Source organism: Paeniglutamicibacter sp. GQ140, from assembly GCF_059759235.1.
In genome coordinates, this window is sequence record NZ_JCAXDW010000015.1 from 1 (window position 1) to 57522 (window position 57522).

Here is a 57522-nt window from a genome sequence, read left to right on the forward strand (position 1 = left end):
AGAGCCATGTCCGAATCCACCGCCACCTTGCAGGTTGCCGCCCCCCGCGCGACCCGCAGCGAACACGACCTGATCGGGGACAGGGATATTCCCGCGGAGGCATATTGGGGCGTGCACACGCTGCGCGCCGTGGAAAACTTCCAGATCACCGGCCAGCCGCTGTCCACCAACACGCACCTGGTCACGGCCCTGGCCATGGTCAAGCAGGCCGCCGCCCAGGCCAACCTGGAACTGGGACTGCTCGATGCAACCCGCGCGGCAGCCATCATCGAGGCCTGCCGCGAAATCATCGCCGGGAAGCTCCACGAGCAGTTCGTGGTCGACGTGATCCAGGGCGGCGCCGGGACCTCCTCGAACATGAACGCCAACGAGGTCATCGCCAACCGGGCACTGGAACTGATGGGCCACGCCAAGGGCGAGTACCGGTACCTGCACCCCAACGACCACGTGAACCTCAGCCAGTCGACCAACGACGTGTACCCCACCGCGGTGCGCGTGGCCACGATCTTCGGCGCCACCTCGCTGGTCGCCGCCATGGAGCACCTGGGCGCCGCCTTCGCCGCCAAGGCAGTGGAGTTCCGCACCGTGGTCAAGATGGGCCGGACCCAGCTGCAGGACGCCGTCCCGATGACCCTGGGACAGGAATTCAACGCCTACGCCGTCACCCTCGGCGAGGACCGTGCCCGCCTGGCCGAGTCCACGCTGCTGATCCACGAGATCAACCTGGGCGCCACCGCCATCGGCACCGAGCCGAACGCGCCGGTGGGCTACTCGGCCCTGGCCTGCTCGCACCTGGCTTCGATCTCCGGGTTGAAGCTGGAGACCGCGTTCGACCTGATCGAGGCCACCGCCGACGTCGGCGCCTTCGTCCACCTCTCCGGGGTGCTCAAGCGCGTGGCGGTCAAGCTCTCCAAGGTCTGCAACGACCTGCGACTGCTCTCCTCCGACCCGCGCGCCGGGCTGGGCGAGATCGACCTGCCCGCCGTGCAGTCCGGCTCCTCGATCATGCCCGGCAAGGTCAACCCGGTGATCCCCGAGGTCGTGAACCAGGTGGCCTACGAGGTCATCGGCAACGACGTGACCATCACGATGGCCGCCGAGTCCGGGTAGTTGCAGCTCAACGCCTTCGAGCCGATCATCGTGCACAGCCTGACCAAGTCGATGCGCCACCTGGAGGCCGCCTGCACCACGCTGGCCGACAAGTGCATCGTGGGCATCACCGCGCACGAGGACAAGCTGCGGGCGCAGGTGGAGAACTCCATCGGCCTGGTCACCGCGCTGACCGTTCAGCTGGGCTATGCCGCCTCGACCAAGATCGCTGTCGAGGCCCTGTCCACCGGCCGCGGCGTGGCCGAGCTGGTCCTGGAGCACGGGCTGCTCACCGCGGCCCAGCTCAACGAGCTGCTGCGCCCCGAGCGCCTGGCCAACCTCAGCGAATAGCACCATCCGTTCCACCCCCGTCCGTTCCACCCTTGAGCACGCCCTAGACACTCCCCGAGAGGCACCTGCGCATGATTAGTGAAATCCCAGAAACCCGCACCACGCACCGCCCTGACACCCCCGGCTCGGCCCTGACCGCCGAGGACAAGGGGATGCACAAGGGCCTGAAATCCCGCCAGATCCAGATGATCGCCATTGGCGGGGCCATCGGCACGGGGCTGTTCATGGGCGCCGGCGGCCGTCTGGCGGGTGCCGGCCCGGCTCTGATGTTCAGCTACGCCGTGTGCGGGTTCTTCGCGTTCCTGATCCTGCGTGCCCTGGGCGAACTGGTCGTCCACCGCCCCTCCTCGGGCTCCTTCGTCTCCTACGCCCGCGAGTTCTTCGGCGAGAAGGCAGCGTTCGTGACCGGCTGGCTGTACTGGCTCAACTGGGCCATGACGGCCATCGTGGACATCACCGCGATCGCGCTGTACATGAACTTCTTCGCCAAGTACGTGCCCTGGATCGGTTCGGTCCCGCAGTGGGTGTGGGCGCTTGCGGCGCTGCTGATCGTGCTGGGCCTGAACCTGGTCTCGGTGAAGGTCTTCGGCGAACTCGAGTTCTGGTTCGCGCTGATCAAGGTCGTCGCGCTGGTCGGGTTCCTGGCGGTGGGCGTGTACTTCGTCATTTTCGGCACCCCGGTTGCCGGGCACGAGGTTGGCTTCTCCCTGATTGCCGACAACGGCGGGTTCTTCCCCAACGGACTGTTGCCGGTGGTTGTGGTGATGCAGGGAGTCGTGTTCGCCTACGCCTCGATCGAGCTGATCGGGACCGCCGCGGGCGAAACGCAGAACCCCGAAAAGGTCATGCCCAAGGCCATCAACACCGTGATCATCCGCATCGCCGTCTTCTACGTCGGCTCCCTGGTGCTGCTCTCGCTGCTGCTGCCCTACTCCGCCTACAAGGCCGGCGAATCCCCGTTCGTGACGTTCTTCGGTTCCATCGGCGTTTCGGGCATGGACTCGATCATGAACCTGGTGGTGCTCACCGCCGCGATGTCTTCGTTGAATGCCGGGCTCTACTCCACCGGGCGCATCCTGCGCTCGATGGCGCTTGCCGGATCCGCGCCGCGCTTCACCGCCAAGCTGAACAAGCAGGGTGTGCCCTATGGCGGCATCGCGCTGACCGCAGCGGTGGCGGGCCTGGGCGTGGTGCTCAATGCAGTGGTTCCGGCCGAGGCGTTTGAGATCGTGTTGAACATGGCGGCGCTGGGGATCATCGCCTCCTGGGGCATGATCGTGCTCTGCCAGCTGGCCCTTTACTGCCTGGCCAAGCGCGGGGGAGCGGTGCGTCCGGCCTTCCGGATGATCGGGGCGCCCTACACCGGCTACCTGACCCTCGCCTTCCTGCTGGCGGTTATCGTGTTGATGGCCTTTGACTCCCCGGTGGGCACCTGGACCGTTGCCTCGATCATCGTCATCATCCCGGCGCTGATGATCGGCTGGTACGCCTCGCGCGGCCGCATCCGGGACATCGCCGCCGCGCGGGCGAACGCCGACGCGCTCTCCGACCCGACGGGGAACCACGAGTTCTCAGTCACCGGGGCTTCCGACTCAGAGTAGGAAGCCGGAGGCGGCACCGGCGCGGACACGATCCGCGCCGGTGCCGCCGTCTTTAACTGCCCTGGCGCCGGCGCCTAGGCCAGCGGAGCCGTGCGCGGGTGGCTTCCTAGACCCCGAGTTCCTCGCGCAGCCTGGCCACATGGCCGTCGGCGGAGACGTTGTATTCGGCCAAAGTAACCTTGCCGTCCGGGCCAACCACCACGGTGCTGCGCAGGGTGCCGGAGAACTTCTTGCCGCTGACCTCTTTCTGCCCATACGAACCATAGGCGGCGGCCACCGCAAAATCAGGATCCGAGAGCAACGGGAAATTCAGCGACTCGGCCTCGGCGAACGAGGCCAGCGCATCGCCCTCGTCCGGGGAAATGCCCAGGACCTCGTATCCGGCGGCCCGCAGCGAGTTGAGGTTGTCCCTGAAATCGCAGGCCTCCGTTGTGCAGCCCTTCGTTGCCGCCTTGGGGTAGAAGTACACGACAACGTTCTTCCCCGCATAGTCGCCCAGCGAGACCTCCCTGCCTCGGGCATCGGCCAGGGTGAACCCCGGGGCGCGGTCGCCGGAGGACAAGGGTGTTGAAAGCAAGGACATGAAATTCTCCATTCGATCAAGCAAATTGTTGATGTCGTTTCCAGCCTAGGGTTTTCGCATGGACACCGAAAGGGAATCGGGAAAAACCGTGCGCTGCAAGGCATGATGTTTGCAGTCGCCAAATCACCCCCACATCCTGCGATGTACGGCCCCGGAAAAAATCAGTCTTAGGGAGGGTCAAACCGTGGGGCATCGAGGGTAGAGTGACCAATGCTTGGCTGAAAAATGCCGCGTTGCCGCCCTCGCGGGGCCACCAAACCATGGTGGATTCGTGCGGCTAAAAAATCATGAGGACACTGCCTGATGCTCTTAAAGCTCATACTTAGACATTCGAAACCCTACAAGTGGTGGATTGCCGCCGTGCTGTTCTTCCAGCTCGCCACCACCATCGCCACACTCTTCCTGCCCAGCCTCAACGCCCGCATCATCGACACCGGCGTGGTCAAGGGCGACACCGACTTCATCTGGCGCACCGGCGGCGTGATGCTTGCCGTCGCATTCGTCCAGGTGCTCACGGCCATCGCCGCCGTGTACTTCGGCGCGAGGACCGCCATGGCCATCGGCCGGGACCTGCGCCATTCCGTCTTTGACGCCGTCACCGCGTTCTCCGCGCAGGATGTGAACAAGTTTGGTGCAGCAACGCTGATCACCCGCGGCACCAATGACGTGCAGCAGGTGCAAATGCTGGTGCTGATGGGCCTGAATTTCATGGTCTCGGCCCCCATCATGTGCATCGGCGGCATCATCATGGCGCTGCGCGAAGACGTCGGCCTGTCTTGGCTGGTCTGGGTCTCCGTGCCCGTCCTGCTCGTGGTCGTCGGCGTCCTGGTCATCTTCCTGATGCCGCTCTTCCGCCAGATGCAGGACCGCATCGACGGAATCAACGGGGTGCTGCGCGAGCAGATCACCGGCATCCGCGTGGTGCGTGCCTTCGTGCGCGAACCCCACGAGACCGAGCGCTTCGAGGAGGCCAACGCCAAGCTCACCCGCGTGGGCGTGAAGGTCGGCAACCTCTTCGTGTTGATGTTCCCGCTGATCGGCATGATCCTGCACATCGCCACCGCCTCCGTGCTGTGGTTCGGCGGGCACCGCGTGGAGACCGGCGAAATGCAGGTCGGTGCGCTGACCGCATTCCTGCAGTATCTCCTGCAGATCCTCATCGCGGTGATGATGGGAACCTTCATGGCCATGATGATTCCCCGCGCCATCGTCTGCGCCGAGCGCATCGACGAGGTCACCACCATGGCCCCGAGCCTCACCGACCAGCACGAGCACGTCGCCGAGATGGACGCCCCGGGAACCATCGAGTTCCGCAACGTCACCTTCGGCTACCCGGGTGCCGAGGCCCCAGTGCTCAACAACATCTCCTTCACCGCCCGCCGCGGCGAGACCACCGCCATCGTCGGGTCCACCGGCTCGGGCAAGACCACGCTGCTGAACCTGATCCCGCGGCTCTACGACGCGAAGGAAGGCCAGGTGCTCGTGGGCGGGGTGCCGGTCACCAAGCTGACCCGCGCGCAGATTTCCACCTCGGTGGCCACCGTCCCGCAGCGCCCCTACCTCTTCTCCGGAACCGTCGCCTCCAACCTGCGCTTCGGCGCCGAGCACGCCAGCGACGAGGACCTGTGGGACGCCCTGCGCACCGCGCAGGCCGAGGACTTCGTCGCGGCACGCGAGGACGGCCTCAACGGGAAGATCTCCCAGGGCGGCACCAACGTCTCCGGAGGACAGCGCCAGCGCCTGTGCATCGCCCGGGCCTTGGCCGCGAAACCCGAGGTCTACCTCTTTGACGATTCCTTCTCAGCACTCGACGTGGCAACCGATGCGCATCTGCGGACCGCGTTGAAGGAACCCACCAAGGATGCGGCGGTCATCATCGTCGCCCAGCGCATCTCCACGATCACCGGGGCCGACCAGATCCTGGTCCTTGACCACGGCGAGATCGTGGCCCGCGGAACGCACGAGGAGCTCCTGGAATCCTCGGAAACCTACCAGGAAATCGTGACCAGCCAGCTGGCAGTGGAGGAGGTGGCCTAAATGGCAAAACGTACCAAGAAGGAAACGACAGCGGTCGTGGAACCAGAAGACGAGATCGACGAGTTCGACACGGCCGGGGCCTCCGACATGTTCGGGGACTCGGTGCCGGTCCGCAAGGCCAAGCACTTCTGGCCCTCGGCCAAGCGCCTGGTGGGGCTGCTGGCCCCGCAAAAACTCGGCATGACAGTGGTCCTGCTGCTGGCCGCGGCCGGCGTGGTGCTTTCGGTGATCGCGCCGAAGATCCTGGGCCAGGCCATGGACGTGATCTTCGCCGGCGCCATTGGCGGGAACATGCCCGCAAATGTCCCGGTGGAGCAGGTCATTGAGGGGCTGCGCGCCTCCGGGCAGAACGACCTGGCCGAGATGATGTCCAAGATGAACCTCATCCCCGGCGTGGGCATCGACTTCCCCTTGCTCAGCCGCTATATCCTCATCGTGCTCTCCATGTACTTCGTGGCCTCCCTGTTCATGTGGGCCTCGGGCTGGTTGCTGAACCGCCTGGTCATGAAGGTCGTCTATGGCCTGCGCCGCGACGTGGAGCACAAGCTCAACCGGCTGCCGCTGAACTACTTCGACACCCGCCAGCGCGGGGACCTGCTTTCGCGGGTCACCAACGACGTGGACAACATCCAGAACGCGCTGCAGCAGGCGATCAGCCAGCTGGTGCAGTCGCTGCTGACGGTCATCGGCATCATCATCATGATGTTCATCATCTCCTGGCAGATGGCGCTGATTGCGCTCATCGCGCTGCCGCTCTCGGCCGTCGCGGCCGGCGTCATCGGCTCCCGCGCCCAGGGGTTGTTCACCGCGCAGTGGAAGAACACCGGCGCGCTGAACGGGCAGATCGAGGAATCCTTCTCCGGCCACGACCTGATGAAGGTCTTTGGCCGCGAGCAGGACATGCTGGACCGCTTCCACGAGAAGAACGAAGAGCTCTACAAGGCATCCTTCGGCGCCCAGTTCGTCTCCGGCATGATCTTCCCGGTCATGAACTTCATCTCCTACCTGGCCTACGTCGGCATTGCCGTGGTCGGCGGGCTGCGCGTGGCCTCGGGGCAGATGTCCTTGGGCGACGCGACGGCGTTCATCCAGTACTCGCGCGAGTTCACGCAGCCGCTGGGGCAGATGGCCGGCATGGCCAACATGCTCCAGTCCGGCGTTGCCTCCGCGGAGCGCACCTTCGAGCTGCTGGACGCCGACGAGCAGGACGAGGACACCGTGACCGCGTCGCTTCCGGCCCGCACCGACGGCCACGTCGAGTTCGAGCACGTCACCTTCTCCTACTCGGAAGACAAGCCGCTCATCGAGGACCTGTCCTTCGAGGCGCACCCGGGGCACACCGTGGCCATCGTCGGACCCACCGGCGCCGGCAAGACCACGCTGGTGAACCTGGTCATGCGCTTCTACGAGCTGGACTCCGGGCGCATCACCCTGGACGGGGTGGACGTGACCCAGATCAGCCGGGCGGACCTGCGCTCCAAGGTCGGCATGGTGCTCCAGGACGCCTGGCTCTTCGGCGGCTCCATCCTGGAGAACATCCGCTACGGCCGCCTGGAGGCCACGGACGAGGAAGTCATCGAGGCGGCCAAGGCCACCTTCGTTGACAGGTTCGTCCGCGCCCTGCCCGAGGGCTACGACACTGTCATCGACGAGGAAGGCACCAACGTGTCGGCCGGCGAGAAGCAGCTGATCACGATCGCCCGCGCGTTCGTGGCCAACCCGTCGCTGCTGATCCTCGACGAGGCGACCTCCTCGGTGGACACCCGCACGGAGCTGCTGGTGCAGAAGGCCATGGCGGCGCTGCGCAGCGACCGGACCAGCTTCGTGATCGCGCACCGACTCTCCACGATCCGCGACGCCGACACCATCCTGGTGATGGAAGAGGGCAAGATCGTGGAACAGGGCAACCACGAGGTGCTGCTCGCGGCCCGCGGCGCGTACTACCGGCTTTACCAGTCGCAGTTCGCCGGCCCGGCGGAAGATGTCGACGCCGAACCCGCCCCCGGCGGGGCCCCGGCGTTGGAGGGCATCGCGCCCGGCCAGGAGTCGGAGACCGAGGACGCCAGGAGCTAGCCGCGAATCATTGACGGCCTGCCGTAGTTGGCGAAGGCGCGTGGCCGATGGGATCAACTGTTCCCATCGGTCACGCGCCTTTGTCGTCCCTGGACAGCCGGCGAGAGTTCAAGCGCGCGGGTCACCACGGGAGGCCTGAAACCTATCGTGGACCGCACGAAATTGTGCGGGCGGCTACACCAGCGCCGGGGCCCTCATGATGCCGGCGAAGAAGTCGGACAGCTCCGCGTGCGCATCCAGCGGCAGCACGTGGGCGACGTACTGGTCGGGGCGCACCACCACGATGGCGCCCTGTTCCCGGTTGATGCCGCGCGCCTCGAAGATGTCGTTCGCGGTGTCGGCGGTGAAGACCTTCTCGTAGTCGATGAGGCCCAGCGGCGCCTTGCGCGGCAAGAGGAACGCGGGGACCTGGCCGGGCTCCACGTCCCGGTGGTGCTGCTGGAGCACGGCGCGCACGTCGAAGACCGCGTCGTCGTCGGCCCCCGCCGGGGTGAATGCGCGCACGGGGGAGGAAGGATCCTGCCCCAGGTAGGCGCAGAACGCGGCCAGGCGCGAATCCCTGGCATCGGGGCGCGCGGCGTCGGCGAACGCGTAGATCCGCCAGCGGCCATCCGCCAGGGCCTGGTGGCCGAGCTCAAGCGGCTTGGCATCCGCAAGCCGGATCACCGGGGAGGAATGGAAACGCTCGCCCACCGGGAAACCGGAGGCCAGGTGTTCGTGGGTGTCCGGCCCGGTGATCATGCTCGGGGAATAGTCGGTGGCGAATCCGGCGGTGAAACGGCCGCCCTGGGTGAAGATGCCCTGGCGCTCGGCGGCGTCCATGCCGCCTGCCTCCGGGTTGGCGGGGTCCTTGGGCTTGGCCGCCATGGCGGTGGACCACTTCAGGTCGAAGTCGATCAGCTCCTGGGCGATGACCTGGCGCTCGGCGGAGTAGGTGTCCAGCAGGGATTCGGGGCTGCGGCCCTGCAGCACCGCCGCCAGCTTCCAGCCCAGGTTGAAGCCGTCCTGCATGGAGACGTTCATGCCCTGGCCGGCCTTGGCGCTGTGCGTGTGGCAGGCGTCGCCGGCGATGAACACGCGCGGGGTGCGCGTGCCGCGGTCCTCGGGAAGCACGTCGTCGAACCGCTCGGCGATGCGCTGGCCCACCTCGTAGACGCTCCACCAGGCGATCTCCTTCACCTCAAGGGTGTAGGGGTGCAGGATCTTCTGCGCGGCCTCGATGACCGAGTCGGCGGTGAACCGGCTCCGGGCCTCGCGGTCGCCCGGTTCGATGTCGCCCAAATCGACGTAGAGGCGCACCATGTAGCCGCCCTCGCGCGGGATCAGGAGGATGGATCCGCCGGAGGCCGACTGGATCGCCGCCTTGAGGCGAATGTCCGGGAAATCGGTGACCGCCAGCATGTCCATGACACCCCAGGCGTGGTTGCGGGCGTCTCCCTGCATCTTGATGCCCAGCGAACGGCGCACGTTCGAGCGGGCGCCCTCGCAGCCCACCGCGTACTTTGCCTGCACGGTGATCTCGTTGCCGGGCTCCTCGCCGGTGCGGCGCAGCGTCGCGGTGACCGGGTACTCGCCGGATTCGGCGATCACCACGTCGATGAGTTCCAGTCCGTAGTCGGGGACCAGCCGGGAAGGGGAGTTGGCCATGTGCTCGAAGAGCATGTCCTGCATGCGGGCCTGGTTCACGATCACGTGCGGGTACTCGGAGAGTCCCTCGGCGACGTCAAGGATCCGGCCGGTGCGCGCGATGCCCGCGGTTTCCGCAGGTCCCCAAAAGGTGGTCTCGTTGACCCAGTAGGCCTCGCGCATCAGGCGCTCGGCGAGCCCGAAGCCGTTGAACATCTCCACGGTGCGGCAGGCGACGCCGTCGGCGTGCCCCAACTCGAGTGCCGCTTCGCGGCGCTCGACGACGAGCGTGGAGATATCGGGGAATTCGGCCAGCTGCGCGGCAAGGACCGACCCGGCCGGGCCGGTGCCGGCGATGAGCACGTCAACCTGTTCGGGGAATGTTCCCGGGGTGCGGCGTCCGGGGGCCGCCGGGCGGATATCGGGGTCGCCCGGGCGGTAGCCATCCTGGTAGAACTGCATGGTGCTCCTTGGTCTGCTGCGCGCGGGGGCGCTGTGATCTGGCCTACCAACCGTAGGCTCGCAGGGCCCGTCACTGCTACAAGATTCTGCACACCAGAATCTTGTTAATGGCCGGATTCGTGCCGGATTCCGCGCGGCGGCGGCGTGGCCCATGAAGCCAGATGGCCTTTGATGCCGCCTGGCCGGGCGACGGCCTGCCGGCATGCAAGCGCGGTCCGGCGGCAGTTCGGCGGTGCAGCGCCCAGCTTCCGGTCTCCGGGCGGTGGGATAGGCTTGCGCGAGTGACAGTTTCAACCGGTTCCGTCCCGTCCCGAACACCGCGCAGGCCCCAAGCCGCGGAGGCTCCGCGGGAAAATGCCAACGGTTCGTCGATGGGTTTCCGCGCCGACATTCAGGGGCTGCGCGCCATCGCGGTGCTGATGGTGATCATCCACCACCTGCGCCCCGGCGCGCTGAGCGGCGGATTCATCGGCGTCGACATGTTCTTCGTGATTTCCGGGTACCTGATCACCGCGCACCTGTTCCGGGAAATGCGCACCACCGGCACCATCAGGCTCGCAACCTTCTGGTCCCGGCGCATCCGGCGGCTGCTGCCCCTTGCCTTCACCGTGCTGCTGGCCAGCACGGGACTGGTCCTCGCCTTCATCCCCGCCACCGAGCACGGCACCATGTTCAAGCACATTGCCGCCGCCGGGTTCTACGTGGAGAACTGGGCGCTGGTCGCCGACGCCACGGACTACTCGGCCGCCGGGCAGATGGCCACCGTGGTGCAGCACTACTGGTCGCTCTCGGTGGAGGAACAGTTCTACCTCGCCTGGCCGCTGCTGATCCTGGGCGCCGCATTCGCGGCCGGCAAGTTGTTTCCCCGGTGGGGCAGGCGCCTCGGCGTTGGACGGCACGACATCGCCGGCGTCCGCGGGCTCTTCCTGGCCACCATCTGCGCAATCACCGTGCTCTCCTTCGCCTACGGGCTCTGGGTCACCGCGGCCAGCCCGCAGGCGGCCTACTTCGACACCGCCGGACGCGCCTGGCAATTTGCCGCCGGCGGCCTGGTGGCCCTGTGGTGCGTGAACCGCGGCATCGGCGGGATCGGCGGTGCGCTGTTGGGGTGGGGCGGCGTCGCCACCCTGCTGGCCGGCGCGCTGCTGATCCCCACCGAGACCCGCTTCCCCGGCACCATGGCACTGGTCCCGGTGCTCGGCACAGCCGCGGTGCTCGCCGCCGCCGGCACCGGGCGGCCGGGGCTGCGCTGGTTCTCCCATGCCACCTGGCTCTCCATCCGCCCGGTGCGCCGGGTCGGGGACGTGAGCTACGGCGCCTACCTGTGGCATTGGCCGCTGATCATCGTCGCCCCGTTCGTGCTGCACGCCGAACCGAAGTGGTACCACGAGGCAGGCATCCTGGCCCTGACCCTGGTTCTGGCCTGGATCTCCAAGTTGCTGATCGAGGACCCCTTCCGCTTCGGGGCGGTGCTCAAGCCGGTGCGCAATTCCCTGGTCTTTGCGCTGGCCGGAATGCTGGTGCTTGCTGGGGTTTCGTGGGCAGGCACCGCCGCCTCGGCGCAGAGCGCGAACCTGCCGCGGCTGGCGGCCTCCGACCCCTGCTACGGCGCCGGCACCCTCGCCAACCCCGCCGACTGCCTGCCCGTTGCCTCCGACTTCGCCCCGTACCCCTCGGCGGTCGCCGTCTCCCAGCAGGTGCGCGCCCCGTTGTTCCCGGGCTGCGAGACCGACACGCTGCAGGTGGGAGAATCCAGCTGCAGGCTGGGCAACACCTCCAACCCGCAGCTGCGCGTTGCGGTGGTGGGGGACTCGCACGCCTCCGCCTGGTTGCCTGCCCTGGTGGAAATCGCCAACGAACGCGACTGGGAGCTGGTCACCCACATCCGCTCCGGCTGCTCGCCTTCCCTCGCCGCGCTCAAGGGCTCCGAAAAGCTCAGCGGCACCGCCGAACGCCTGTGCACCGAATCGGTGCGCGCCCTGGGCCCGAGGCTTGCGGCGGATCCGGACCTGGACGCGGTCATCGTTGCGGCCCAGGGCAACAAGCGGTCCTGGGTTTCCTCCCCGGGCTACGAATTCACCGACCCGGCCACCGAGGGCTTCACCAGCCTGTGGCAATCCTGGATCGATGCCGGCAAGTCCGTCGCGGTGATCCACGAGGTGCCGCGCCTGGGCAACACGAACGTGCCAACCTGCGTGGCCTCGAACCCCGGGGACCCGCTGGCCTGCTCGGTGAGCCGCCAAAAGGGAATGTCGATTCGGCAGAACCTGCAAAAGGCGTTGGACAGCGACACCGCCCCGAAGGGCATCGTGCGGGCGGACTTGACCGATTCCATCTGCTCCCAGGAAACCTGCTTCGCCGTCGTCGGCTCGTTGATCACCTATTACGACCAGTCGCACCTCTCCCACGACTATTCCCGTTCGATGGCTCCCATGCTCGCGAGGGAACTGGACCGGGACGAGGCCTTCGCCCTCGGCAGGTAGCAGCACCTTCCGGACACCGGCCGCGGCCTTCCGTCAAGCCACGGATAGGTGAGAAAGCCAACGCGCGTGAGGGCCGGAATCGCCGGAATCGCCGCATAAGCTATTGCCCATGCCTGCCTCCGTGAAAGCCCCCCGCCTGCCCGCCTTCAAGGAACCGGCCACCACCGGGTCCGGGGACCTGACCGGGCTGGAAACGGACGGCCGGGCCGAGGGCCTGCTCTTCGAATCAGACGACGCCGCAGGGGTGGACCTGGAGGACGCGGTCTTCACCGAATGCATCTTCCGCGCGGTCTCCCTGCAGGGCGCACCCATGGCCCGGGTGACGTTCGGGGACTGCCGCATCGAGGAGGTCAACGCCCCGGTGCTCGAGGCCCCCGACTCCGGTTGGTGGAACACCGCCGTGGTGGGCGGGCGCATCGGATCGGCCGAGCTCTACGGCTCCACCTTCCGCTCGGTCAAGTTCGAACGCGCCAAGCTCGGCTACCTGAACCTGCGCCGGGCGAAGATCAAGGACGTGGAATTCCGCGACGTGCACATCGAGGAGCTCGACGCCGGGGGAGCGAACCTGGAACGTGTCACCTTCATCGACTGCACCATCGACACCCTGGCGCTGAACGGCGCCAAGCTCAAGGACGTCGACTTGCGCGGGGCGCGCCTGCGCACGCTTTCGGGCATCACCTCGCTCAAGGGCGCCACGGTGAGCTTCGAGCAGCTCCTGGACCTGGCCCCGATCCTTGCCAACGAACTGGGCCTGCGCGTCCAATGAGCCCGGCGGGCCGCGGGGACGAGGCACCGGAACCGCGCAACGATCGGTAGGGTGGAAACCATGCACCAACACCCCGTTCCCTACCCGTACGCCCCGCCGCCCCGCAGGCGGCAACCGGTCTTCGACGCCGGGCCCATGCGGCGCGGGGACGTGGTGGTGCTGGGGACCTACCTGGTGCTTTTCATCCTGGGCGCCGGCGGCCTGCTGACGCTGGTCCCCGGGTTCGTCGAGGCATTCAAGAACCATGACTCGGCGCAATTCGGCGTGAACCTCATCATCTACGTGGTGGTGTTCACCGGGGCGATCATCATGGGCTTCGAGGCACTGCGGGCCTCCTTCGCCACGTTCAGGTACCACCCGTGGGCCAAGGCCCTGATGGTCCCGGGCGGTTGGCTGGGGTCGCTGATCGTCAGCGCCGCCGTCCTGGTTTCCATGGGGAACCCGGTCAAGAGCGAAAACCAGCTGGCCATCGAGGGCATGACCCGATCGGTGCCGTTCCTGACGATGTTCGTGGTCACCGTGATCCTGGGACCCTTCGTCGAGGAATACGTCTTCCGCCACCTGCTCATCGGCAAGCTCAGCCGCCGGCTCAACGTCTGGGTCTGCGTGGCGATCTCGGTGGTGCTCTTCACCTCCCTGCACTTCGTCGGCGCCGGGTCCTTCGACCTGACCAGTGCGATCCCCTATACGACGCTGGGGATCATGATGTCCCTGGCCTACGTGCTCACGGGCAAGTCGCTGGCGTACTCCTATGTCCTGCACGTATTCAACAACGCGGTGGCGCTGATCCTGTCCTACACGCTGCTGCCGCTGTTCCAGCAGTAGACATCGAACGAAAGACCGCCGCACACGTGAGTAGCGTTCCCGAAGATTCCGCGTCCTGGCGCGGCCACGCCCATGGCAGCGCCGGCTACCGCAAGATGATCCTGGCGCTGTTCGCCGCCGGGGTCGCAACCTTCTCGCAGCTGTACTCGGTGCAAGGCGTGCTGCCGGAACTGGCCCGCGACCTGTCGGTGACCGAGGCCGATGCGGCGCTGGCGGTCTCCGCGGCGACGTTGGGCCTGGCCTGCTCGGTGCTCTTCTGGTCGCTGCTCGCGGACCGCCTGGGACGGCTGCGCGCCATGACCTTCGCGGTGCTGGCCGCCGTGGCGCTGGGGCTGGCGGTCCCGTTTTCCCCGGGCTTCGAGTGGCTGCTGGCCCTGCGCTTCATCGAGGGGCTGGCCCTGGGCGGGATCCCCGCGGTCGCGCTGGCGTACCTGTCCGAGGAGGTCTCGCCGCTGCATTCGGCGGTTGCCGCCGGGACGTACATTTCCGGGACCACCCTGGGCGGGCTTGCCGGGCGGCTGGTCGCCGGGCCGCTGAGCGAATTCGTCTCCTGGCGCCTGGGCACCCTGGTGGTCTCGGTGATGGCCGCCGTCGCCGCCGGCGTGTTCATCGCGGTGGCGCCCAAGCCGCGCGGATTCACCCCGGTGCCCTGGCGCAGCCCGAACCGCATCCCCCTGTGGAAAAAGCTGTGGATGAACCTGCGCAAGGGCCCGCTGCTGGTGCTCTATGCGCAGGGTTTCCTGCTCATGGGCGGCTTCGTGGCCGTCTACAACTACCTGGGATTCCGGCTTGAGGCCCCGCCCTTCCTGATCCCCGCCTCGCTGGCCTCGCTGGTGTTCGTCGCGTACCTGTCGGGAACTTGGTCATCGCGCCGATCCGGGGCGCTGGTGGCGCGCTTCGGGCGGCTGCCGGTGCTGCTGGGCTCCATCGGGCTGATGGCCGCCGGGCTCGCGGTGACGCTGGCCGATTTCCTGCCGACCATCGTCGCGGGGCTGCTGGTGTTCACCGCCGGGTTCTTTGCAGCCCACTCGGTGGCCAGCGGCTGGATCCCGATGCTGGGCGTGGGGGGACGGGCGCAGGCCGCCAGCCTCTACAACCTGGCCTACTATTCCGGGTCCTCGCTCTTCGGCTGGGCCATCGGCCTGGCGTTCAATGCTGCCAACTGGCCGGGGTTGGTGGTCTCGGTGGTGTCCCTGCTGGTGCTGGCGGCGCTGCTTGCACTGGCCGGGTTGCGCCGAAGCCCCTAGGCTTGCGGGGAAAACTGGCCCGAGGACGGGTTTTCCCCGGCGCGTCCGTGCAAATCGTGATGGCCCCGGCGTCGCCACCCGTTATGCTGAAGAAGTTCTCTCTATACCCATATTGAGAAGTAACAACGAAGAGATTGGAAGTGGACCACATGCGTGGAAGCAACCTTGTATGGACAATCGTAGGCGTTCTCGTCGCCGTTGCCTTGGTAATCTGGATCGCTTCTGCGATCTAGGGCATCGTCTCTGAGTAGTTAACAGCAAGTCCCGTCCAGCAATGGACGGGACTTGCTGCATGTGGGCCGAAGCGCCCGGGCGGTGCCCGCCGTTGGCGCGATTCCCCCGAATTTCGGACAACACCCTGCCCGGTAGGCTGGTGGGGTGAAAGAAGCAGGCAGGAAACAGGTCGTCACCCCCGATGCCTCCCGCGGGCTGGGTCGAACCATCCTGGCGCTGGCGGTTCCCGCGCTGGGCGCTCTCATCGCGGAGCCGCTCTTCCTGCTGGCCGACATGGCCATCGTCGGGCACCTCGGCATCAACGAACTTGCCGGTGCGGGGCTGGGGACCACGGTCCTGCAGACCGCGGTGGGACTCATGGTCTTCCTGGCATACTCCACCACCCCCGCCGTCGCCCGGGCCATCGGCGCCGGCGACCTCGGGCGGGCCATGGCCGCCGGGCGCGACGGGATCTGGCTTGCCGTCGGCCTGGGTCTGGTCCTGGGCCTGGCCGGGTTCTTCGGTGCACCCATGCTGGCGGCCGCCATGGGAGCCGAGGGCGAGGTGCTCCGGTTCGCGGTGGACTACATCCAATATTCCACCTTCGGCATCCCCGCGATGCTGCTGGTGCTCGCCGCGACCGGGGTGCTGCGCGGCATGCAGGACACCAAGACCCCGCTCTACGTGGCGGGGATCGGCTTTGCCGCCAATATCGTGCTCAACCTCATCCTGGTCTACCCGCTGGGCATGTCCGTTGCGGGTGCCGCGCTGGGCACCTCGATCGCGCAGTGGGGGATGGCCACGGTGTATCTGTGGATGCTTATCCCGCGGATCCGCAAGGCCGGACAGTCGCTGGCGCCGCACCCGCGCGGGGTGCTGGGCACCGGGCAAGTCGGATCCTGGCTGATGCTGCGCACGCTGTCGCTGCGCCTGGCCTTGCTTGCCACGGTCTGGGTGGCCACCGGACAGGGTGCGCTCACGCTCGCCGCCCACCAGCTGGTCTTCACCATCTTCACTTTCATGGCCTTCGCGCTGGATGCGCTGGCCATTGCCGCGCAGGCACTGATCGGCAAGGAGCTGGGGGCCGGCAATGCGGCGCGGGCCAACCTGCTGACCAGGACCATGTGCCGCTGGGGCCTGTACTTCGGCGTGGCAACCGGCGTGCTGCTGGCGGCCATCGCCCCCTTTGTCGGGGCGCTGTTCACCACGGACGACTCGGTGCGGCAGGCGACCATGGTCGGGGTCTGGATCCTCGCCGCGTCCCAGCCGGTCTGCGGGCTCGTGTTCGTGCTGGACGGGGTGCTCATCGGTGCCGGGGACGCGCGCTACCTGGCGGTCGCCGGCGTCCTCACGCTGCTGGTCTACCTGCCGCTGCTCTTCATCGTCACGCTCTTCGAGCACGCCGGCGTCTCGGCCGTCGCCTGGATCTGGGTGGCTTTCGGGCTGGGCTTCATGCTTGCCCGCGCCGCGACGCTCACGTGGCGGGTGCGCAACGACAAGTGGATGCGCCTGGGAGCCTGAGCCCCGGGGAAACTCAGGCCCAAAGGCTTCCCGGGTCGGTGAACTGCTGGGCCATGGCGGTGCGGATGGAACGCAGGTGCACGCGCATGGCCTCCTCCGCCGCCCGCGCATCCGCCGCGGCGATCGCGGCGTAGATGACCTCGTGCTCGGCAAGCTCGGTGGGGGCGCCCATGTAGTGCTGGAGCCCCGGAAGCACATGGTGGGCGCGGGCGGTCTCGTCGAAGCAGCGCCGCAGGGAATCGGCCAGGCGTGAATTGCGCGAGGCGTCCGCGATCGCCTGGTGGAAGTCCTGCGCCGCATTCATGGCCCCCAGCGGGTCGGCGGCGGAGAGCGTTGCCTGCGTGTCGAGCAGCTGGCGCAGTCGGACGGTGAGTTCCTGCGGCAGGAATCCGGCGGCGGCGGCCGCCGCGTGCGGTTCCAGGAGCATGCGCAGGTCAAGGGTTTCCTTCACGTCGTGCAGGCCCATTGTGCGCACCAGATAACCCTTCTTTGGCAGCACGGTGAGCAGGCCCTGGGAGGTCAGCAGGCGCAGCGCCTCGCGGACCGGGGTCTTGGAGACGGAGTACTCCTCGGCCAGGCGCGGCTCGACCACGATGCTGCCCGGGGCGATCTGTCCCGAGAGGATGGCCGCGCGCAATTGCACGACCAGGCGATCGGTGAGCGATGGACTCATCGGTGAAACTCCCTCGGGTCGGCGGGCATCGGTGCCCGCGTCACATTGGGCCGGGTGCGTCCGTGGCCCTTGTGAAAGATACTACCTGCCTGTTAGAAATATCTTTCAGGGATTTTTCAATGAGTTCTAAACGGATGGGTGTCAACGATGACCACTAACCCCGGGCTTCGCGCCGAGGAACAGCGTGCCGATGACCAGCGTCTCACCCCGGCCGGGCGCCGGGCGGTCTTCGCCGCGGTGCTCGGCACGGTCATCGAGTGGTACGACTATGCGCTTTACGGCGCGGCGGCAGGGCTGGTCATCGCCCCGCTCTTCTTCTCCGACGCGGTGTCCTCGGCCGCCGCCATGATGGCTTTTGCCACCTTCGCGGTGGGGTTCGTCGCCCGCCCGCTGGGCGGGGTCATCGTCGGGCACATCGGCGACAAGTACGGCAGGCGCCCCGCCATGATGCTGACCATCATCCTGATGGGCGTGGCCACCGTCGGCGTTGGGCTCTTGCCCACCAGCGCCGCAATCGGGGCCGCCGCCCCGCTGCTGCTGGTCATCCTGCGGCTGCTGCAGGGCTTCGGCGCGGGGGCCGAGCTGGCCGGGGCAATGACCCTCGTGGCCGAGTTCGCCCCGCCGAAGCGCCGCGGCTTCTACACCTCGCTGGTGCTTTCCACACCGCCGGCCGGCATCGCGCTGGCGACCTTCGCCTTCTTCGCCGTTTCCTCGCTGGGCACCGAGGCATTGCTGGGCTGGGCGTGGCGCATCCCGTTCCTCGTGTCCGCGGTGCTCTTCCTGTTGGCCCTGTACATCCGCAACCGCCTCGAGGAAACCCCGGAATACTCGCGGGCCATTGAGAAGGCGGCGGCCGAACGCACCAAGGCGCGCCTGCCGCTGCGCGACGTGCTGGCCCGCGACTGGCGCCAGGTGCTCATCGGGTTCTTCTCGATCACCGGCCACAATGCCATGAACTACATCCTGGCCGTCTATGCGCTCAGCCTCATGACCTCCCCGTTGGTGGGCCTGGCCAAGTCCGACGCCCTGTTGGCGGTCACCCTCGGCTCCCTGGTCTCCGTCGCGCTGACCCCGGTGGGCGGCCGGCTCTCGGACAGGTTCGGCGCCGCAAAGGTGCTGCTTTTCGGTTCCGTCATGGGCGCGGCGCTGGCCTACCCGATCTTCGGGCTGCTCAGCGCCGGAAGCTTCGCCCTGGCCTTCACCGCGATCGCGCTTGGCTACGGGCTGGTCATCCCGGCCACCAGCGGCGCCCAGGGCGCATTCCTCACCAACCTCTTCCCGCCGCAGCGCCGGCTCAGCGGAATCGGCGTGGCCCGCGAGACCAACGGTGCTGTCGTCGCCGGGCTCAGCCCGCTCATTGCCGCCGCCCTGGTCAACGCCGCGGACGGCAGCACGCACCTGGCCGCCGGCTACCTGCTGGCCTGCTGCCTGCTCTCGGCGATCGCCGTCCTGCTTTCCCTGAGGGTTCCCGCCAACCACTGAGCTGCCCCCTCGCACGCAGCATCAACCCACGCACGATCCACAGAAAGCCGGAAAACCCCAGATGAAGCGCCGCCTGCCCCAGATATCCGAACTTCGCTCGCTGATGAAGTTCGAGCCCATCACCCTGGACCGGCGGGCGGCCCGCCTGGCCAAGGCCGCAGACGTGTGGGACCTGCGCGCCATCGCCAAGCGGCGCACCCCGACCCCGGCCTTCGACTACGTCGATGGCGCGGCCCAGCGCGAACTGACCCACACCCGCACCCGGAAGGTCCTCGATTCGATCGAGCTGATCCCGCGCATCCTGCACGGCACCGCGAGTGCCGATCTGTCCACCACCATCGCCGGGGGACCTTCCGCGCTGCCCTTCGGCATCGCCCCGACCGGGTTCACCCGCTTCATGCACGCCGAGGGCGAGACCGGCGCGGTGCGCGCCGCCGGTGCAGCAGGCATCCCGTTCTCCCTGTCCACCATGGGCACCCGGTCGTTGGAGGAGGTCGCGCAGGCGGCGCCGGAATCGCGCCGCTGGTTCCAGCTCTACCTGTGGAAGGACCGCGAGAAGTCGCGCCAGCTGCTCGAGCGCGCCGCGGCCGCGGGCTATGACACCCTGCTGGTCACCGTCGACACCCCGGTGGCCGGCCAGCGGCTGCGCGATGCCCGCAACGGCATGGTCATCCCGCCCCGGCTGAACCTCAAGACGGTGCTGGACGCCTCGTACCGCCCCGAGTGGTGGTTCAACTTCCTGACCACGGATTCGCTGAAGTTCGCCTCGCTGTCCGACAGCGCCACCGACCTGCCCACGCTGATCAACTCGATGTTCGACCCGACGCTCTCCTTTGCCGACCTGGAGTGGATCCGCTCCATCTGGGACGGAAAACTCTTCGTCAAGGGCGTGCTCACCGCCGAGGACGCCCGCAAGTCCGTCGACGCCGGGGCCGACGGCCTGGTCGTCTCCAACCACGGCGGGCGGCAGCTGGACCGCGCCCCGATATCCTTCGAGGCGCTCACCGAGGTGCGCGCCGAGGTCGGTGCGGGGACCGAGATCATCCTGGACTCGGGCATCATGTCGGGTGCCGACATCGTCGCCTCGCTCTGCGCCGGCGCGGACTTCGTGCTCATTGGCCGCGCCTACCTCTACGGGTTGATGGCAGGCGGCGAGCAGGGTGTTGCGCGTGTCATCGAGCTGCTGGCCAAGGAAATCGAGGTCAACATGCAGCTCATGGGAGCCGCAACGATCGCCGACCTGGGCCCGGAGCTGATCCGCCGGCGGCCCGGGCGCGAATAAGGCCCGGCGGCCCATCGCCGGTAGACTCGTAGTCGTGCCTGCAGTAAAAATCCCCGCAACCATTGCCGCCGAAGTAGCCACCCCAGTGATGGGGCGCGCCGCGACCGCCGCCGGTTTTGCGCTCTTGTCCATCTTCTGGCCCGCGGCCACCAACCAGGTGCTGGCCTATGCCCTGGCAGCCTTCATGGTGATTAGCGCAAAGTTCCTTTGGGACTACGCCAGCGTCCCGAGCGCCCCGAAGTCCGTGCGCGGGCTTTACGCGGCCGCAGCGGTGGCCATGATCCTCGCGGGCCTGGTCATGGCGTTCCGCCCGGAAACCCTCGTTGTCGCGATCGCCGCGGCGACGGCCTGGATCGTCGCCGGGGCGCTGGAAATCGTGGTCTTCATTCGGCACCGCGCCGAGTTTGTCCCGTTCAAGGACCAGCTGGTCACCGGCTTCGTGTCCCTGGGCGCGGGCGCTTCCCTGCTGATGGGACTGCACCTGGACGCCCACGGGCTGCTGGGCCTGGCCGGCGGCGGTGCCATCATACTGGCGGTGTTCGAATTGATTTCGGCCTTCGGCCTGCGCCATGCCGCGAAGGAACCCGAGCCCGGGCTTTGGAGCTAGAATAGATCTTGAATCAAAAACCTGTAGGAGGGCCTTTCGTGGGCAACACCCCAGCCGAGCAGAAGAAGTCTTGGCAGCAGAGCATCAAGGCACCCCTGTCCTTCTCCCTGGTCATGGCCATCATCGCCGGCGTAATCGCCACCATTTCGTCAACCGGTGGGTCGGACAACCCCTTGCGAATCGACATCGGGCTTGTGGCCTTTGGCGTCGCCTTCGTCGCGTGCCTCCTGGTCATTTCCGTGATGACCATGGCAAGCAAGGACAATCCGGAGGAGATGGGGACCGGAGCCGGCGTCAACCGCTCGTCGGAAACCCCTGACGCGAAGCCCGAGACGAAGAACTAGATAAACCACGCTTTTAGCAGATGCCGCCCGGGATTCCCGGGCGGCATCTGCAGTTAAGGGGGGGAGGAGCCGGCGCCACCACGGGCAGATTCGGCTTCGTTGGCCTGGTGGCCTGGTCGGAGCAATTCGGACCCCGTCCGATCGTTTCGTTCGGCCGCGGTTCATCGCCTACACAGGAACCGGCGGGAGCCAACGTGGTTGGCATTCGCCGCAAGCGCAGTCGTTCGGTTCCGTTAGAGGGCAGGTTCGGCGCCGTCGCGTCCGCCCCAGCGGTCCAGGAATTCGTCGTGTCCCAACTCCTCCAGATCCGAGCGCACCATCGCCACCAGGGATTCGGCTTCCTCGATGCTGCCGGCATTGATGCGCAGTACTTCGGCATCGTTGTCGATCCGGTGGACCACGACGGCGGCACCGACGGCATCGGATCCGTCCCCGCCGAAGAATGCATCGACCAGTCCCGCGGCCCAGCGGGCGGCGGCACGTACCGGGCCGTCGTTCGACTTTTCCAGGTCGACTTCGTACTCGTCAGCGGCGTGTGGTTGCGGTACTTCTTCGCTGTTCACGGTGCTCCTCCGATCCACGGGCCGAAAGCACTTTCAGCCATGGCACCAGTGTATGTTCAGACTCCGTGTTTTTGCTCGGATTTTCGTTGTCGGTATGCACGCACATGTTCCCGGTTGGCGCAGTTTCCGGTGTCGCAATAGCGCTTGGAACGGTTTCGGGAAAGATCCAGCAACACGGCCTGGCAGTCCTCGGCAGCGCAAACCCGCAGGCGCGACAATTCGCCCGACCGCAGCACATCCACCAGTGCCATCGCGGCCTCCACCGCCATGCGCTCGCTCAACGGAGCCTCGGGGGTGGTGGCGTGGATGTGGTAGTCCCATCCATCGTGCTTGACGAGCTGGGGCATGGCGCGGGCACTGCGCAGGATGTTGTTGACCTGGTCCACCGACTCCGACTCGGAAGCCAGCCACAGGCCGCGCATCTGGGTCCGCAACTGCCGCACCGAGCGCAGCTCCGCCTCGTTGTGCGTCCGCGACCCGGTGAACCCCTGTTGCTCGAGGAACTCGTCGAGATCGGCACCCGTGAGCAGCTCGTCGGCATCACCGCTTGTCGAATTGATGAGCGCCACGATCGTGCCCAGGGCAACCTCTGTGTCAGGGGCAAAGATCATTATGACTCCTGTGGTGCCTGATGGATTGACGGAAGAACCGGTGTGGATCTAATGTCATGATCATACATAGTTTTACTCCTGACAGTCGAGGCGGCTTACCAGCCCATTCAACCGTCGGACCAACTTCGCCCCAGGGAGCGTATCGCCGTGCCAAGAGAAGAAATCCCCACCCAGTTGGCGCGGCCGACATCCCTGGCAACCCCCGTGGCTGCAACCCGCCCGCGCCTGGGTGGAGTGGGCATTGCCCTGTTTTCCTCTGCGGTCTTTGGTCTTTCCGGTTCCTTCGCCAAATCCCTGCTGGAGGCCGGCTGGAGTCCCGCCGCGGCCGTGACGTTGCGCATGGCCGGTGCCGCATTGGTGCTGCTGGTTCCCACGCTGCTGCTCATGCGCGGCAAGTGGGCGCTGGCTGCCAGCAACTGGAAGTCAATCCTGCTCTTTGGGCTCTTCGGCGTCGGCGCCTGCCAATTCTGCTATTTCCTGGCCGTCGAGCGGCTCGACGTGGGCGTGGCCCTGCTGCTGGAATACCTGGCCCCGGTGCTGATAGTGCTCTTCCTCTGGGCCCGACACCGCAAGACGCCCAAGCCCATGACGATCGGCGGCGCACTGCTGGCATTGGCCGGGTTGGTTGCCGTGCTGGATTTGGCGGGGGAGACCCGGGTGGATCCCATCGGTGTGCTCTGGGGGTTGGGAGCGGCCGTCGGCTTGACTGTCTACTTCTTCGTCAGCGCCCGCGCCGACGGCGCACTGCCCCCGATTGTGCTGGCGACCGGCGGGCTGCTCGTCGGGTCCGCGGCCATGGGGTTGCTGGGACTGGTCGGCGTGCTGGACATGAAGGTGGCGTTCGTCCCGGTGAAACTGGCGAACTGGGAAACCCAGTGGTGGGTGGCGCTCGGCGGGTTGGTTCTCTTCTCCACCGTCATTGCCTATGTCACCGGAATCATGGCCGCCAGGGCGCTGGGCTCGAAGCTCGCCTCCTTCATCTCGCTCACCGAGGTGCTTTTCGCGGTGTTGTGGGCCTGGCTGTTGCTGGGGGAATTGCCTGCCGGGGTCCAGTTGCTGGGAGGGCTGTTGATCGTCGGCGGCGTGCTGCTGGTGCGGGCCGACGAATTGCGCAGCCGGTAGCCGGCCTGCACCGGCAAAAACGCCGGGCCGGTTCGCCGTTGCAGTGCTTCCCACGGGAAGGCCTGCAGCGGCACACCGGCCCTTGGCGGCGGCGGCTTTTCTACTTGCGCCCGAAGCTGCGCAGCCGCAGCGAGTTGGCCACGACCAGCACGGAGCTGGCGGCCATGGCGGCCCCGGCGATCATCGGGTTCAGGAACCCGAGTGCCGCGATGGGGATGCCGGCGGTGTTGTAGGCAAAGGCCCAGAACAGGTTCATCTTGATGGTGCCCAGCGTCTTGCGGGAGAGCTCGATGGACTGGGCCACCTGGGCGAGGTCGTTGCCCATGATGGTCAGGTCGGCCGCCTCGATGGCGACATCGGTTCCCGAGCCCATGGCGATCCCCAGGTCCGCCTGGGCCAGTGCCGGGGCGTCGTTGACGCCGTCTCCGACCATGGCAACCACCCGGCCCTCGTCCTGCAGCCGGCGCACGGCCTGGGCCTTGCCCTCGGGGAAGACGTCGGCGAAGACGTCGTCCTCGGCGATGCCGACGCGGGCGGCAACCTGCGCCGCGACCGCTGCATTGTCTCCGGTCAGCAGCACCGGTCGCAGGCCCAGTTCCCTGAGTCGGGCAATCGCGCCTGCCGAGGATTCCTTGATGGTGTCCGAAAGGTTGACCAGTCCCGCGAAGGTGCCGTCAACACCGACCATGATGGACGTGGAGCCGGTTTCCTGGGCCTCGCGCAGCATCGCCTGGTGGGTGTCGTCGAGGTCGATGCCGTTCTCGCGCATCCAGCTCATCCGGCCCACCACCACTGTCTGCCGTCCGACGCGGGCCTTGACGCCGCCGCCGGGAGCGGAGGAGAAGGCCTCGGATTCGGGCAGCGGGGCCTCGGCGCGTGCCGCCGCGACGATGGCATGGGCGATCGGGTGCTCGGAACCCGATTCCGCGGCGCCGGCCAGCGCCAACAGCGTGGCCGCGTCGAGGCCGTTCGCCGGGGCGGTGGAGGTGACGGCGAGGTTGCCCTCGGTGATGGTGCCGGTCTTGTCCAGCAGCACGGTGTCGATCTTGCGGGTGTCCTCGAGCACCTGGGGTCCGCGGATCAGGATGCCCAGCTGGGCGCCGCGTCCGGAACCGACCAGCAGGCCGATGGGCGTGGCCAGGCCGAGGGCGCAGGGGCAGGCGATGACCAGCACCGCGACGGAGGCGGCGAACGCCGCGTTCATATCCCCGGTGATCACCAGCCACAGCACGAAGGTGAGCACGGCGATTCCCAGCACGATCGGGACGAAGACAGCGGAGATTCTGTCCGCAAGCCGGGCGATGGGCGCCTTGCCGGTCTGCGCCTGGGACACCAGGCGTCCCATCTGGGCCAGCGTGGTGTCCTTGCCGACCCGCGTGGCACGCACCAGCAGGCGGCCGGAGGTGTTGATGGTGGCGCCGATGACGGTGTCCCCGGGGCCGACCTCGACGGGTACCGACTCGCCGGTGACCAGTGCGGTGTTCACGGCGGAGTGGCCGCTGGCGACGAAGCCGTCGGTGGCGACCTTCTCCCCGGGGCGGACCACGAACTCGTCGCCGGGGACCAGTTCGGCGGCGGGGATCTTCACCTCGAGGCCGTCGCGCAACACCACGGCTTCCTTCGCGCCCAGATCCAGCAGGGTCTTCAGCGCATCCCCGGCCTTCGACTTGGCGCGCGCCTCCAGGTAGCGGCCCAGCAACAGGAACGTCGCCACGACACCCGCGGTCTCGAAGTACAGGGCATGTTCGCTCATCGCCATCCCGACGTGGGCGGTCAGCATCGGGTCGACGGCCAGCTGCCACACCGAGAAGAAGTATGCGGCGAGCACGCCGAGCGAAACCAGCGTGTCCATCGTGGAGGCGAGGTGCCGGGCGTTGATGGCGGCGGCGCGGTGGAACGGCCACGCGGACCAGAAGACCACGGGCGTGGCCAGGGCCAGGGCCACCCAACCCCAATGCGGGAATTGGGCGGCGGGAATCATGGAAATGATGAACAGCGGAACCGTGAAGATCGCGGCACCGATCAGGCGCTTCTTCAGGTCGTGCCCGGCGGGCTCGTGTGCGTGGTTGATGCCGAGCCGGCGGCTGTCCCCGGAGGCGGGAGAATGCTCCGGCTCGGTGTCCGCGACAGCGGCTCCCGGGGACGAAGCCGCGGCGGCGTACTGGTCGACCTTGAGGCTGGCCTGGTACCCGGCGGACTCGACCGTCGCGATGATCTGCTCGTCACTGACCGAGTCCGGGACCGTGACCCGCGCCGATTCGAGCGGCAGGTTCACCAGGGCCTCGACGCCGTCGAGTTTGCCGAGTTTGCGTTCAACCCGCCCCACGCACGATGCGCAGGTCATGCCCTGGATATCCAGTTCAATGATGCGTTGGTTGGCGGGGAAGGTGGTTTCGTTACTCATCTTTTCCGTTCCTGGGGATTGCAGGTGCCCGGGGTGGCCGGCGCCGGCAATCGGTGGTGGGCTTAGGCGTCGACCGAGACGAGGGTGTAGCCGGCCTCCTCGACAGCCTGGGTCAGCACCGCGTCGTCAACCGGTGCGCTGGTGGTGAGGTTGGCGGTCGAGGTGCCGCCCGCGGAGAGGAAGACCTCGACGTTGGTGACGCCGTCGACTTCCCGCAGCTCCTCGGTGACGGAGGCGACGCAGTGGCCGCAGGTCATGCCGTCGATCTTCAGGGTGATGTTGTTCTGTGTCATGGTGTCCTCCGGTCGGGTGGTGATGGCGAGTCCTTCGTTCGAGTTGCAGCCGCAGCTGCCACCGCAGCAACCGCCGTTTGATGAGTTGCTCATGGGTCCTCCTGGGGAAGTGGTTTGGTCTGGGAAATCCGTGGTGATGCGGGGTTTCTTAGCGCAGCAGGCGGCCGATGGCCGTGGTGACCTCGGCTACCTTGTCATCCACGTAGGACTGGTCCCCGGTTTCGATGCTCTGGGCCGCGGCGTTCACGACGCAATGCGAAACGTGCTCTTCCACCAGGCCGAGGCTGACCTTGTGCAGGGCCGCGTTGATGGCGGAGATCTGCGTGAGGATGTCGATGCAGTACTTGTCCTCGTTGACCATGCGACTGACGCCGCGGACCTGGCCCTCGATGCGGCTGAGCCGCTTCAGCAGCGATTCCTTGTTGGCGGTGTATCCGTGGCCGACGTGCTCGTCGATGGGCAGGGCGATGTTTTCCATAGCCTCAATAATACCCCCAGCGGGTATCCTGTCAAGTACCCTACTGGGGTATCCGATTTGTGGGCGGTTGATAGTTTTGGAACATGCAGATCAACGATAACCAGCCCTTCGTCCCTGTCATTTTGGGCGGTGACATCGGCGCGTACTCGTTGGCGCGCGAGTTCCACGAGCAGTACGACGTGCATTCGGTTGTCGTCCCGTCGGTCATGACCGGCATTACCGAACACTCCCGGATCCTGGTGCCGCGCCCCTTTGCCCGGCAGGACGATGCGTCGGCATTTGCCGCCTTCGTCTCCGGGCTGGGACGCGAATTGGCCGGATCCAACGGCACCAAGCGGCCGCTGTTGCTCCTGGGCGCAGCGGACCAGCACATCCGCTTCATCGCCACCCACGCCGCCGAGTTGTCCGAGTGGTTCACCATCCCGTACGTGGGCAACGCCGAATTGGACCGGGCCACGGAGAAGGATGCCTTCTATGAGTTGTGCCGCGACCTTGGCGTGAGCTATCCCGCCACCGTGGTCCACGACTGCGCCGCCGGTGGGGCGGATCCCGCGGCGCTTGAGGCGGAGCTCGCCGCCGAGGGCGTGCCGTTCCCCGCCATCGTGAAGCCCTCCGACGGGGTGGCCTGGGGCGCGTTGGAGTTTGCGGGCAAGAAGAAGGTCCACACCGTCGCCTCGCTGGCGCAGCTGACCGAACTCATCGGCAGCGCCACCAAGGCGGGGTACACCGGCACGCTTGTCGTCCAGGACCTGATCCCGGGCGATGACAGCGGCATGCACCTGGCCACGTTCTTCAGCGACCGGGCCGGCAAGGTCCGCTTTGTCTCCTGCGGCCGGGTCATCGTCGAGGAGCACGCGCCCGGCGCCCTGGGAAACTCCGCCGCCATCGTCGCTCAGCCCAACGACACGGCCGTCGCCGAGGGCACCCGCCTGCTCGAGGAGCTCGGCTGGACGGGCTTCTCCATGTTCGACATGAAACTGGACCCGCGCGACGGGACCTACAAGTTCTTCGAGCTCAATCCCCGCCTGGGCCGCAACCACTTCTACATCACCGCCGCCGGAGACAACGTCACGCGCTTCTACGTCGAGGAATACCTGCGCGGCGGCCTGACCGGGGCGGGGGAACTGCAGGTGGCCAACAATCGCCACCTCTACAACATCCTGCCGCTGCGGCTGCTGCGCCGCTACCTGCCCGGCGACATGAAGGCCGGGGTCGAGGAGCTGATTTCGGCCAAGCGATACAGCCACCCGCTGTACTACAAGAAGGAAACCAATCCCCGGCGCTGGCTCTACATCCTGGTGAGCACCGTGAACCACTACCGCAAGTTCAAGCGCCACCACCCGGCATCCTAGAGTTCCGCTCCCCACCCGGCGTAGAGTGATTGAACTTTAGTTCCGTGTGGATCAAGGGAGAAAACCATGGGTGACTACAAGCTGTATACGGACGCCGAGCGCGCCACGTTCCTGGCGCCTTCCTGCGAACGATGCGGGCAGCACCGCCATGTTGTGTGGGAAGACAGGGGCGAGGGCGAGGCCCATTGGTCACCGCGCGACGCGGGTTGTTCCAACGAGGCCTGCACCGCCTGAGCGCGTGGGAATTCCGGGTCAATAGAGACGGGCAGGTCGCCGATCCACGGATCGGCGACCTGCCCGTTCCCCTAGGCCTCGGGGGCGGCCGACATGTCCATCCAGCCGACTTCCCATTCGTGTCCGTCCGGATCCAGGAACGCTACCGAGTACATCCCCGGGAATTCCTCGGCGGCCTCGCGGTAGATGGTGCCGCCATGGGCGAGCGCGCGGCTCGCATACTCATCGACTTCTTCGCGGCTCTCGCCGCTGATGGCATTGAGCACCTCGCGCGGGCCGGCGCCGTAGGTGGGCTTGTCCCCGTTGCGCAGGAACGACGAATAGAACTCCTCGGACAGCACCATGACCCAGATGGTCTCGGTGATCATCCAGGCGGTGGCCACGTCGTTGGAAAAGTCGGTGTTCTTTTCGAATCCGAGCCCGGCATAAAACGCATCCGAGGCAGCGAGATCCCTGGTGGGAAGATTGAGGAATATCATGCGGGCCATGGGGCCGCTCCTTAATGTGGGGGAGGGACGTCGGGCGAAACGGGATGGCTCCCGCACCCCATGATGCTCGGGTGAAGCGATCGGTGCAAGGGTTTGCCTTGGTGCCAGGTGCCGCGCATGCGTCGGTCGCGGCCGAGCGGCGCCGGGGTTCATTTGAAGGGGATTCTCCCCTAAGCTTGGGGACAAATCGTGAAGGGGATCACGTTGCGTGGCGGTGCAATGTTGCGTGCCTCTGCCCCTTGCCCCGCGGAAGGTTAAAAATGTCCCTGATTTCCCCCGCCTCCAAGGCACTGCAGCGCAGTGCGCTGGCGGCCCACGAGACGTTGGGTACGGGGGCGCATGGACACGGGGTCTGGCAATTGCGCGACGTGGTGCGCGCCTCCTGGCTGCGTTCCCTGGAATACAGGGGAGCGGCCGCATCCATTGCCCACACCGTGCTCGGCGACGAGGCCCTGCGCGAATTGCGGACCGCTTCCCCGCTGCGCCTCGTGCTTCCGGTCTTTGACCGCCTGCTCCTCGAGCCCACCCGCGACGCCCGCTTGATCCTGGCCATCGGCGATCCGCATGGACGCCTGCTCTGGGTCAAGGGGGACAGCCAGGTGTTGCGGGACGCCGAATCGATGGCCTTCGTGCCCGGCGCCGATTGGTCCGAACGCGCGGTGGGAACCTCGGCACCGGGGACCGCCCTGGTCACCGGAGGGGGCGTCCAGGTTTCCGGGGCCGAGCACTTCGATCCCATTGCGCACCGCTGGAGCTGCACGGCTGTCCCCATCCATGCCCCCGATACCGGGGAAGTGATCGGGGTCGTGGACATCACCGGGGGCCCGGACGCCGTCGCGGCACATTCGCTGGCGCTCCTGCAGGCGGCCGTTGCTGCGGCGGAATCCGAGCTGCGCTGGCACCGGCAACAGGTCGAACCGGTGCGCCGAAGCCTTGTGGCGCCTGCCGCGTCGGCACCGCGCACGGCGCCGGCGGAAGTTTCAATGCTGCGGTTGACCTCCGGCACGGGTGCGGAACTGCGCCGCGGCGCCGGGCGCCTTGAACTCAGCAGCCGGCATGCCGAATTGCTGGTGTTGCTTTCCTGGCATCCCCGCGGGCTCAGTGGCGAGGAACTGGTCGAACTGCTGCACCTGAATCCGGATGCGGCCGACATGGGTACGCTGCGGGCCGAAATGGTCCGACTGCGCAAGGTGCTGGCGGAATTCGACCCGTCGCTGGTCCCGCTCTCGCGTCCCTACCGACTGGCCGGTCCGCCGGCGAGCGATGCCCGCGAGGTGTTGCGTGCCATCGAGAACGGCGACCTCGATGCCGCGCTGGCCCATTACGCGGGACCTGTCCTGCCGCGCTCGCAGGCCCCGGGGATCGAGGCGATCCGCGACGAGGTCTTCGCCGCATTGCGACAGGGCCTGCTGCAGGACGGCACCGCGGCACAGCTGCTTCGCTTCCTGGAGCTGCCCGAGGTGCATGACGACGAGGAGGTCCTCAGCACCACCTTGCAGGTCCTGCCCGCCCGCTCGCCCCGCCGGGCGATGGTGGTCGCCGCGCTCGAGCGCCTCGAAAGGCTCGAATCCGCCGGATGACGGGCGGCGCATCGGGGCCGTGACGGAATGCAACGTTGCCGCAACGTTGGTGTGAGTAGGCTCACATCCAGAACAGCGCCACACCACCGATTGCAAGGAGTCGTCATGACGGTCTACGCCAACCCCAACACCGAAGGTTCCCTGGTCAAGTTCAAGTCCCGCTACGAGCACTACATCGGGGGCCAGTGGGTCGCCCCGGTCAAGGGCGAGTACTTCGAGAACATCACCCCGGTCACCGGCAAGGGCTTCTGCGAGGTCGGCCGCGGCACCGCCGAGGACATCGAGGCCGCCCTTGACGCGGCCGAGGCCGCCGCAGGCCCCTGGGGCAAGACCAGCCCGGCGGCACGCGCGGTGATCCTGAACAAGATCGCGGACCGCATGGAGGAAAACCTGGAGATGCTCGCGGTCGCCGAGACCTGGGACAACGGCAAGGCCGTCCGCGAGACCATCAACGCCGACATGCCGCTGGCCATCGACCACTTCCGCTACTTCGCCGGCGCCATCCGCGCCCAGGAAGGTAGCCTTTCGCAGCTCGACGAGCACACCACCGCCTACCACTTCCACGAGCCGCTCGGCGTGGTCGGGCAGATCATCCCCTGGAACTTCCCGATCTTGATGGCCGTGTGGAAGCTCGCCCCGGCGCTGGCCGCGGGCAACGCCATTGTCCTGAAGCCCGCCGAGCAGACCCCGGTCTCGATCCTGGTGCTGATGGAGCTGATCGGCGACCTGCTCCCGGCCGGCGTGCTGAACGTTGTCAACGGCTTCGGCGTGGAGGCCGGCAAGCCGCTGGCCTCCAACAAGCGCATCCGCAAGATCGCGTTCACCGGCGAGACCACCACGGGCCGGCTGATCATGCAGTACGCCTCCGAGAACCTCATCCCGGTCACCCTGGAGCTGGGCGGCAAGTCCCCGAACATCTTCTTCGAGGACGTCGCGGCCAAGGACGACGCGTTCTACGACAAGGCCAAGGAAGGCTTCACCATGTTCGCGCTGAACCAGGGCGAGGTCTGCACCTGCCCCTCGCGCGCCCTGGTCCAGGAATCCATCTACGACACGTTCATGCCCGAGGTCATCAAGCGCACCGAGGCCATCAAGCAGGGCAACCCGCTGGACACCGAGACCATGATGGGCGCCCAGGCGTCCAACGACCAGCTGGAAAAGATCCTCTCCTACCTGGACATCGGCAAGGCCGAGGGCGCCAAGGTGCTCACCGGCGGCGGCCGCGCCGAACTCGAGGGCGACCTGGCCGGCGGTTACTACGTGCAGCCGACCATCTTCGAGGGCCACAACAAGATGCGCGTCTTCCAGGAAGAGATCTTCGGCCCCGTCGTCTCGGTCGCCAAGTTCTCCGGCTACGAGGACGCCATCGAGATCGCCAACGACACCCTCTACGGGCTGGGCTCGGGGGTGTGGAGCCGCAACGGCAACACCGCATACCGCGCAGGCCGCGACATCCAGGCCGGCCGCGTCTGGGTCAACCAGTACCACGCCTACCCGGCGCACTCGGCGTTCGGCGGCTACAAGTCCTCGGGCATCGGGCGCGAAAACCACAAGATGATGCTGGACCACTACCAGCAGACCAAGAACCTGCTGGTCTCCTACTCCGAGAACAAGCTCGGTTTCTTCTAAACCGCCCTGGGGTCGGCGGCCGGAAAGCCGCCGACCCCTCCAATGCGCACCACCCCCGCACGTGAGCACCACCCGCTTTCCGCCCTGCTTCCGTGGTGCGTGATCAGGGGCCAGTCACCTTCCGGTGCACGAACCCCCTGTCCCCGCGCCATCAACCAATGACAAGGAAATACTGATGAGCACCATGCGCGCAGCCATAGTCGAGAACTTCGGCGACGAACTCACCGTTGGAACCACCGAGATCCCCGAGCCAGGCCCTGGCCAGGCGCTGGTCAAGGTCATCGCTTCCGGCGTTTGCCACACCGACCTCCACGCCGCCGAGGGCGACTGGCCCATCAAGCCGATCCTCCCGCTGGTCCCCGGACACGAGGGCGTCGGCAACGTCGTGAAGATCGGCGAAGGCGTCACCGAGGTCAAGGTCGGCGACCTGGTCGGCAACGCCTGGCTCGCCAGCGCCTGCGGCAGCTGCGAGTACTGCGGCACCGGCTGGGAAACCCTCTGCGAGTCGCAGCAGAACGGCGGATACTCTCTCAACGGTTCCTTCGGCGAATACATGCTGGTGGATGCGAAGTTCGCCGCACACATCCCCGAGGGTTCGGACCCGTACGAGATCGCCCCGGTGCTCTGCGCCGGCGTGACCGTCTACAAGGGCCTGAAGCAGACGGAAGTGAAGCCCGGCCAGTGGGTCGTCATCTCCGGCATCGGCGGGCTCGGGCACATCGCAGTGCAGTACGCGGTCGCCATGGGCATGCGGGTCGCCGCGGTAGACGTCGCCGAGGAAAAACTGGCCCTGGCCCGCAGCCACGGCGCCGAGGTCACCGTCAACGCGTTCGCGCAAGACCCGGCCGAGGCCATCCAGGCGGCCACCGGCGGCGCCCACGGGGTGCTCGTCACCGCGGTGCACCCGGCGGCATTCGGCCAAGCCATCGGCATGACCCGGCGCGGCGGAACCATCGTGTTCAATGGCCTGCCGCCGGGGGACTTCCCGGCACCGATCTTCGACATCGTGCTCAAGGGCCTGACCATCCGCGGATCAATCGTCGGCACCCGGCAGGACATGGACGAGGCGCTGGAGTTCTACGCCCGCGGCAAGATCAAGCCCACCTTCCACACCCGCCCGCTTGAGGACGTCAACGCGGTCTTCGACGAAATGAAGCACGCCAAGATCGATGGCCGCGTGGTCATCGACTACGTCAACAAGTAGCGGACGCCCAGCCCCCTGCCCCGTGGAACCAGGGCAGGGCCAGTGCAGGAACCGTTCCACACCTCCCGCCCGGCACCGATCCCCCAAGACGGTGCCGGGCGGTGGTGTCTGCCATTGGAAACACCCACAAGCACAAGGGAGCACGACCATGGAAAACGTCATCGAGTCGGCGCCGGCGATTGCCGGCGAGGAATTTTCGCGGGTGGCGCTCGGGCAGGAGGCCGCTGACCTGTTGCGCAAGCTCTGGAACCGGCACGGGCCGCTGATGTTCCACCAGTCCGGCGGCTGCTGCGATGGGTCCTCGCCCATGTGCTTCCCGGCCGGGGAGTTCAAGACCGGCGATTCGGACATCCTGCTGGGCACGTTCGCGCTGCCGGACGGCGAGGACGGTGCGTTGGGCTCCCTGGACTTCTGGATGAGCCGGGAGCAGTTCGAGTACTGGAAGCACACCAAGCTGACCATTGATGTGGTTCCCGGACGAGGCTCGGGGTTCTCCGTGGAAGCGCCCGAGGGCAAGAGGTTCCTGATCCGCAGCGAGATCATCGAGTTTCCTGAACGCTAAAGGCGGCTCCCACCCGCAGGAAAGCACCGCAGCGTACCGTCAGGCACGTATCCCGGAAGCTAGGCCGCGGTTTACGTGCAAGCCTTAGGGGGGTAAGCGGCGCCCGGTTTGGCCAACTCCATTGGCAGGCGAAAGCGGGGTCGGGATTGACGGCCAGGGTTCCCTGGATCCCGGTGGCCACGGGGAACGGGTCTCTGCATACCCGGTGTGGCGTCATACCCGGTGTGGCGTCGATTTCGGGTCTCCGGCGATCGCCCGCAACAGAGGTCGATGCTCCGATGAGCGGATTCATTCGGCGACGTTGCAGCTTTCCCGCATGCCAGTCCGCTCCTTCAATGTCGACCACTCTGCCCCCGGATCGCGCCCGGGGCCGTGGGACCCTTCGTAATATAACAAAATGATAACGGTATTTCGGGCCTTTTTCGGGTCCCGCTCGACCCCCGCGCTTCCTTAGTCGCCCATGGGATGCCTCCGAATGGGCCGGCAGCCCCGGCGTTGGCCGATTCTTGTCAAATCCCCGGACTCGGGGTTGAGTTCTGCTGACATATGGCTACGTTGGAATGGATGGTTGAAGAACTCGAAAACACATTGTCCGAGGCAACATTCCGCCAACCAGCAGTATCCGACGGCCGCGCCCTGTGGCAGATGGCCCACGACAGCCAAGTACTGGACGTGAACACTTCGTACGCGTACCTGCTCTGGGCCCGCGACTTCGCCGAGACGTCGCTCATCGCCGAAATCGACGGTGCCCCGGCCGGCTTCGTCACCGGCTACCTGCGCCCCGAGGACCCGGGAACACTCATGGTGTGGCAGGTCGCCGTGGGTGCCGACTTCCAGCAGCGCGGCCTGGCTGCGGCCATGCTCGACGAATTGGCAACACGCAGCGGCGCGGAACTGCTCGAGACCACGGTCACCGATGACAACGCGCCTTCCAACCGGCTGTTCACCCGTTTCGCCGAACGGCACGGTGCCGAACTGACCCGGACGGCGTTGTTTACCCCCGAGCTCTACCCGGACGACCACGACACCGAGTACCTGTACAGGATCGGCCCGCTGGGGCATGGCACCAATTCACCGGTGCCTGAACTGGCTGCCGCCGGAAGCCGCTAGCGGCACCATTTCCTGACCACGCCGTATCCATTGCGGCCAGCGGGCGGCCCGACCTGCCCGCACCACCATCAGTATCTTCGCACCGAGGCCAGCTCCTTCGAGGACCGGCCGCAGCTTTGTCATACCTATTGAAGGGAAAGACCATGAGCAATATTTTTGAAACCCTGGAATCCGAAGTCCGCAGCTACTGCCGCAGCTGGCCCGTCGTGTTCACGCACGCCAAAGGCGCCACGCAGACTTCCGAGGACGGGACCGAGTACCTGGACTTCTTCTCCGGCGCCGGCGCCCTGAACTACGGGCACAACAACCCCGCGCTGACCAAGCCGTTGCTGGACTACCTTTCCAGCGGCGCGGTCGTCCACTCGATGGACATGATGACCCCGGCCAAGCGAGAGTTCCTTGTGACGTTCCAGGAACTGATCCTCAAGCCGCGCCACCTTGACTACAAGGTCATGTTCCCGGGCCCGACCGGCACCAACACGGTGGAGGCCGCCCTGAAGCTGGCCCGCAAGGTCACCGGGCGCCAGCACATCCTCTCCTTCACCAACGCGTTCCACGGCATGACCCTGGGCTCGCTGTCGGTCACCGGCAACTCGCTCAAGCGCAAGGGCGCCGGCATCCCGCTGACCAACAGCTCCAAGATCCCCTACGATGACTACTTCGACGGCACCACCGCCGACTTCATGTGGCTCGAGCGGGTCCTGGAGGATTCGGGCTCCGGCGTGGACAAGCCGGCCGCCGTGATCGTCGAAACCGTGCAGGGCGAAGGCGGCCTGCGTGCCGCCCGCATCGAATGGCTGCGCAGCCTCGCGGCGCTGCTCAAGCGCCACGACATCCTGCTGATCGTCGACGATGTCCAGGCCGGATGCGGCCGCACCGGCACCTTCTTCAGCTTCGAGGAAGCCGGGATCGAGCCGGACATCGTATGCGTCTCCAAGTCGATCTCCGGCTACGGGCTGCCGATGGCGTTGACGCTGTTCCGTCCGGAACTGGATGTCTGGGAGCCGGGCGAGCACAACGGAACCTTCCGCGGCCACAACCCGGCCTTCGTCACCGCCACCGCCGCGCTGCGCACCTACTGGGCCGACGACAAGTTCCAGCAGCAGCTGGCGGGCACCATCGAGACGCTGCACCGCGGACTCGAGGAAATCGCTGGCACCGTCGAGGGCGCGGGCCTCCGCGGCCGCGGCCTGCTCGTGGGCATCATCTTCCCGGATCTGGAGACGGCTTCCAAGGTCGCCGCCGAGGCCTTTGCGAACGGACTGCTGGTCGAGACCTCCGGTCCCGATGACGAGGTCGTCAAGCTCATGCCGCCGCTGACCGTCACCGACGAGGAACTGGGCCGCGGCCTGGCGATCCTCGCCGCGGCAGTGCGCACCGTCGCCGGCACCCCGGCGCTGGCCTCCGCCTAATCACCCCCCCCGACTTCCATGGCCGGCAACGGCCGCCGAGTACACTATCGATCCCCTTGGAGGACACATGCTGGTTACCAACCTGAACGACCTGAACGACACCGACCGCGACGTCAAGTCGGAGACCTGGCGCAGCCGCCGCATGGTGCTTGCGGGGGAGGGCGTCGGCTTCTCCTTCCACGACACCGTGATCTACGCCGGGACCACCTCGACGTTCCACTATGCCAACCACATCGAGGCCGTGTACTGCGTGCAGGGCGAGGGGACGCTGACCAACGAGGAGACCGGTGAGGTGCACCAGTTGGGCGACGGCACCATGTACCTGCTCAACGGCAATGAGAAGCACACCGTGCGCGCCACCACCGAGCTGCGCATGGCCTGCGTGTTCAACCCGCCGGTGACGGGCCGCGAGGTCCACGACGAGAACGGCGTCTACCCGCTGGTCGTCGAAGAGGCGGTTTCGGCTTCCTGACCCGCATCGGGGGCCATTCGCCCCCCCGTGGACTTGCCTGCCCCACGGGGCAGGGCAGTGCGATGTGCCGGCCCCGAAGGGTCCGGCACATCCGTGTCTGCGCGGTACGGCGCAGACAAGTTAAAAAACCGAGGAGGAACGGACATGACGGAGACATTGCGTCGCCACCACGATGCGTATCCAACACGAACAGGCAGCAACTACACGGTGCTTGATCGCCCGGGCCCGGTGGCCTGGGGAACCGCCGCCGATGGACCCATTGACGCGCAGACCCTGCAGGGTTTCGAGTCCAAGGGCTATCTGGCCATCGACCAGCTGGTGGACCCCGAGGAGTTGGAGGTTCTCCGGGTGGAACTGCGCCGGATGTCGGAAGACCCGTCGGTGAGGGCCGACGAGCGGACCATCATCGAGGCGAAGTCCCAGGAGGTGCGCTCGATCTTCGACGTGCATCGGACCAGCGAGGTCTTCAAGAAGATCGCCAACGACCCCCGCGTTGTGGGCCGGGCCCGGCAGATCCTGGGCTCGGAGGTCTATATCCACCAGTCTCGGGTGAACTTCAAGCCTGGCTTCGAGGGCAAGGAATTTTCCTGGCACTCGGACTTCGAGACCTGGCACGCCGAGGACGGCATGCCGGACCCGCGGGCGGTGAGCATCTCGATCTCGCTGACCGACAACTACACGTTCAACGGGCCGTTGATGATCATGCCCGGCTCGCACAAGAAGTTCATTTCCTGCGGTGGCGAAACGCCGGAGGACAACTACAAGAAGTCCCTCATCATGCAGGGAGCAGGAACCCCTGACAAGGAGACGCTGACCCGGTTCGCCGATGAATACGGGATTGACGTGCTCGAGGGCAAGGCCGGCGGGGCAGTGATGTTCGATTCGAACTGCATGCACGCCTCGAACGGCAACGTGAGCCCGTACCCGCGCTCGAACATCTTCATCGTGTTCAACAGCGTCAAAAACACGTTGGTCGAACCGTTCGGCGCGGACCAGCCGCGCCCGGACTACATCGGGGTCCGGGACTTCACCCCGGCCGGCTGACTCCGGCGTCCGGCTTCGGGCCGTTCCCAGGACTCGATGTCCCCGGGGACGGCCCCGAAGGCGGGATGCAGCCGGGGCGGGTCGGCAGCCGCCAGCAGGGATTCGCGTTCCGGATCGCGCACGGCCAGCTTGGCCAGCAGGTGTTCGCTTTCGTAGCCGACCTGGCCGGCGGCCACGGTGAGCATCTGCACCGGGCCGTCCGCCGGCGGGTGCAGGATGAGGGCGCGGTTGAAGTTGTAGCCGCGCGCGTCGGCCTCCCGGGCCAGGCCCTCCAGGTAGTTCCCGACCGCCGCGAGCGGATCCGCGGCGGCGCGGAAGCGCACGAGTTGCGGGTGGTTCCGGTAGCCGGAGGTCCTCCCGTCCAGCACCTTCTGCGCCAGCAAGGTCTCGCGCCAGCCGGCGAGCAGGCCCTTGGTGTCCAGGTACGTGGGGTGCAAGCTCCAGAGACGCATTCATCCAGCCTAACGGGGCGGACGCCTCGGCGACCCGCGGACTTCATGTTCTGCGCGCTTTTCCCGCACTCTGGTGCAATGGGATCCATGAGCGAAAACCATGGTGCCGGCACTCCGGCACCGATCGACATTGAATTGCAATTGCGCTGGTCCGACGAGGACGCGTTGGGGCACGTGAACAACGCCCGCATCGTCACGCTGATGGAGGAGGCGCGCCTGCGCTGGACGCAGCCGCGGGGCAAATCGGGCCGCTTCCCGCACGGCACCGTCGTGGCCTCGCTGCGGCTGGACTACCTGCGTCCGCTGTACTACCAGCCGACCATGCTAATCCAGTTGACAGTGGTGCGCATCGGCACCAAGTCGTTCTCCCTGCGGCATGTGGGAATCCAAGACGGGCAGCCGGTCTTTGACGGCACCACGGTCATGGTTCCGCTGGCCGCGGACGGGGTCTCCTCGCGCGCGCTCAACGACCTCGAGCGCGGCTGGCTCGAAAGTGCTTACGTCGAGGCCAACGCCTGATTGCAGTTCGGTCAGCACTGTTCGGCGAGGCCCCGCCGGAAGGTCACCCGCAGCATGTCGCGCCACGGGGCCAACCTGTCGCCAACGCTCCCTATGATGGTGGGGGACGGGCCGCCTGGCCGGGGGAGCGCCGTTGGATCGTTGAGGAGAGGGGGCGGAAGACGTGGACTACTACGCCGTACACGGGCTGCGGGAAAACCACCCGGGGTGGGCCTTGCTGCGCGCGGACCACGCCCCGCTGGTAGTTGCCTTCTTCGCCGCGGCCTTCATCGAACCGAACCGCCGCAATATCCCGCGCCGCGAGCTGATCGACGCGCTCGAAGACGTGCTGTTCATGGTCCGCGATCAGCAGGGCGAAACCGTATTCCCGCGCAGCGCTGCGGAATACCTGGACAACTGGGCGGCGCCGGAGAAGGCCTGGCTGCGGAAGTTCTACATCGAGAACCAGGACGAGCCGATCTTCGATTTGACGCCTACCACCGAGGACGCGGTGCGCTGGGTCCAGTCCCTGCAGGGGCGGGAATTCGTGGCCACCCAGTCGCGGCTGACCGGAATCTTCGCGCTGCTCAAGACCCTGGTGCAGGGCTCGGAAACCGACCCCCAAGTGCGCCTGGCCCAGTTGGAGGCCGAACGCTCCGCCATCGACGAGAAGATCGCGGCCGTGATCGCCGGTGACATGCCGGTGATGACCGGCCCGGAGGCCCTTGACCACTATCAGCAGCTGCGCGCCCAGGCTCAGGACCTGCTCTCGGACTTCCGCGAGGTCGAAGCGAACTTCCGCGACCTTGACCGCAAGGTCCGCGAACGCATCGCCACCTGGGAAGGCAGCCAAGGCGAGCTGCTCGACGCGATCTTTACCAACCATGAGGACATCTCCGGTTCGCTGCAGGGTAGGACCTTCCAGGGGTTCTGGGACTACCTGATGTCCCCGGCCCAGCGCGCGGAACTGTCCGACCTGCTGGAAAAGGCCACCCGGATCCCCACGCTGTCGAACGTGGACGGGGTTGGGGAGATCGTGAACCTGCAGCGCGACTGGCTGCCGGCGGTCGAACAGACCCAGGGCACGGTGCGCCGGCTCTCCTCTCAGATGCGCAGGCTGCTCGACGACAAGGTTTTCCTGGAGAACAAGCGCATCATGCAACTGATCCGCAGCATTGAATCGAACGCGCTCGCGCTGCGCAACGACCCGCCCCCGGGTCCCGTGACCGAGATCGCGGCGCAGCAGGCGGAGGTCTCGCTGCCCTTCGAGCGCCCGCTCTACAAGCCCGGGACGCAGGTGGTCATCGACGATGCGGTGGCGCTCGCCGAGGACACCGACGTCGATTCCAGCGCGCTATTCGACCAGTTCTATGTGGACCGGGCCGAACTCCAATCGAACATTGACGAGGTCCTGGAGCAGCTGCCGCAGGCGAGCCTCGGGCAGGTCCTTGAACTGCACCCGCTGGACAAGGGGCTGGCCGAGGTCGTCACCTATTTCCAGATAGCTGCCGAATCCGGCTGGGCGGACATCGACGCCTCACGCACCCAGACCCTTTCCTGGAGAACCAACACCGGGGCGCGGCGCGAAGCCACGGTGGAACACGTAACCTTTGTGAGGCCCTCATGACCCTGGATGAAGCACTGCCCTTCGAGATCGAGGAGGGCACGGCCGGCGACGGTGCCGGGGCCCCGGCGGGCACCGACGCGCTGTCGCTGGTGCTCACCCACCTGCTCAAGGGCGTGATTTACCGGGAAGCGGACCCCAAGCTGTGGCAGGAACTGGGGGAGAACGTCGCCACGGCCCGCGACTACGTCGCGGTGCTCGGGCTGGAGCTCTTCCACGACGACGTCGAGGGCTACGCGTTCCTGCGCTCGAACCAGGAGGAGGACTCCAAGTTGCCGCGGCTGGTCGCACGGCGGCCGCTGACCTTCCATGTCTCGCTGCTGCTGGCGCTGTTGCGGGTGCGGTTGGCGGAGTTCGACCAGCAGACCTCCGAGGCCCGGCTGGTGATGACCCGCGAGCAGATCGCGGAGATGGTCTCGGTGTTCATGCCCGAAACCAGCAACGAGGTGCGCTTGTTCGAGCGGCTGAGCACCTCCATCAAGCAGGTCGCGGAACTGGGCTTCCTGCGTAAGCTGCGCGGCACCGATGAGCACTACGAGGTCCTGCGAATCATCAAGGCGTTCGTGGATGCGCAGTGGCTCAACGAGTTCGATGCGCGCTTGGCCGACTACCGCGCGGCGCTGGAGGGAACGGAATGAACCAGATGGAAGTTTTTGGTGGCCAGGGCTCGCTCTTCGGACGGGATCAGGACTCGCTCTTTGACCAGGTACCCAACGGCCGTGCTCCGGTTGCCGCGGCAGGCAGGGACGCCGCCGCCGGTGAACCGGCGCTTCCGGCCCGGACGCTCCCCGCGCCCGAGGCCGCCTCGGCGCAGGAGCAACACACCGAGGCGTTCGAGCTCGAGGGCCTGGAACCCGGATTCCGTCTGCGCAGGCTGGAGATCCTGAACTGGGGCACCTTTGACGGGGAGGTGCGCCGCTTCATCCTGGACGGGAAGAACTCGCTGCTCACCGGCGACATCGGCTCGGGCAAATCCACGGTAGTCGACGCGATCACCACGCTGCTGTTACCGGCGCACCGCATCGAGTTCAACAAGGCAGCGGGCGCGCAGAAGAAGGAGCGCTCGCTGATGTCCTACGTGCGTGGCTTCCACAAGTCCGAACGCGGCGCATCGGAGTCCTCCAAGCCCGTGGCGCTGCGCAAGCCCGGGTCCTACACCGTGGTGCTGGGCGTGTTCGGCAACGCGGAGCTGGACAAGGCAGTCACCCTGGCCCTGACGCTCTGGGCCACCCAGGAATCCGGCCAGCCCAACCGCTTCTACTCGCTGGCCGAGGGCGACCAATCGATCACCGGGGATTTTGCGGACTTCGGCGGAGACGCTTCCAAGCTCAAGCGGCGTTTGCGCGGCACTGCCGGTGTCACTGTCTTTGACACCTTCGACTCCTACGAGTCTGCGTTCAAGCGCCAGTTCGGGATCACCGGGTCGCAGGCCATGGACCTGTTCCACCGCACGGTGTCGATGAAGCAGGTGGAGAACATCACCGGCTTCGTGCGCACCAACATGCTTGACGACGACGATGTGGCCGAGAGGATCAAGAACCTGATCGAGCACTTCGACGACTTGAAAAAGGCCCACGACGCAGTGCGCCGGGCCAAGGACCAGATCGAAATGCTGACCCCGGTGCGCGATCACTCGGCCCGGCACAGCGAGCTGGATGCACAGGAGAAAACCAGCCGCGCGCTGCGCGATGAGCTGACCCCGTGGTTCATGTCGCGGCAGCTGGAACTGAGCTTGGAACACCAGGCGGAGCTTGGACGCACCGCGGCGCGGCTTGCGCGTGAGTCGGAAGCCAAGAAGGCGCAGGCGGCCACGGCACAGGAACAGCTGGCCGTCGTCCGCGATGATATCCGTACCCAGGGCGGCGGAAGGCTTGCCGCCATCGATTCCGAGATCCATGCGGCGCGCGCCGAGCAGGAACGACAGAAAACCAAGGCAGCAAGCTACGACGCCTCGGCCGCGTTGCTGGAGTTGGCCGAGGTGCGCAACCAGGTTGATTTCGATGCGAACGTTGCTGCGCTGCCGGCAACCACCTCCCGGTTGGAGGAGGAGAGCGCGCGGCTTCAGCAGGAACATGCGCTCCTGCTTGGCCAGGAGCAGGAATGCGCGGCGGAGGAAACAGCGCTTGCGGAGGAGCATGTTTCCTTGCTGGCACGGCAAAACCTGCTGCCGCGCGAGCAGCTGGAGATCCGCCGCCGGCTCTGCGAGGGCCTGGGCCTGGAGGAAACGGCGCTCCCGTACATCGGCGAACTGTTGCGGGTTCGTCCCGCCGAGCAGCTCTGGGAGAGCGCCGCGGAACTGACCCTGCGCGGGTTCGCGCTGTCCTTGTTGGTCCCGCATGAACGCTATTCAGAGGTCTCCAACTGGGTGGATGCGAACAACCTGCGTGGGCGCCTGGTCTACCGGAAGGTCGACGAAGGCCCGGTGCGCGGGGCGGAACAGAAACCCGGGACACTGGCATCCAAGATCGAGATCAAGGGCGGGACGCAGTTTCGTGCGTACCTGCTGGCGGAGTTGAACAGGAACTTTGACCACCAGTGCTGTGAATCGTTGGAGGACTTCCGCCGGCACTCCCGGGCTTTGACGGCCAACGGGCAGCTGAAAACAGGCGGCGGACGGCACGAGAAGGACGACCGGCCGGGCCGCAGGGACCCGCGGAACTTCGTGCTGGGGTGGGACAACCACGAGAAGATTCAGGTGGTTCGCAAGGCCCTGGACGAAGCAAAGGCACGGCGCGGTGGAGCCAGGCTGCGCATTGATGCGCTGCTGGAGAAGTTGGGTGACCTGGGATTGGCCCAGCGCGCCATCGGCAGTGTCGAGGGCGTGAAATCGTTTACCGAGATCAGCTGGCAGCTCACGGCACGCGAGATCGATCGGCTCGAGGCAGAACACCGGGAGCTGTCGGGTGCCAACGACCAGCTCTCGCTGCTGGCCACCAAGGAAGCCGAGCTGGTGCTCAGCGCCAGGAAGCTGGCGGAACAGCTGGAGGTGCTGATCGACCGCGGGGGCCGGAACAAGCAGGCAATCGAGGACATCGAGGTCGCGATTGAGGGGTGCCGCGATTCCCTGGCCGAAACCCCGGCCAGCAACGGCACCCAGGTGCTCGAGGAGCTGGCGCGACTAACCGCCGAAGCGCTGGGCGAAGCCGAACTGAACTACCGCAACACCACCACCACCGAGCGGACGGTGCGCGAGCAGCTGACCAACCGCATCGACGGCCTGAACAGGCAGGTGATCAGGGCCGGGGAAAACACCTTGAACCGGATGTCGGAGTTCAGGGCCAAGTACCCCGAGGAGTGTACGGACATCGACAATTCGCTTCAGGCCGCCCCGGAGTTCGTCGCGCTGCTCGAGCGGCTCCAAAAGGACGACTTGCCGCGCTTCGCCACCCGGTTCAAGGAGGCGCTGAACCAGAACACCATCAACGAGATTGTCGCGTTCAACGCCTTCCTCGATGCGCGCAAGACCGACATCACCGGGCGCATCGGGCAGATCAACGCGTCGCTCGCGCAGATCGACTACAACGCCGGCAGGCACATCCAGCTGGAACACGACCAGTCCACCGACCCGGAGATCCGCGAGTTCATCGTGGATCTGCGATCGTGTTCCGAAGGGACGCTGGGGGAGTCCGAGCAGTACTCGGAGCTGAAGTTCGCCCAGGTCTCCAAGCTGGTGGAACGCTTCCGTGGCCGCGAGGGGCTTACCAGCCTGGACCAACGGTGGACGGCGAACGTCACCGACGTGCGCAACTGGTTCACGTTCAGCGCCTCCGAGCGCTGGAGCGAAACGGGCGAGGAATTCGAGCACTTCACCGATTCCGGCGGCAAGTCCGGCGGGCAGAAGGAAAAGCTGGCCTACACGATCCTTGCCGCGGCGCTGGCCTTCCAGTTCGGGCTGGGCGGGCGCAAGTCCGGCAAGACCGAGGCCAAGCGGAACTTCAGGTTCGTGGTGATCGACGAGGCCTTCGGCCGGGGTTCGGACGAGTCAGCCCGCTACGGATTGGAATTGTTCCGGCAAATGAAGTTGCAGCTGCTGATCGTCACGCCGCTGCAGAAGATCCACGTGATCGAGCCGTTCGTGGCGCACGTGGGGTTCGTCGACAACCCCTCCGGCCAGGCATCGCACCTTCGGAACATGAGCATCCAGGAGTACCGGGCGCAGAAGGAACTCCGTGGCAACTAAGGCAGCGGGCTGGACGGACACGGCGGGGTTGCGGGCCGCCTGCCTGAAGTCGTGGGAGCGCGGTGAGCTGTTGCGCGAGCTGCTGCAGCCCTCGGGTGCCTATCCGCGCCGGCGCACGCTGAAGTCGCCGGCGGCAGGGGACTTGAGGCAGCGCTTTGCCGAGGCGAGGGACTGGGCCCGGGAACTGCATGCCGGGGCCAAGCATTACCGCCTGGAGACCCGGAGTATCGGGCACCAGAGCATCGGGGCGAACGACGTTCCGCATGCTGCGTGTTTCGACTCGGTCGAAGACGAGATCACCTTCACGGGCAAAAGCAGGGAATCTGCCGCATTCCTGAAATTCGCTGCCGAGCTCGAAGCGGCGGAACCCGGCCTTCATCCGTGGGTGTTGGCCAAGCCGTTCCAGCTCCTGGCGCTGGGAGATGACGCGTTTGTTGTCGCAAAGGTGGCCCGGTGGCTGGCGGAAAATCCGCAACCCGGCATCTACGTGCGCCAACTCGCATTGGCCGGCGTGCACACCAAATTCGTGGAAAAACACGTGCGCACCATCGACGAAATGGCCGCGGTCCTCACGGGTGTCCAGGCCCCGCGCAGTTCCTCGATGAAGTCGTTCAGGACGCGCCACGGCTTTACTACCGAGCCAGATAAGGTGCGCATGCGCGCGCTGGCAGCGATCCTGAATGCGCCGGGCGGGGCGGAGGACGTGGAAATCCCCGCCGAGGCCTTCGAGAAGTTGGCACTGGCGGTGAAGTCCGTGATCGTCACGGAGAACAAGACGAACTTCCTCGCGCTGCCGTTGATGCCGGACACGCTGGTTGTCTTCGGCGGTGGCTACGGATTCAGCGGACTGGGCGCGGCCGGGTGGGTGCGCGATTGCGACGTCGTGTACTGGGGAGACCTGGACACGCATGGCTTTGCCATCTTGAACCAGCTGCGTTCGCACCATTCGCACGTGCGCAGCGTCTTGATGGATAAGGAAACGCTCATGGACCACCGCGCTTTCTGGGGTGTGGAGACCAGTCCGTCGAAGGGCACCCTTGTCCACCTGGATGCGGCCGAGGCACAGCTCGTCGGTGAACTGGCCTCGGGCGTCCACGGGGAGCGGATCCGGTTGGAACAGGAGCAGGTCAACTGGACCTATGCGCTGGCGCGCATCGGGCCTGCCTGCGGGTGGGACGCCACATACTGACGGCAGGTTGGTCTGTTCGCAATGCTTTCTCTATATTGCGGCCGACGGTCGCCAAATCCGGGAGGGCTGTCGGTTGCCGATGGTGACCCGGGGGAGAAGGAGTAAGGCTCCCAGGCGGTCAGCCCAGGTGCCCGGCCATGCGCTCCTTCATGGCCGCGCTCGCCTCGTTCAGGCCCACGATCTCCACCCGCTTGCCGCCGGCCTCGTACTTGGCGGTGATCGCCTCGAGCGCCGCGAGCGTGGAGACGTCCCAGAGGTGCGAGGCGTGCATGTCGATGAGAACGTGTCCCGGGTCCAGGGCGTACTGGAACTGCGTGTACAGGTCGTTGGACGAGGCAAAGAAGAGCTCGCCGTTGACCGTGTAGGTGGCGGTCTCGCCCGCGGCATCCACTGTTCGCTTGACGGTGACGAAGTGCGCCACGCGGCGGGCGAAGAGCACCATCGCGGTGAGCACTCCGGCTCCCACGCCCACGGCCAGGTTGTGCGAGGACACCGTGGCCACCACGGTGATGAGCATGACCGAGGTTTCGCTCTTGGGCATGCGGCGCAGCGTGGAGGGCCGGATGCTGTGCCAGTCGAAGGTCGCCCACGACACGAAGATCATGACCGCGACCAGCGCAACCATCGGGATCAGCGCCACGACGTCGCCGAAGACCACCACCAGCACCAGCAGGAAGACACCCGCCAGGAACGTGGAGATCCGGGTCCGGGCCCCGGAGGCCTTCACGTTGATCATGGTCTGGCCGATCATGGCGCAGCCGCCCATGCCGCCGAAGAACCCCGTGACCAGGTTGGCCACGCCCTGGCCCCAGGCCTCGCGGGTCTTGTTGGACGCGGTGTCGGTGACGTCGTCGACCAGCTTCGCGGTCATCAGCGACTCGAGCAGACCCACGAAGGCCACCGCCAGCGCGTAGGGGGCAATGACCCTGAAGGTCTCGAGGTCCAGCGGGATCTGCGGGAAGAACAGCTCGGGAAGGGAGGAAGGCAGCTCGCCCTTGTCGCCCACCGTCGGCACCGTGAGCGAGGCCAGGACGGTGATCAGGGTGAGCGCCACGATCGCCACCAGCGGGGCCGGGACCCTCGTGGTGAGCCGCGGCAGCCCGAAGACGATGAGCAGGGCCAGAAGCAGCAGCGGGTAGACCAGCCACGGCACGTCCATGAGCTCGGGCAGCTGGGCGATGAACACCAGGATCGCCAACGCGTTGACGAAACCGACCATGACCTGGCGGGGGATGAAGCGCATCAGCTTCGCGACGCCCAGCACCGCCAGCAGGACCTGGAACACGCCCGCCAGCAGGATCGCCGCGACCAGGTAGTGCACGCCGTGGCTTGCCACCAGCGGTGCGATCACCAGCGCCACCGCCCCGGTGGCCGCCGAGATCATCGCCGGGCGGCCGCCGACCACCGCGATGGTCACCGCCATGGTGAAGGCGGAGAACAACCCGACGCGCGGGTCGACCCCGGCGATGATCGAGAACGCGATCGCCTCCGGGATCAGCGCGAGCGCCACCACCAGCCCGCCGAGGATCTCCACGCCCAGCAACCGCGGGGAACGCAGGGTGCGCAGCACCGATTGGCGTTCAAGGGGAGTCGGCGCGGCGCCTGGCGCGGCGGACAGGGAGGGCATAGGGGGTCCGTTCAGAAGAAGTGTGGTCAGGGGGCGTGCGGGGAGGGCAACACGCCTGCGACGCGGCTCGGGGATTAAGCCCAATTCTAGGCGAGTCGGGGTATTGCGGCTGGCAGATGTGTTGGAACGGACAATCCCCGGGCCCTGCCCCATGGCTTCGGCAGCCCGGCGCGGCACCGGACTCCCTGACTGCCGCGGGCGCACCGCAAGGAGGTTCAGGTGCCGTTCCAGAGGGTCAAAACGGCGTGCCGTCGCTTAGGATGAGGTATCAAATCGCCCGCCGCAGTGTTGCCGGGCGGCATCGTTGGTATGGCTCCCTGAACCGTCGCCTCGGCACGCAGGGGGTCGGGTCGAGAGGACAAGGAAGAAGGTGGCATGGGGGCCCCATTCGACCGGCAGGCCATACACCCGGCCATCGCGAGATTCCTCGCCTGGGACGACTCCGGCTACAGGTTGCTCTTCATCCGCGCCGCCGCCGGCACCGGACGAGACACCTTCGCCCGCTCGTGGATCGGGAACCGTTCCGGGGAGCTGCTTGACTTCTCCGGCGGGGGAATCGACGTGGCGGCCGAAACGGACCGGCTGGTCGATCGGCTGCGCGCGGACAAGGCGCTGCATCTGGCCGTCATCCTGCCTCCGGGCGCCTCCATCTGGGAACTGGCCTCGCGGGCCCCCTGCCGGGTGGCAAACCATCGCGACCTGCTGCTGGATGCCGGGGAGACGGAGCAGCTCATTGGCGCCGGGGCACGAGTCGGCCAACTCGACGCCCACCGCATCCACGAGTTGTCCGGAGGGTGGTTTGCCGCGACCCGGGTCCTGGCCGCCGATCCGCAGGCCCAAAGCCGCGCGCAGCAGATCATCCGCAACGGCCTGGCCGTCTGGCTGGCCAACCGCGACCCCGACGGGGAATTGTCCGAGGCCGCGTTCCTGCCCGCGTTCGACCGGCGCACCGTGGAGGCGTTCTACGGGGAATTTTCCTTGGTGGTCCATACCCTGGAGGAGCTCGTCGAGGCGGGGCTGGTGCAGTCCGACGGGCGCGGCGGCTGGATGATGCCGCTGATGGTGCGCAAGGTGCTCGCCGAACGGGTCGGGCTGCGCGGGCGTGAACGCATTGCCGTCCTGGAGCAGGCCGCCGTCAACGCGATGGCCGCGACCCGCGGGGTGGGCGAGGCCGTGGATTCGGCCGTGGCGCGCCGCAGCTGGCCTGCCCTGTTGAACCTGCTGCTGGAACGGTGGGTGGACATCTTCATCGGCAACCCCCGGCAACTGGGCGTGATTGCGGCCAAGATCCCGCGCTTCATTTCCGAGCAAACGGAGTACATGCGCGTCGGCCTGCGCATCCTCGGCCAGAGTGACCGGGACGGGATGGCCCAGCAGCTCCCGGGGTTCGAACCCGACTACGACACCAACCAAACGGCCCAGCGCCTGCACCGGGACACCCTGCGGCTCTACCGCAAGCCCAATGCCCACGCCCTGACAGTGGGCATCCTGGAGATGCTCCATTTGCGGCTGGCGGGTCTGTATGAGGAGGCCGCCGTGGCAGGCACCCGGCTGCGCGACGCGTTGCACCGGGCGCTCGATACCCAACGGGTCAACCCGGCACTGGTGTCGCTGATTGAACTCCAAATCGGCATCTCGCTTCAGCTGGCCGGCCGGGACGTGCAGGCGCGGGCGGCCTATGAGCGGGGATTCCACTGGGCGCAAGTTTCCGGAAAGGCCTTCCTGCTGGCGGACCTGGCGGGAAAGCTTGCCCTGCTCGATGTCCTAGAAGGCGGCAGCGACACGGCGCTGCGCTGGCTGGCCGAGCACGATGCAGCCATCGGGGACGTCGGGTGGGGGCGGAAGATGGTGGAGCGCACCGCGATGATGGCCCGGGCGTTCCTGGCCCTGGCCCGCCTCGACTACGCGGGATTCGACGAGGTGATGGAGACCCTGCCACCCATGGTGGACAACGACGAATTCTGGTCGGTGCATGCCCAACTGCTGGCCCTGCAAAAACTCAATGCCGGCATCTTTGACGCGGCCAGGACACTGATCTCTTCACTGCGCCGGGATCGTCGCTTCGCGGCGGCCGCGCCCCTGGCGCGGCGGCTTTTCGACGACACGCTCCTGTTGGCCGAGATCCTGGAAAGCGGCGGCGTGCGCAGCGGAACCGGGATCGAAAACAGGGATCCGCTGCTGGTGGCGCTCGGCCACCTGCTGGGCGGGAATCCCGACGCGGCCCTGGCGGCCCTGCAGGAAGTCCCGCCCACCGGGGGCATGCGATGGCGGGGAAACCTGGCGCTGTACCTAGATATCGCCGCCCGGAACCCCCTGGGCCCGACGCCGGCGGCGTTGCTGCGCGTGAAGCAGCAGCACCGGGACTCGGGAGTCTTGTATGAACTCGCGATCCTGGGCATGGTTCCAGGATGGTCAGAGGTGGGCAGGTCCCTGGACCTGGAGCCCGACGAACTCCAACGCCTGGGATATGCGCTGGATCTCGCGCCGGCGCCGTTGCCCAGGCGGCCGGTCCTAACCGTGCGGGAGCAGGAGATCTTGAGGCAATTGCGCGCGGGAATGACGCGGCGGCAGATCGCCGAGGCGGGCTACCGGTCCGAAAACACCGTCAAGACCCAGATGCGCAGCCTCTATCGGAAGTTGGAGGCCTCGGACGTGGAACAGGCGTTGGAAAACGCGCGGGCCTGGGGTCTCTGAGCGCCCGCCAATCACTACAGTTGCTTGGCCGTTTCCAGTTCCGTGCCGACCATCCGTGCCGCCCGGGCCAGGTTCTCCCCGAAGTCCCGGCCGGGGGAGACCTCAACCCGACTCAGTGGCATGGCCAGGCACAGCGTGGCAATCATCTGGTCGCGCAGCATCACGGGCGCGCTGACCGAGCCCAGGCCGGGGGTGCGCCGGCCCACCGATTCGACCCATCCGTGTTCTTCCACGGACTCCAGGGCCTCGGGGTCGTGGGACAGCAGCCGCCCGCTCGAACCGTTGGGCAGCTCCAGCGCGGATCCCGCCGGAAGGGTGGCCTTGAGTTCGTGTTGGCTGTCCACCGTCACCCGGCAGATGCGCCGTTCTCCCCGGCGAATCCACAATTGCGCCGTCTCCCCGGTGACGTTGCGCAGCTCCGTGAGGATGGGGGTCGCGATGGATTCCAGCGCGGTGCGCACGAAGCGGTGGCCCAGCTTGAAATCGCCGTCGTCGATGCGGCGCAGGAACCCATACTCCACCATGGACAGGGCCAGGCGGTGGACAGTCGACACCGACAATCCGGTGCGCCGTCCCAGTTCGCTGGCCGAGGCGGAGGAACCCTCCACCGCGTCAAGGACCATGGCAACGCGTTCAAGCATGCGGTTGCTGGTGGTTGCCGGCTCGGCCATGGCTGACTCCTGGTGTTTCGGTTGGAGGGCGGGAATCGTTTCCCCGACCATGCTATGTGACGTGCTTTTCCGGAATTGCGGAACGAGCAGGTGAGGGAGCCATTCGATCCCGGCGTCACAGGTCCCGGGAGGCCCTCGGGGCAGTTATTGCCGACGCGCCCCTTGCTGTGCGCTGGATCACTTGCTATGGTCTTCCTGCTCACAAGGAATCATATCCCACTGTATGGGAAGTTCTGAAGAAGTCACCGAATAAAGGGCCACAACCATGACTGAAAATCTCCACCTCCCGGGCAGCACCCTGCCGCTCGAGGGAATCCGCGTACTGGAACTCGGAAGCTTCATTGCCGCCCCGTTCGCCGCACGGCTCTTCGGTGACTTCGGGGCCGAAGTCATCAAGATCGAAAAGCCCGAGGGCGGCGACGAGCTGCGCGACTGGCGCAAGACCCGCGGCACCACCTCGATGCTTTTCCGCACCATGGGGCGCAACAAGAAATCCGTCGCGCTGGACCTGCGCAGCGAGCTGGGCCGCGAGGCCGTCCTGCGGATCGTGGCCAAGACCGACGTCGTGATCGAGAACTTCCGCCCGGGCACCCTGGAAAAGTGGGGACTGGGCCCCGAGGAACTGCACGCGGCCAACCCGAACCTGGTCATGGTCCGCATCTCCGGCTACGGCCAGACCGGCCCGTACAAGAACCGTGCCGGATTCGGCAGCTCCGCCGAGTCCTTCGCCGGCCTGCGCTACATCACCGGCGAACCGGACCGCCCGGCGGGCCGCGCGGCAGCCAGCGTCGGGGACACCGTCTCGGGTCTCTACGGCGTGATCGGCGCACTGATGCTGATGTTCCAGAAGGCCCAGGGCGTGAAAAGCGAGGGCCCGCAGATCGTCGACGTGGCGCTCTACGAGGGCGTCTTCTCCCTGCTCGAATCCCTGGTCCCGGACTACGACGCCTACGGCATGGTCCGCAAGCGCACCGGCGGCGCGCTTCCCGGCGTTGTGCCCACGGGCTCCTACCCGTGCGGGGACGAGCTGGAAGTGGTGATCGGCGGGAACTCGAACTCCGTGTTCGTCCGCCTCATGAAGGCCATCGGACGCGACGACCTGGCCGCCGACGAAACCCTGCTGACCACCGAGGGGCGCGGCGCGCGCGAAGAGGAGCTCAACGGCGCCATCGCCGCCTGGACCTCCTCGAAGCCGCTGGCCGAGGTGCTCACGGCACTTGACACCGCCGGCGTCCCCGCCGGACCGGTCTACGACGCCCCCTCGATCGCCAAGGACGAGCACTACCTGGCCCGCGACATGATCCAGACCCACGAGGTCATCATCGAGGACGAGCCGGAACTCATCCGCTTCCCGGGCGTGGTCCCCAAACTCCCCGGGCACGAGGGCCGCGTGAACTGGATCGGCCCGGAGCTAGGCGAACACACCCACGAGGTCCTCGCGGACCTCGCCGGCCTGAGCACCCTCGAAATCAACTCGCTCGGCGCCAAGGAGAAGAACTGACATGCGGATCCAGATCACCGACGTCTTCCTGCGCGACGGGCTGCAGGACGAAAAAGTCATCGTCTCCACGTCCGACAAGCTCGAAATCGCAGACGCGCTGCTTGCCGCTGGGGTGAAGCGGCTCGAGGTCGCCTCGTTCGTCAACCCGGCCCGCGTGCCGCAGATGGGTGACGCCGCGGCAGTGCTGGCGGGGTTGCCGGCCGGCAGCGGGGCGACATTCACCGCCCTGGCCCTGAACGGCAAGGGGATCGTGCGTGCAGTTGCGGCCGGCGCCACCGATCTCCAGGTAGTGACCTCCGCCAGCCAGGCCCACAGCAGCGCCAATGCCGGATCCAGCATCGAGCAGGCGCTCGAATCCCTGGGCTCCGACGTGGCGGCCCATCCCGGCATCAACTTCTTCGCCGGGATCTCCACCGCCTTCACCTGCCCCTTCGAGGGCGAGATCGATCCCGGCCACCTGCTGCGCGTGGTGCGCGGGTTCAAGGCCATGGGCATCACCCAGATCGGCCTGGCAGACACCCTGGGCACCACCCCCACCGGGCGGCTCATGGAGTCGGTGCGCCACATCCAGGACAAGGAGCCGGAGCTGACCTACTACCTCCACCTGCACAACGCCCACGGGCAGGCGCTGGACACCGTCGATGCGGCGATCGAAGCGGGCATCACCCGCTTCGACAGCGCGCTGGGAGGCTACGGCGGCTGCCCATTCGCCCCGGGTGCCGCCGGAAACCTCGCCACCGAGGAACTCGTGGCGCACCTGCACGCCGCAGGGCACGAGACAGGCATCGACGAGGCCGCGCTCACCCGGGCCGTGCAGCTGGGCCGCGACGCGGTCTCCAACTCTCCGGCACTTGAGTCCAACGCCCTGACCGGGCACTAACACCACTCCCATCCACCGCACACCGCAAGACTCCGCCCGGAGCCCGGTGCGCCCCATCATTCTGCGAGGACGACGATGTCTCAGATTGAAAACCCCACCCCCACCCTTGACGGCCAACACCCCGACGAGCCAGGCGTCCAGCGACGCGTGGAGGCCACCGTCGGCAAGCTGCGCGGCACGCACTTTGCCGGCCCGCGCGGCACCCGGATCGCCAGCCTGCCGGCGGCGCTCTTCATCGTGCTGGCCGCCATGGTGTTCATCGCCGCGGCCACCGGCAAGCTGCCCGATTCCATGCTCTCGGGCTTCACCGTCACGATCCTGCTCGGCGGGCTGCTGATCTGGATCGGCAACCTGTTCCCGGTGGTGCGCGACTTCGGCCTGCCCACGGTGCTGTGCACTTTCATCCCCGCCACGCTGATGTCCTTCAACCTGCTGCCGGCGAACCTGGTGGAGGTCGTGGCGAACTTCGTCAAGGGACACGGCTTCCTGGACTTCTTCGTCATCACCATCATCGCCGGCTCCATCCTGGGCATGCCGCGCGCCCTGCTGCTGAAGGCCGGACCGCGCTTCGCGGTGCCGCTGGTCGGCTGCCTGGTCGCCACCTTCGTGCTCGTCGGGCTGCTGGGCGCGGCCACCGGCTTCGGGTTCATGGAGGGCATCCTGTTCATCGCCGCCCCGATCATGGCCGGCGGCCTGGGCGTGGGCGCACTGCCCATGAGCGAGATGTACGCCTCCCGCACCGGCCTGGACTCCGCGACGTTCATGGGGGACCTGATGTCCGCCGTCGTGGTCGCCAACATCGTGTGCATCATCATCGCCGGCATCTACAACGGCCTGGGCAAGACCCGCAAGCAGTTCTTCGTCGGCTTCAACGGCCACGGCGAGCTGATGCGCATCAAGGGCAAGAAGTCCGAGCTTTCCCTGCCCCCGAAGAACGAGGCCTCCTCGTTCATCGCCCTGGGCAAGGGCCTGCTCTTCGCGGGCGCGCTGTTCATCTTCGGCCAGCTGGTCGGCTCCTACCTCGAGGTCCTGCACCCCTACGCCTGGACCATCATTGCCGCCGCCGCGGTGAAGATCTTCGGCTGGCTGCCCAAGGACATCGAGGAATCCACCGCCGACTGGGGCGACATGGTGGGTGCCACCATGGTCCCGGCGCTGCTGGTGGGCGTGAGCATCAGCTACATCGACATGGGCGAGGTCGTTGCCTCGCTGAGCAACCCGAAGTTCATCGTGCTGACCGTTGCCACGGTGCTGATCGCGACCCTGACCTCCGGCATCCTGGGCTGGCTCATGAAGTTCAACTTCGTCGAGGCCTCCATCACCCCGGGCCTGGTCATGGCCGACACCGGCGGCAGCGGAGACGTCGCGGTGCTCAGTGCCGCAAACCGCATGCACCTGATGCCCTTCGCCGCGCTGACCAACCGGCTCGGCGGCGCCCTGGTGCTCTTCGTGACCTCGCTGCTGGTGCCGCTGCTGGCAATCTCCTCCTGATCCCGCACACTTACACAGAAAGAAGCCAATGGCCACCATCATCACCCTCGACGGAAAGACCCCGGAGATCGACGACACGGCCTGGCTGGCGCCAACCGCCGCCATCGTCGGGAACGCGGGCGTCGGCCCCGGATCCGGTGTCTTCTACGGCGCGGTGCTTCGGGCCGACACGGAATCCATCCGGATGGGCGCGCACAGCAACCTGCAGGACAACGCCGTGCTCCACGCCGACCCGGGCTTCCCGACAAGCATCGGGAACTTCGTGAACATCGGCCACGGTGCGGTGCTCCACGGCTGCACGGTGGGAGACGGGGCGCTGGTCGGGATGAATGCCACGGTGCTCAACGGCGCGGTGATCGGCGAGGGCTCGCTCATCGCCGCCAACGCGCTGGTGCTCGAGGGCACGGTGGTTCCGCCGCGCTCGCTGGTTGCCGGGGTGCCGGCCAAGGTGCGCCGCGAACTGACCGACGCCGAGGTGCAACATTGCCGAGCCAACGCCGAAACCTACGTGGAAATCACGCGGCGGCATGCGGCCGCGACGGCACAGGCCCTTGCCGTGTAATCTCGTGCAGCCGGCCACCAGGGACAAGGACCGGGATCCGGGCCGGATCGAGGGCGATTCACGCAACTCGTCCTCGACCGGCCCGGTGCCCATGCCGCGCAGCCGGCTCGGCCCATCGACAGCTGCCGGAAACGGGTGGCGACGCGAAACTCTCCATGCTGATCGATGGGACGCAGTCAAGAGCTCCGTCGCCGTTTGGCACCCGGGCCTTGCCTTGATGGCGGGCCGTCACCCGCCCGGCAAAACGCCGGGGACTGCGCGGACCTGCCGGGTCGTGGCAAAGCGGTCCCGGAAGCTGGTCGGGGTGGTGTCGAGTTGCCGGGCAAACGCGCGCCGCAGCGTCTCGTCGCTGCCGAAACCGCTGAGCTGTGCCACGAGCGTCATGGGGTGGCCGTCGAGGATGAGCGAGCGCGCCGCATCGACTCGCACCCGTTCGAGCCAGCGAGCCGGTGTCGTGCCGGCCTCGGCCTGGAAGATCCGGTTCAGGTGGCGCACGCTCACCCCGGCGGCCGCTGCCATCGAGGCGACGGTGTGCTCGTCGGCGGGATCGGCCACAACCGAATCCATGAGGGTGCGCAGCAACCCGTTCTGCACCGGCGGGGTGCTCAGTGCCGTGGAGAACTGGGCTTGGCCGCCGGGTCGGTGCATGAACACCACCAGTTCGCGGGCAGTCTCCCGTGCGGTCCGGACGCCGAGATCGTCCTCGACGATGGCCAGTGCCAAGTCGATGCCCGCGCTGATGCCGGCAGAGGTCAGGTAGCGGCCGTCGCGGACGTGGATGACGTCCGGTTCCACGTTGATGCGCGGATACCGTGCCGCCAGGGCATGCGCGTGCCGCCAATGGGTCGTTGCCCGCCGGCCGTTGAGGTAGCCCAGCTCGGCCAGGATGAACGCCCCGGTGCACACCGAGGCGACCCGCCGCGCGCCGCCGGCGAGGCCATCCACGGCTTCCAGGAGGTTCGGGGGCACCCCGCCGTCGGGGAGGGATGCCCCTCCGACGACCAGCAACGTGTCCACCTTTCCGGCATCGGCTGCAGCAATTGTCCGCGAGAGCTCCAACCCCGAGGAGGAAACCACCGGCCCTCCCGCGGGCGAGACGTAGGCGACCTCGTAGTGCTCCCGTGCGGGGTCGGCGAGGTTGAACACCTCTGCGGGCCCGCTGGCATCAAGCATGGTCATGCCGTCGAAGACCATCAGGCCGATTCGGAGGCTCATGTCCGAAATCGAGGGCAAGTAGGCAATAAAGACATGTCGCCAGCATAGCCCGCTCGGCCAGGATGGAGGGGACACCATTGGCAATACGAGTTCCAGAAGGCGGAAAGCACCCATGACCGAGTCCATTGCAGGTATCCGGATCCCCGACAGCAAGATGGCCCGCGACGCCACCGAGCTCCTGCGCGAGGTGGCCACCGAGCTCGTGTACAACCACTCCCGGCGCGTGTTCGTCTTCGGATCGCTGCGCGGCGCGGAGCAGGGGCTCGACTACGACCCCGAGCTGCTGTACATCGGGGCGATGTTCCACGACCTGGGCCTCACGGACAAGTACCGCCGCACCGACCAGCGCTTCGAGATCGACGCCGCCGACGAGGCGCGCCGCTTCCTGGGGGACTACGGAATCACCGGCGAAGCGGCGGACAAGGTGTGGTCGGGCATTGCGCTGCACACCACCCCGGAAATCCCGCTGCACATGGCGCCGGAGATCGCACTGGTCACCCGCGGCGTCGAGCTCGACGTGCTGGGACTCGGCTACGACGCGATCACCGACGAGCAGCGCAAGGCCGTCGTGGCGGCGCACCCGCGCCCGGATTTCAAGAACCAGATCCTGGCCGCGTTTGCCAACGGACTCAAGGACCGTCCCGACACGACCTTCGGCAACGTCAAGGCCGACGTGCTGGCCCACTTCGTCCCGGGATTCAAGCGAGGCGACTTCGTGGAGGTCATCCGGGGATCGGCCTGGGCCGAGTAGGCCGACCCGGGGCTCCCCGGTGCATGCACCTGCAACTTGGCGGCTCGCCTCAATGCGGCGGGCCGCCGAAGGCAAAGGCCAACCTCCGGGCGCCACGCAGGCCGTGTCCGCCCGAGTTCCCCCTGACCTGGAAGGGACGGCTCGGATGCAGACGGAGGCATCATTCGGCGGTCTGGAGATCCGGTCCCCGCGGCCGGGGAAGCGAAGTGGGCGGACTTGCCGGCAGTCACCAGGTGCCCTCGTCTGCCCATTCCATGGACTGGCACCGCGCCCTGGCATAGCGTGGAAAGCGCAGGGCGCGGAACAAGGCCAGGGCCGCCGGCGATGACTGAAAGCCCTGGCCCTGAATCCCGCACGACCTTGC

The 57522-nt window shown here is 66.9% G+C and carries 47 protein-coding genes and 1 pseudogene; 35 read left to right on the forward strand and 13 right to left on the reverse strand.

Annotated elements, in window-relative coordinates; translation table 11 throughout:
• The first annotated feature begins 6 nt into the window (after nucleotides 1-6).
• Nucleotides 7-1440, forward strand: a pseudogene (locus tag AC6CHY_RS17395) (aspartate ammonia-lyase).
• A gap of 71 nt (nucleotides 1441-1511) precedes the next feature.
• On the forward strand, nucleotides 1512-3041 hold the full coding sequence (locus tag AC6CHY_RS17400; RefSeq protein ID WP_217386994.1) for an amino acid permease: 1530 nt from the start codon (nucleotides 1512-1514) through the stop codon (nucleotides 3039-3041).
• A 106-nt stretch (nucleotides 3042-3147) separates the two neighbouring features.
• Here AC6CHY_RS17400 and bcp read toward each other — a convergent pair whose 3' ends face one another.
• Nucleotides 3148-3624, reverse strand: coding sequence for a thioredoxin-dependent thiol peroxidase (gene bcp, locus AC6CHY_RS17405; RefSeq protein WP_254455708.1), 477 nt, complete (start codon nucleotides 3622-3624; stop codon nucleotides 3148-3150).
• Nucleotides 3625-3927: 303 nt separating this feature from the next.
• On the opposite strand from bcp, the gene AC6CHY_RS17410 reads away from it, so the two are divergent.
• Entirely contained in the window at nucleotides 3928-5661 is a 1734-nt protein-coding gene (locus AC6CHY_RS17410; RefSeq protein WP_217386996.1) for an ABC transporter ATP-binding protein, read from the forward strand.
• Nucleotides 5662-7734 carry an ABC transporter ATP-binding protein gene (locus AC6CHY_RS17415; protein WP_217386997.1) on the forward strand — a complete coding sequence of 691 codons (2073 nt, stop codon included), beginning with the start codon at nucleotides 5662-5664 and terminating at the stop codon, nucleotides 7732-7734. It abuts the gene before it with no gap.
• Between the two features lie 174 nt (nucleotides 7735-7908).
• On the opposite strand, the gene AC6CHY_RS17420 is transcribed toward AC6CHY_RS17415, so the two are convergent.
• Nucleotides 7909-9822, reverse strand: a complete 1914-nt coding sequence (locus AC6CHY_RS17420) for an FAD-binding monooxygenase (RefSeq protein ID WP_498227547.1) — start codon at nucleotides 9820-9822, stop codon at nucleotides 7909-7911.
• A gap of 281 nt (nucleotides 9823-10103) precedes the next feature.
• Here AC6CHY_RS17420 and AC6CHY_RS17425 point away from each other — a divergent pair, with 281 nt between their 5' ends.
• The 5 genes from AC6CHY_RS17425 (at nucleotide 10104) to AC6CHY_RS17445 (ending at nucleotide 16877) form a co-directional block, all read left to right on the forward strand.
• On the forward strand, nucleotides 10104-12305 hold the full coding sequence (locus tag AC6CHY_RS17425; RefSeq protein ID WP_498227548.1) for an acyltransferase family protein: 2202 nt from the start codon (nucleotides 10104-10106) through the stop codon (nucleotides 12303-12305).
• Nucleotides 12306-12426: 121 nt separating this feature from the next.
• Complete coding sequence (locus AC6CHY_RS17430; RefSeq protein WP_498227549.1) at nucleotides 12427-13071, forward strand: pentapeptide repeat-containing protein; 645 nt, start codon at nucleotides 12427-12429, stop codon at nucleotides 13069-13071.
• Between the two features lie 60 nt (nucleotides 13072-13131).
• Nucleotides 13132-13896: a CPBP family intramembrane glutamic endopeptidase gene (locus AC6CHY_RS17435; protein ID WP_217387001.1), complete on the forward strand. Its 765-nt coding sequence runs from the start codon at nucleotides 13132-13134 to the stop codon at nucleotides 13894-13896.
• A 95-nt stretch (nucleotides 13897-13991) separates the two neighbouring features.
• Entirely contained in the window at nucleotides 13992-15143 is a 1152-nt protein-coding gene (locus tag AC6CHY_RS17440; protein ID WP_254455761.1) for an MFS transporter, read from the forward strand.
• Between the two features lie 378 nt (nucleotides 15144-15521).
• The gene (locus AC6CHY_RS17445) at nucleotides 15522-16877 is read left to right on the forward strand and encodes an MATE family efflux transporter (RefSeq protein ID WP_498227550.1); all 1356 of its coding nucleotides are present in this window, start codon (nucleotides 15522-15524) and stop codon (nucleotides 16875-16877) included.
• 13 nt (nucleotides 16878-16890) lie between these two features.
• Here AC6CHY_RS17445 and AC6CHY_RS17450 read toward each other — a convergent pair whose 3' ends face one another.
• Nucleotides 16891-17550 (reverse strand): GntR family transcriptional regulator, encoded by a 660-nt coding sequence (locus AC6CHY_RS17450; RefSeq protein ID WP_498227551.1) that lies wholly within the window; start codon nucleotides 17548-17550, stop codon nucleotides 16891-16893.
• Between the two features lie 147 nt (nucleotides 17551-17697).
• Between AC6CHY_RS17450 and AC6CHY_RS17455 the strand changes: the two genes are divergently transcribed.
• The 4 genes from AC6CHY_RS17455 (at nucleotide 17698) to AC6CHY_RS17470 (ending at nucleotide 21265) form a co-directional block, all read left to right on the forward strand.
• A complete protein-coding gene (locus AC6CHY_RS17455) occupies nucleotides 17698-19032 on the forward strand; it encodes an MFS transporter (protein WP_498227552.1) in 1335 nt (444 codons plus the stop codon).
• A gap of 61 nt (nucleotides 19033-19093) precedes the next feature.
• A complete protein-coding gene (locus AC6CHY_RS17460; RefSeq protein WP_498227553.1) occupies nucleotides 19094-20314 on the forward strand; it encodes an alpha-hydroxy acid oxidase in 1221 nt (406 codons plus the stop codon).
• A gap of 34 nt (nucleotides 20315-20348) precedes the next feature.
• Nucleotides 20349-20921, forward strand: a complete 573-nt coding sequence (locus AC6CHY_RS17465; protein WP_498227554.1) for a DUF308 domain-containing protein — start codon at nucleotides 20349-20351, stop codon at nucleotides 20919-20921.
• Nucleotides 20922-20959: 38 nt separating this feature from the next.
• On the forward strand, nucleotides 20960-21265 hold the full coding sequence (locus AC6CHY_RS17470) for a hypothetical protein (RefSeq protein ID WP_498227555.1): 306 nt from the start codon (nucleotides 20960-20962) through the stop codon (nucleotides 21263-21265).
• Between the two features lie 233 nt (nucleotides 21266-21498).
• On the opposite strand, the gene AC6CHY_RS17475 is transcribed toward AC6CHY_RS17470, so the two are convergent.
• Nucleotides 21499-21828: a hypothetical protein gene (locus AC6CHY_RS17475; protein WP_217387009.1), complete on the reverse strand. Its 330-nt coding sequence runs from the start codon at nucleotides 21826-21828 to the stop codon at nucleotides 21499-21501.
• Nucleotides 21829-21884: 56 nt separating this feature from the next.
• Nucleotides 21885-22439 (reverse strand): CGNR zinc finger domain-containing protein, encoded by a 555-nt coding sequence (locus AC6CHY_RS17480; protein ID WP_498227556.1) that lies wholly within the window; start codon nucleotides 22437-22439, stop codon nucleotides 21885-21887.
• A gap of 147 nt (nucleotides 22440-22586) precedes the next feature.
• On the opposite strand from AC6CHY_RS17480, the gene AC6CHY_RS17485 reads away from it, so the two are divergent.
• Nucleotides 22587-23561 (forward strand): EamA family transporter, encoded by a 975-nt coding sequence (locus AC6CHY_RS17485; protein WP_498227557.1) that lies wholly within the window; start codon nucleotides 22587-22589, stop codon nucleotides 23559-23561.
• A 100-nt stretch (nucleotides 23562-23661) separates the two neighbouring features.
• Here the strand turns inward: AC6CHY_RS17485 and AC6CHY_RS17490 are convergent, their stop codons facing one another.
• The 3 genes from AC6CHY_RS17490 to AC6CHY_RS17500 form a co-directional block, all read right to left on the reverse strand.
• Nucleotides 23662-25965, reverse strand: coding sequence for a heavy metal translocating P-type ATPase (locus AC6CHY_RS17490; RefSeq protein WP_498227558.1), 2304 nt, complete (start codon nucleotides 25963-25965; stop codon nucleotides 23662-23664).
• Between the two features lie 62 nt (nucleotides 25966-26027).
• On the reverse strand, nucleotides 26028-26351 hold the full coding sequence (locus AC6CHY_RS17495) for a heavy-metal-associated domain-containing protein (protein WP_498227559.1): 324 nt from the start codon (nucleotides 26349-26351) through the stop codon (nucleotides 26028-26030).
• 55 nt (nucleotides 26352-26406) lie between these two features.
• Entirely contained in the window at nucleotides 26407-26736 is a 330-nt protein-coding gene (locus tag AC6CHY_RS17500; protein ID WP_217387014.1) for a metal-sensitive transcriptional regulator, read from the reverse strand.
• Between the two features lie 83 nt (nucleotides 26737-26819).
• Between AC6CHY_RS17500 and AC6CHY_RS17505 the strand changes: the two genes are divergently transcribed.
• Together AC6CHY_RS17505 and AC6CHY_RS17510 are read left to right on the forward strand one after the other, a co-directional pair.
• On the forward strand, nucleotides 26820-28088 hold the full coding sequence (locus tag AC6CHY_RS17505; RefSeq protein WP_498227560.1) for a carboxylate--amine ligase: 1269 nt from the start codon (nucleotides 26820-26822) through the stop codon (nucleotides 28086-28088).
• 66 nt (nucleotides 28089-28154) lie between these two features.
• The gene (locus AC6CHY_RS17510) at nucleotides 28155-28322 is read left to right on the forward strand and encodes a hypothetical protein (RefSeq protein WP_498227561.1); all 168 of its coding nucleotides are present in this window, start codon (nucleotides 28155-28157) and stop codon (nucleotides 28320-28322) included.
• Nucleotides 28323-28393: 71 nt separating this feature from the next.
• On the opposite strand, the gene AC6CHY_RS17515 is transcribed toward AC6CHY_RS17510, so the two are convergent.
• Nucleotides 28394-28810 carry a VOC family protein gene (locus AC6CHY_RS17515; protein ID WP_498227562.1) on the reverse strand — a complete coding sequence of 139 codons (417 nt, stop codon included), beginning with the start codon at nucleotides 28808-28810 and terminating at the stop codon, nucleotides 28394-28396.
• 260 nt (nucleotides 28811-29070) lie between these two features.
• On the opposite strand from AC6CHY_RS17515, the gene AC6CHY_RS17520 reads away from it, so the two are divergent.
• The 8 genes from AC6CHY_RS17520 to thpD all read left to right on the forward strand — a co-directional run bounded on the left by AC6CHY_RS17520 (nucleotide 29071) and on the right by thpD (nucleotide 37823).
• Nucleotides 29071-30390, forward strand: coding sequence for a GAF domain-containing protein (locus AC6CHY_RS17520; protein WP_498227563.1), 1320 nt, complete (start codon nucleotides 29071-29073; stop codon nucleotides 30388-30390).
• Between the two features lie 105 nt (nucleotides 30391-30495).
• On the forward strand, nucleotides 30496-32019 hold the full coding sequence (gene exaC / locus AC6CHY_RS17525; RefSeq protein ID WP_217387019.1) for an acetaldehyde dehydrogenase ExaC: 1524 nt from the start codon (nucleotides 30496-30498) through the stop codon (nucleotides 32017-32019).
• Nucleotides 32020-32194: 175 nt separating this feature from the next.
• Nucleotides 32195-33223, forward strand: coding sequence for an alcohol dehydrogenase AdhP (adhP, locus tag AC6CHY_RS17530; protein WP_217387020.1), 1029 nt, complete (start codon nucleotides 32195-32197; stop codon nucleotides 33221-33223).
• Nucleotides 33224-33371: 148 nt separating this feature from the next.
• Nucleotides 33372-33785: a DUF779 domain-containing protein gene (locus AC6CHY_RS17535; protein ID WP_217387021.1), complete on the forward strand. Its 414-nt coding sequence runs from the start codon at nucleotides 33372-33374 to the stop codon at nucleotides 33783-33785.
• A 564-nt stretch (nucleotides 33786-34349) separates the two neighbouring features.
• Complete coding sequence (gene ectA / locus AC6CHY_RS17540; protein WP_254455710.1) at nucleotides 34350-34895, forward strand: diaminobutyrate acetyltransferase; 546 nt, start codon at nucleotides 34350-34352, stop codon at nucleotides 34893-34895.
• A 143-nt stretch (nucleotides 34896-35038) separates the two neighbouring features.
• Complete coding sequence (gene ectB, locus AC6CHY_RS17545) at nucleotides 35039-36307, forward strand: diaminobutyrate--2-oxoglutarate transaminase (protein WP_217387023.1); 1269 nt, start codon at nucleotides 35039-35041, stop codon at nucleotides 36305-36307.
• Between the two features lie 67 nt (nucleotides 36308-36374).
• Nucleotides 36375-36779: an ectoine synthase gene (locus AC6CHY_RS17550; protein WP_217387024.1), complete on the forward strand. Its 405-nt coding sequence runs from the start codon at nucleotides 36375-36377 to the stop codon at nucleotides 36777-36779.
• A 144-nt stretch (nucleotides 36780-36923) separates the two neighbouring features.
• Nucleotides 36924-37823, forward strand: a complete 900-nt coding sequence (gene thpD / locus AC6CHY_RS17555) for an ectoine hydroxylase (protein ID WP_217387025.1) — start codon at nucleotides 36924-36926, stop codon at nucleotides 37821-37823.
• On the opposite strand, the gene AC6CHY_RS17560 is transcribed toward thpD, so the two are convergent.
• Complete coding sequence (locus tag AC6CHY_RS17560; RefSeq protein WP_498227564.1) at nucleotides 37787-38275, reverse strand: pyrimidine dimer DNA glycosylase/endonuclease V; 489 nt, start codon at nucleotides 38273-38275, stop codon at nucleotides 37787-37789. The genes thpD and AC6CHY_RS17560 overlap by 37 nt on opposite strands.
• 87 nt (nucleotides 38276-38362) lie before the next feature.
• Here AC6CHY_RS17560 and AC6CHY_RS17565 point away from each other — a divergent pair, with 87 nt between their 5' ends.
• The 5 genes from AC6CHY_RS17565 (at nucleotide 38363) to AC6CHY_RS17585 (ending at nucleotide 45766) form a co-directional block, all read left to right on the forward strand.
• The gene (locus AC6CHY_RS17565) at nucleotides 38363-38794 is read left to right on the forward strand and encodes an acyl-CoA thioesterase (RefSeq protein ID WP_498227565.1); all 432 of its coding nucleotides are present in this window, start codon (nucleotides 38363-38365) and stop codon (nucleotides 38792-38794) included.
• 163 nt (nucleotides 38795-38957) lie between these two features.
• Nucleotides 38958-40400, forward strand: a complete 1443-nt coding sequence (locus tag AC6CHY_RS17570; RefSeq protein WP_498227566.1) for a DUF3375 domain-containing protein — start codon at nucleotides 38958-38960, stop codon at nucleotides 40398-40400.
• Nucleotides 40397-41035 (forward strand): DUF4194 domain-containing protein, encoded by a 639-nt coding sequence (locus AC6CHY_RS17575; protein WP_498227567.1) that lies wholly within the window; start codon nucleotides 40397-40399, stop codon nucleotides 41033-41035. Before AC6CHY_RS17570 ends, AC6CHY_RS17575 begins: the two co-directional genes overlap by 4 nt.
• Nucleotides 41032-44577 carry an ATP-binding protein gene (locus AC6CHY_RS17580; RefSeq protein WP_498227568.1) on the forward strand — a complete coding sequence of 1182 codons (3546 nt, stop codon included), beginning with the start codon at nucleotides 41032-41034 and terminating at the stop codon, nucleotides 44575-44577. The genes AC6CHY_RS17575 and AC6CHY_RS17580 overlap by 4 nt, the downstream gene beginning before the upstream one ends.
• On the forward strand, nucleotides 44567-45766 hold the full coding sequence (locus tag AC6CHY_RS17585) for a Wadjet anti-phage system protein JetD domain-containing protein (RefSeq protein ID WP_498227569.1): 1200 nt from the start codon (nucleotides 44567-44569) through the stop codon (nucleotides 45764-45766). The genes AC6CHY_RS17580 and AC6CHY_RS17585 overlap by 11 nt, the downstream gene beginning before the upstream one ends.
• Nucleotides 45767-45884: 118 nt before the next feature.
• On the opposite strand, the gene AC6CHY_RS17590 is transcribed toward AC6CHY_RS17585, so the two are convergent.
• Nucleotides 45885-47393, reverse strand: a complete 1509-nt coding sequence (locus tag AC6CHY_RS17590) for a SulP family inorganic anion transporter (RefSeq protein WP_498227570.1) — start codon at nucleotides 47391-47393, stop codon at nucleotides 45885-45887.
• 375 nt (nucleotides 47394-47768) lie between these two features.
• Between AC6CHY_RS17590 and AC6CHY_RS17595 the strand changes: the two genes are divergently transcribed.
• Nucleotides 47769-50087 (forward strand): helix-turn-helix transcriptional regulator, encoded by a 2319-nt coding sequence (locus AC6CHY_RS17595; protein ID WP_498227571.1) that lies wholly within the window; start codon nucleotides 47769-47771, stop codon nucleotides 50085-50087.
• A 14-nt stretch (nucleotides 50088-50101) separates the two neighbouring features.
• Here AC6CHY_RS17595 and AC6CHY_RS17600 read toward each other — a convergent pair whose 3' ends face one another.
• Nucleotides 50102-50758 (reverse strand): IclR family transcriptional regulator, encoded by a 657-nt coding sequence (locus tag AC6CHY_RS17600; protein WP_498227572.1) that lies wholly within the window; start codon nucleotides 50756-50758, stop codon nucleotides 50102-50104.
• Between the two features lie 265 nt (nucleotides 50759-51023).
• On the opposite strand from AC6CHY_RS17600, the gene AC6CHY_RS17605 reads away from it, so the two are divergent.
• The 4 genes from AC6CHY_RS17605 (at nucleotide 51024) to AC6CHY_RS17620 (ending at nucleotide 55192) form a co-directional block, all read left to right on the forward strand.
• The gene (locus tag AC6CHY_RS17605; protein ID WP_498227573.1) at nucleotides 51024-52259 is read left to right on the forward strand and encodes a CaiB/BaiF CoA transferase family protein; all 1236 of its coding nucleotides are present in this window, start codon (nucleotides 51024-51026) and stop codon (nucleotides 52257-52259) included.
• Between the two features lies 1 nt (nucleotide 52260).
• On the forward strand, nucleotides 52261-53139 hold the full coding sequence (locus AC6CHY_RS17610) for a hydroxymethylglutaryl-CoA lyase (RefSeq protein ID WP_498227574.1): 879 nt from the start codon (nucleotides 52261-52263) through the stop codon (nucleotides 53137-53139).
• Nucleotides 53140-53214: 75 nt separating this feature from the next.
• Nucleotides 53215-54630: a 2-hydroxycarboxylate transporter family protein gene (locus AC6CHY_RS17615; protein ID WP_498227575.1), complete on the forward strand. Its 1416-nt coding sequence runs from the start codon at nucleotides 53215-53217 to the stop codon at nucleotides 54628-54630.
• A 28-nt stretch (nucleotides 54631-54658) separates the two neighbouring features.
• Complete coding sequence (locus AC6CHY_RS17620; protein WP_498227576.1) at nucleotides 54659-55192, forward strand: gamma carbonic anhydrase family protein; 534 nt, start codon at nucleotides 54659-54661, stop codon at nucleotides 55190-55192.
• A 228-nt stretch (nucleotides 55193-55420) separates the two neighbouring features.
• Here the strand turns inward: AC6CHY_RS17620 and AC6CHY_RS17625 are convergent, their stop codons facing one another.
• Nucleotides 55421-56407, reverse strand: a complete 987-nt coding sequence (locus tag AC6CHY_RS17625) for a GlxA family transcriptional regulator (RefSeq protein ID WP_498227577.1) — start codon at nucleotides 56405-56407, stop codon at nucleotides 55421-55423.
• Nucleotides 56408-56519: 112 nt separating this feature from the next.
• Here AC6CHY_RS17625 and AC6CHY_RS17630 point away from each other — a divergent pair, with 112 nt between their 5' ends.
• On the forward strand, nucleotides 56520-57158 hold the full coding sequence (locus tag AC6CHY_RS17630) for an HD domain-containing protein (protein ID WP_498227578.1): 639 nt from the start codon (nucleotides 56520-56522) through the stop codon (nucleotides 57156-57158).
• Nucleotides 57159-57522 lie beyond the last annotated feature (364 nt).

Excerpts from the sequence above, each read along its gene's own strand:
- AC6CHY_RS17630 (WP_498227578.1), top strand. The coding sequence starts at position 56,520 with ATGACCGAGTCCATTGCAGGTATCCGGATCCCCGACAGCAAGATGGCC.
- exaC (WP_217387019.1), top strand. The coding sequence starts at position 30,496 with ATGACGGTCTACGCCAACCCCAACACCGAAGGTTCCCTGGTCAAGTTC.
- AC6CHY_RS17550 (WP_217387024.1), top strand. The coding sequence starts at position 36,375 with ATGCTGGTTACCAACCTGAACGACCTGAACGACACCGACCGCGACGTC.
- adhP (WP_217387020.1), top strand. The coding sequence starts at position 32,195 with ATGAGCACCATGCGCGCAGCCATAGTCGAGAACTTCGGCGACGAACTC.
- AC6CHY_RS17610 (WP_498227574.1), top strand. The coding sequence starts at position 52,261 with ATGCGGATCCAGATCACCGACGTCTTCCTGCGCGACGGGCTGCAGGAC.
- AC6CHY_RS17415 (WP_217386997.1), top strand. The coding sequence starts at position 5,662 with ATGGCAAAACGTACCAAGAAGGAAACGACAGCGGTCGTGGAACCAGAA.
- AC6CHY_RS17490 (WP_498227558.1), bottom strand. The coding sequence starts at position 25,965 with ATGAGTAACGAAACCACCTTCCCCGCCAACCAACGCATCATTGAACTG.
- AC6CHY_RS17605 (WP_498227573.1), top strand. The coding sequence starts at position 51,024 with ATGACTGAAAATCTCCACCTCCCGGGCAGCACCCTGCCGCTCGAGGGA.
- bcp (WP_254455708.1), bottom strand. The coding sequence starts at position 3,624 with ATGTCCTTGCTTTCAACACCCTTGTCCTCCGGCGACCGCGCCCCGGGG.
- AC6CHY_RS17600 (WP_498227572.1), bottom strand. The coding sequence starts at position 50,758 with ATGGCCGAGCCGGCAACCACCAGCAACCGCATGCTTGAACGCGTTGCC.
- AC6CHY_RS17625 (WP_498227577.1), bottom strand. The coding sequence starts at position 56,407 with ATGAGCCTCCGAATCGGCCTGATGGTCTTCGACGGCATGACCATGCTT.
- AC6CHY_RS17495 (WP_498227559.1), bottom strand. The coding sequence starts at position 26,351 with ATGAGCAACTCATCAAACGGCGGTTGCTGCGGTGGCAGCTGCGGCTGC.
- AC6CHY_RS17535 (WP_217387021.1), top strand. The coding sequence starts at position 33,372 with ATGGAAAACGTCATCGAGTCGGCGCCGGCGATTGCCGGCGAGGAATTT.
- ectB (WP_217387023.1), top strand. The coding sequence starts at position 35,039 with ATGAGCAATATTTTTGAAACCCTGGAATCCGAAGTCCGCAGCTACTGC.
- AC6CHY_RS17580 (WP_498227568.1), top strand. The coding sequence starts at position 41,032 with ATGAACCAGATGGAAGTTTTTGGTGGCCAGGGCTCGCTCTTCGGACGG.
- AC6CHY_RS17400 (WP_217386994.1), top strand. The coding sequence starts at position 1,512 with ATGATTAGTGAAATCCCAGAAACCCGCACCACGCACCGCCCTGACACC.
- AC6CHY_RS17560 (WP_498227564.1), bottom strand. The coding sequence starts at position 38,275 with ATGCGTCTCTGGAGCTTGCACCCCACGTACCTGGACACCAAGGGCCTG.
- AC6CHY_RS17410 (WP_217386996.1), top strand. The coding sequence starts at position 3,928 with ATGCTCTTAAAGCTCATACTTAGACATTCGAAACCCTACAAGTGGTGG.
- AC6CHY_RS17460 (WP_498227553.1), top strand. The coding sequence starts at position 19,094 with ATGAAGCGCCGCCTGCCCCAGATATCCGAACTTCGCTCGCTGATGAAG.
- AC6CHY_RS17590 (WP_498227570.1), bottom strand. The coding sequence starts at position 47,393 with ATGCCCTCCCTGTCCGCCGCGCCAGGCGCCGCGCCGACTCCCCTTGAA.
- AC6CHY_RS17505 (WP_498227560.1), top strand. The coding sequence starts at position 26,820 with ATGCAGATCAACGATAACCAGCCCTTCGTCCCTGTCATTTTGGGCGGT.
- AC6CHY_RS17575 (WP_498227567.1), top strand. The coding sequence starts at position 40,397 with ATGACCCTGGATGAAGCACTGCCCTTCGAGATCGAGGAGGGCACGGCC.
- thpD (WP_217387025.1), top strand. The coding sequence starts at position 36,924 with ATGACGGAGACATTGCGTCGCCACCACGATGCGTATCCAACACGAACA.
- AC6CHY_RS17455 (WP_498227552.1), top strand. The coding sequence starts at position 17,698 with ATGACCACTAACCCCGGGCTTCGCGCCGAGGAACAGCGTGCCGATGAC.
- AC6CHY_RS17450 (WP_498227551.1), bottom strand. The coding sequence starts at position 17,550 with ATGAGTCCATCGCTCACCGATCGCCTGGTCGTGCAATTGCGCGCGGCC.
- AC6CHY_RS17515 (WP_498227562.1), bottom strand. The coding sequence starts at position 28,810 with ATGGCCCGCATGATATTCCTCAATCTTCCCACCAGGGATCTCGCTGCC.
- AC6CHY_RS17420 (WP_498227547.1), bottom strand. The coding sequence starts at position 9,822 with ATGCAGTTCTACCAGGATGGCTACCGCCCGGGCGACCCCGATATCCGC.
- AC6CHY_RS17440 (WP_254455761.1), top strand. The coding sequence starts at position 13,992 with ATGATCCTGGCGCTGTTCGCCGCCGGGGTCGCAACCTTCTCGCAGCTG.
- AC6CHY_RS17500 (WP_217387014.1), bottom strand. The coding sequence starts at position 26,736 with ATGGAAAACATCGCCCTGCCCATCGACGAGCACGTCGGCCACGGATAC.
- AC6CHY_RS17595 (WP_498227571.1), top strand. The coding sequence starts at position 47,769 with ATGGGGGCCCCATTCGACCGGCAGGCCATACACCCGGCCATCGCGAGA.
- AC6CHY_RS17620 (WP_498227576.1), top strand. The coding sequence starts at position 54,659 with ATGGCCACCATCATCACCCTCGACGGAAAGACCCCGGAGATCGACGAC.
- AC6CHY_RS17510 (WP_498227561.1), top strand. The coding sequence starts at position 28,155 with ATGGGTGACTACAAGCTGTATACGGACGCCGAGCGCGCCACGTTCCTG.
- AC6CHY_RS17565 (WP_498227565.1), top strand. The coding sequence starts at position 38,363 with ATGAGCGAAAACCATGGTGCCGGCACTCCGGCACCGATCGACATTGAA.
- AC6CHY_RS17480 (WP_498227556.1), bottom strand. The coding sequence starts at position 22,439 with ATGATCTTTGCCCCTGACACAGAGGTTGCCCTGGGCACGATCGTGGCG.
- AC6CHY_RS17615 (WP_498227575.1), top strand. The coding sequence starts at position 53,215 with ATGTCTCAGATTGAAAACCCCACCCCCACCCTTGACGGCCAACACCCC.
- ectA (WP_254455710.1), top strand. The coding sequence starts at position 34,350 with ATGGTTGAAGAACTCGAAAACACATTGTCCGAGGCAACATTCCGCCAA.
- AC6CHY_RS17435 (WP_217387001.1), top strand. The coding sequence starts at position 13,132 with ATGCACCAACACCCCGTTCCCTACCCGTACGCCCCGCCGCCCCGCAGG.
- AC6CHY_RS17520 (WP_498227563.1), top strand. The coding sequence starts at position 29,071 with ATGTCCCTGATTTCCCCCGCCTCCAAGGCACTGCAGCGCAGTGCGCTG.